General features: G+C 70.6%; 57 protein-coding genes (1 of these 57 running past the window's edge). 30 read left to right on the plus strand and 27 right to left on the minus strand.

Features of this window, described 5'->3' with window-relative positions; all coding sequences use genetic code 11:
- Positions 1-93 precede the first annotated feature (93 nt).
- Positions 94-1617 carry a SulP family inorganic anion transporter gene (locus EXU48_RS14605; RefSeq protein ID WP_133108375.1) on the plus strand — a complete coding sequence of 508 codons (1524 nt, stop codon included), beginning with the start codon at positions 94-96 and terminating at the stop codon, positions 1615-1617.
- Between the two features lie 9 nt (positions 1618-1626).
- Here EXU48_RS14605 and EXU48_RS14610 read toward each other — a convergent pair whose 3' ends face one another.
- The 7 genes from EXU48_RS14610 to EXU48_RS14640 form a co-directional block, all read right to left on the minus strand.
- The gene (locus EXU48_RS14610; protein ID WP_235857042.1) at positions 1627-2223 is read right to left on the minus strand and encodes a TetR/AcrR family transcriptional regulator; all 597 of its coding nucleotides are present in this window, start codon (positions 2221-2223) and stop codon (positions 1627-1629) included.
- Positions 2201-3130 (minus strand): alpha/beta fold hydrolase, encoded by a 930-nt coding sequence (locus EXU48_RS14615; RefSeq protein ID WP_133108376.1) that lies wholly within the window; start codon positions 3128-3130, stop codon positions 2201-2203. Before EXU48_RS14615 ends, EXU48_RS14610 begins: the two co-directional genes overlap by 23 nt.
- 61 nt (positions 3131-3191) lie before the next feature.
- On the minus strand, positions 3192-3551 hold the full coding sequence (locus EXU48_RS14620; RefSeq protein WP_133108377.1) for a VOC family protein: 360 nt from the start codon (positions 3549-3551) through the stop codon (positions 3192-3194).
- A 103-nt stretch (positions 3552-3654) separates the two neighbouring features.
- Complete coding sequence (locus tag EXU48_RS14625) at positions 3655-6423, minus strand: ScyD/ScyE family protein (RefSeq protein WP_235857043.1); 2769 nt, start codon at positions 6421-6423, stop codon at positions 3655-3657.
- Positions 6424-6631: 208 nt separating this feature from the next.
- Complete coding sequence (locus EXU48_RS14630; protein WP_133108378.1) at positions 6632-7483, minus strand: ABC transporter permease; 852 nt, start codon at positions 7481-7483, stop codon at positions 6632-6634.
- The gene (locus EXU48_RS14635) at positions 7473-8489 is read right to left on the minus strand and encodes an ABC transporter ATP-binding protein (RefSeq protein ID WP_133108379.1); all 1017 of its coding nucleotides are present in this window, start codon (positions 8487-8489) and stop codon (positions 7473-7475) included. Before EXU48_RS14635 ends, EXU48_RS14630 begins: the two co-directional genes overlap by 11 nt.
- Positions 8486-9544, minus strand: coding sequence for a LolA family protein (locus tag EXU48_RS14640; protein ID WP_133108380.1), 1059 nt, complete (start codon positions 9542-9544; stop codon positions 8486-8488). Before EXU48_RS14640 ends, EXU48_RS14635 begins: the two co-directional genes overlap by 4 nt.
- A 162-nt stretch (positions 9545-9706) precedes the next feature.
- On the opposite strand from EXU48_RS14640, the gene EXU48_RS14645 reads away from it, so the two are divergent.
- The gene (locus EXU48_RS14645; RefSeq protein WP_133108381.1) at positions 9707-10027 is read left to right on the plus strand and encodes an ArsR/SmtB family transcription factor; all 321 of its coding nucleotides are present in this window, start codon (positions 9707-9709) and stop codon (positions 10025-10027) included.
- Positions 10024-10920 carry an SRPBCC family protein gene (locus EXU48_RS14650; RefSeq protein ID WP_133108382.1) on the plus strand — a complete coding sequence of 299 codons (897 nt, stop codon included), beginning with the start codon at positions 10024-10026 and terminating at the stop codon, positions 10918-10920. Before EXU48_RS14645 ends, EXU48_RS14650 begins: the two co-directional genes overlap by 4 nt.
- A 3-nt stretch (positions 10921-10923) precedes the next feature.
- On the opposite strand, the gene EXU48_RS14655 is transcribed toward EXU48_RS14650, so the two are convergent.
- Entirely contained in the window at positions 10924-11535 is a 612-nt protein-coding gene (locus EXU48_RS14655) for a TetR/AcrR family transcriptional regulator (RefSeq protein ID WP_133108383.1), read from the minus strand.
- 87 nt (positions 11536-11622) lie between these two features.
- Between EXU48_RS14655 and EXU48_RS14660 the strand changes: the two genes are divergently transcribed.
- The 6 genes from EXU48_RS14660 (at position 11623) to EXU48_RS14685 (ending at position 16186) form a co-directional block, all read left to right on the plus strand.
- On the plus strand, positions 11623-12360 hold the full coding sequence (locus EXU48_RS14660) for an SDR family oxidoreductase (RefSeq protein WP_207947747.1): 738 nt from the start codon (positions 11623-11625) through the stop codon (positions 12358-12360).
- 35 nt (positions 12361-12395) lie between these two features.
- Positions 12396-12812 (plus strand): ArsR/SmtB family transcription factor, encoded by a 417-nt coding sequence (locus tag EXU48_RS14665; protein ID WP_133108384.1) that lies wholly within the window; start codon positions 12396-12398, stop codon positions 12810-12812.
- Entirely contained in the window at positions 12809-13729 is a 921-nt protein-coding gene (locus tag EXU48_RS14670; RefSeq protein WP_133108385.1) for a cation diffusion facilitator family transporter, read from the plus strand. The genes EXU48_RS14665 and EXU48_RS14670 overlap by 4 nt, the downstream gene beginning before the upstream one ends.
- Positions 13730-13795: 66 nt before the next feature.
- On the plus strand, positions 13796-14896 hold the full coding sequence (locus tag EXU48_RS14675) for a glutamate--cysteine ligase (protein ID WP_133108386.1): 1101 nt from the start codon (positions 13796-13798) through the stop codon (positions 14894-14896).
- The gene (locus EXU48_RS14680; RefSeq protein WP_133108387.1) at positions 14893-15930 is read left to right on the plus strand and encodes a DNA topoisomerase IB; all 1038 of its coding nucleotides are present in this window, start codon (positions 14893-14895) and stop codon (positions 15928-15930) included. The genes EXU48_RS14675 and EXU48_RS14680 overlap by 4 nt, the downstream gene beginning before the upstream one ends.
- An 85-nt stretch (positions 15931-16015) precedes the next feature.
- The gene (locus EXU48_RS14685; protein ID WP_133108388.1) at positions 16016-16186 is read left to right on the plus strand and encodes a CsbD family protein; all 171 of its coding nucleotides are present in this window, start codon (positions 16016-16018) and stop codon (positions 16184-16186) included.
- On the opposite strand, the gene EXU48_RS14690 is transcribed toward EXU48_RS14685, so the two are convergent.
- Positions 16179-16589, minus strand: a complete 411-nt coding sequence (locus EXU48_RS14690; protein ID WP_133108389.1) for an STAS domain-containing protein — start codon at positions 16587-16589, stop codon at positions 16179-16181. The genes EXU48_RS14685 and EXU48_RS14690 overlap by 8 nt on opposite strands.
- Before the next feature lie 154 nt (positions 16590-16743).
- Between EXU48_RS14690 and EXU48_RS14695 the strand changes: the two genes are divergently transcribed.
- From EXU48_RS14695 to EXU48_RS14705, 3 genes are all read left to right on the plus strand, one after another.
- Positions 16744-17442: a GAF and ANTAR domain-containing protein gene (locus EXU48_RS14695; RefSeq protein ID WP_133108390.1), complete on the plus strand. Its 699-nt coding sequence runs from the start codon at positions 16744-16746 to the stop codon at positions 17440-17442.
- Between the two features lie 51 nt (positions 17443-17493).
- Positions 17494-17910 carry a Fur family transcriptional regulator gene (locus tag EXU48_RS14700; protein WP_235857044.1) on the plus strand — a complete coding sequence of 139 codons (417 nt, stop codon included), beginning with the start codon at positions 17494-17496 and terminating at the stop codon, positions 17908-17910.
- Positions 17911-18049: 139 nt separating this feature from the next.
- Positions 18050-18511: a Dps family protein gene (locus tag EXU48_RS14705; protein WP_133108391.1), complete on the plus strand. Its 462-nt coding sequence runs from the start codon at positions 18050-18052 to the stop codon at positions 18509-18511.
- Positions 18512-18585: 74 nt separating this feature from the next.
- Here EXU48_RS14705 and EXU48_RS14710 read toward each other — a convergent pair whose 3' ends face one another.
- Positions 18586-20427: a glycerophosphodiester phosphodiesterase gene (locus tag EXU48_RS14710; RefSeq protein ID WP_133108392.1), complete on the minus strand. Its 1842-nt coding sequence runs from the start codon at positions 20425-20427 to the stop codon at positions 18586-18588.
- Between the two features lie 190 nt (positions 20428-20617).
- Between EXU48_RS14710 and EXU48_RS14715 the strand changes: the two genes are divergently transcribed.
- The 4 genes from EXU48_RS14715 (at position 20618) to EXU48_RS14725 (ending at position 22939) form a co-directional block, all read left to right on the plus strand.
- A complete protein-coding gene (locus tag EXU48_RS14715) occupies positions 20618-21124 on the plus strand; it encodes an FHA domain-containing protein (RefSeq protein ID WP_133108393.1) in 507 nt (168 codons plus the stop codon).
- Between the two features lie 41 nt (positions 21125-21165).
- Positions 21166-22485 carry an APC family permease gene (locus EXU48_RS14720; protein ID WP_133108394.1) on the plus strand — a complete coding sequence of 440 codons (1320 nt, stop codon included), beginning with the start codon at positions 21166-21168 and terminating at the stop codon, positions 22483-22485.
- 62 nt (positions 22486-22547) lie between these two features.
- Positions 22548-22700: a hypothetical protein gene (locus EXU48_RS24530; RefSeq protein ID WP_165962820.1), complete on the plus strand. Its 153-nt coding sequence runs from the start codon at positions 22548-22550 to the stop codon at positions 22698-22700.
- A 5-nt stretch (positions 22701-22705) separates the two neighbouring features.
- Positions 22706-22939 carry a hypothetical protein gene (locus EXU48_RS14725; RefSeq protein WP_133108395.1) on the plus strand — a complete coding sequence of 78 codons (234 nt, stop codon included), beginning with the start codon at positions 22706-22708 and terminating at the stop codon, positions 22937-22939.
- Between the two features lie 60 nt (positions 22940-22999).
- Here EXU48_RS14725 and EXU48_RS14730 read toward each other — a convergent pair whose 3' ends face one another.
- Positions 23000-23548 carry a type 1 glutamine amidotransferase domain-containing protein gene (locus EXU48_RS14730; protein WP_133108396.1) on the minus strand — a complete coding sequence of 183 codons (549 nt, stop codon included), beginning with the start codon at positions 23546-23548 and terminating at the stop codon, positions 23000-23002.
- Positions 23549-23761: 213 nt separating this feature from the next.
- On the opposite strand from EXU48_RS14730, the gene EXU48_RS14735 reads away from it, so the two are divergent.
- The 6 genes from EXU48_RS14735 (at position 23762) to EXU48_RS14760 (ending at position 28212) form a co-directional block, all read left to right on the plus strand.
- On the plus strand, positions 23762-24211 hold the full coding sequence (locus tag EXU48_RS14735; RefSeq protein WP_133108397.1) for a hypothetical protein: 450 nt from the start codon (positions 23762-23764) through the stop codon (positions 24209-24211).
- Positions 24208-24543 (plus strand): hypothetical protein, encoded by a 336-nt coding sequence (locus EXU48_RS14740; RefSeq protein ID WP_133108398.1) that lies wholly within the window; start codon positions 24208-24210, stop codon positions 24541-24543. Before EXU48_RS14735 ends, EXU48_RS14740 begins: the two co-directional genes overlap by 4 nt.
- A gap of 104 nt (positions 24544-24647) precedes the next feature.
- Positions 24648-25373: a hypothetical protein gene (locus EXU48_RS14745; protein ID WP_133108399.1), complete on the plus strand. Its 726-nt coding sequence runs from the start codon at positions 24648-24650 to the stop codon at positions 25371-25373.
- Positions 25374-25451: 78 nt separating this feature from the next.
- Positions 25452-26123, plus strand: coding sequence for a HEAT repeat domain-containing protein (locus EXU48_RS14750; RefSeq protein WP_133108400.1), 672 nt, complete (start codon positions 25452-25454; stop codon positions 26121-26123).
- A 4-nt stretch (positions 26124-26127) separates the two neighbouring features.
- Positions 26128-27123, plus strand: coding sequence for a MerR family transcriptional regulator (locus tag EXU48_RS14755; RefSeq protein WP_133108401.1), 996 nt, complete (start codon positions 26128-26130; stop codon positions 27121-27123).
- Between the two features lie 84 nt (positions 27124-27207).
- Positions 27208-28212, plus strand: coding sequence for a LacI family DNA-binding transcriptional regulator (locus EXU48_RS14760; protein ID WP_133108402.1), 1005 nt, complete (start codon positions 27208-27210; stop codon positions 28210-28212).
- A 6-nt stretch (positions 28213-28218) separates the two neighbouring features.
- Here the strand turns inward: EXU48_RS14760 and EXU48_RS14765 are convergent, their stop codons facing one another.
- The 5 genes from EXU48_RS14765 to EXU48_RS14785 are packed head-to-tail and all read right to left on the minus strand — an operon-like array spanning position 28219 to position 33800.
- Positions 28219-29175: a carbohydrate ABC transporter permease gene (locus EXU48_RS14765; RefSeq protein ID WP_133108403.1), complete on the minus strand. Its 957-nt coding sequence runs from the start codon at positions 29173-29175 to the stop codon at positions 28219-28221.
- On the minus strand, positions 29172-30116 hold the full coding sequence (locus EXU48_RS14770) for a carbohydrate ABC transporter permease (RefSeq protein ID WP_133108404.1): 945 nt from the start codon (positions 30114-30116) through the stop codon (positions 29172-29174). The genes EXU48_RS14765 and EXU48_RS14770 overlap by 4 nt, the downstream gene beginning before the upstream one ends.
- A 59-nt stretch (positions 30117-30175) precedes the next feature.
- Positions 30176-31564, minus strand: coding sequence for an ABC transporter substrate-binding protein (locus EXU48_RS14775; protein ID WP_165962821.1), 1389 nt, complete (start codon positions 31562-31564; stop codon positions 30176-30178).
- 38 nt (positions 31565-31602) lie between these two features.
- On the minus strand, positions 31603-32868 hold the full coding sequence (locus EXU48_RS14780) for an enolase C-terminal domain-like protein (RefSeq protein WP_133108406.1): 1266 nt from the start codon (positions 32866-32868) through the stop codon (positions 31603-31605).
- Positions 32865-33800, minus strand: coding sequence for an NAD-dependent epimerase/dehydratase family protein (locus tag EXU48_RS14785; protein WP_235857045.1), 936 nt, complete (start codon positions 33798-33800; stop codon positions 32865-32867). Before EXU48_RS14785 ends, EXU48_RS14780 begins: the two co-directional genes overlap by 4 nt.
- Before the next feature lie 326 nt (positions 33801-34126).
- Here EXU48_RS14785 and EXU48_RS14790 point away from each other — a divergent pair, with 326 nt between their 5' ends.
- Entirely contained in the window at positions 34127-35863 is a 1737-nt protein-coding gene (locus tag EXU48_RS14790; RefSeq protein WP_133108407.1) for an ABC transporter ATP-binding protein, read from the plus strand.
- A complete protein-coding gene (locus EXU48_RS14795) occupies positions 35860-38031 on the plus strand; it encodes an ABC transporter ATP-binding protein (RefSeq protein ID WP_133108408.1) in 2172 nt (723 codons plus the stop codon). Before EXU48_RS14790 ends, EXU48_RS14795 begins: the two co-directional genes overlap by 4 nt.
- A 22-nt stretch (positions 38032-38053) precedes the next feature.
- Here the strand turns inward: EXU48_RS14795 and EXU48_RS14800 are convergent, their stop codons facing one another.
- The 3 genes from EXU48_RS14800 to EXU48_RS14810 all read right to left on the minus strand — a co-directional run bounded on the left by EXU48_RS14800 (position 38054) and on the right by EXU48_RS14810 (position 40763).
- Positions 38054-38821 carry an SDR family NAD(P)-dependent oxidoreductase gene (locus tag EXU48_RS14800; RefSeq protein ID WP_133108409.1) on the minus strand — a complete coding sequence of 256 codons (768 nt, stop codon included), beginning with the start codon at positions 38819-38821 and terminating at the stop codon, positions 38054-38056.
- Positions 38822-39085: 264 nt separating this feature from the next.
- Positions 39086-40147 (minus strand): serine hydrolase domain-containing protein, encoded by a 1062-nt coding sequence (locus EXU48_RS14805; RefSeq protein WP_235857046.1) that lies wholly within the window; start codon positions 40145-40147, stop codon positions 39086-39088.
- Between the two features lie 22 nt (positions 40148-40169).
- On the minus strand, positions 40170-40763 hold the full coding sequence (locus EXU48_RS14810; protein ID WP_133108410.1) for a sugar O-acetyltransferase: 594 nt from the start codon (positions 40761-40763) through the stop codon (positions 40170-40172).
- Between the two features lie 67 nt (positions 40764-40830).
- Between EXU48_RS14810 and EXU48_RS24535 the strand changes: the two genes are divergently transcribed.
- Both EXU48_RS24535 and EXU48_RS14815 read left to right on the plus strand, forming a co-directional pair.
- Entirely contained in the window at positions 40831-40974 is a 144-nt protein-coding gene (locus tag EXU48_RS24535) for a hypothetical protein (protein WP_165962822.1), read from the plus strand.
- Positions 40975-41035: 61 nt separating this feature from the next.
- On the plus strand, positions 41036-41545 hold the full coding sequence (locus EXU48_RS14815) for a hypothetical protein (protein WP_133108411.1): 510 nt from the start codon (positions 41036-41038) through the stop codon (positions 41543-41545).
- A 150-nt stretch (positions 41546-41695) separates the two neighbouring features.
- On the opposite strand, the gene EXU48_RS14820 is transcribed toward EXU48_RS14815, so the two are convergent.
- A complete protein-coding gene (locus EXU48_RS14820) occupies positions 41696-42919 on the minus strand; it encodes a winged helix-turn-helix transcriptional regulator (RefSeq protein ID WP_133108412.1) in 1224 nt (407 codons plus the stop codon).
- A gap of 98 nt (positions 42920-43017) precedes the next feature.
- Between EXU48_RS14820 and EXU48_RS14825 the strand changes: the two genes are divergently transcribed.
- Complete coding sequence (locus EXU48_RS14825; RefSeq protein ID WP_133108413.1) at positions 43018-44028, plus strand: dihydrodipicolinate synthase family protein; 1011 nt, start codon at positions 43018-43020, stop codon at positions 44026-44028.
- Entirely contained in the window at positions 44025-44951 is a 927-nt protein-coding gene (locus EXU48_RS14830) for a Gfo/Idh/MocA family oxidoreductase (RefSeq protein ID WP_165962823.1), read from the plus strand. Before EXU48_RS14825 ends, EXU48_RS14830 begins: the two co-directional genes overlap by 4 nt.
- Positions 44952-44966: 15 nt before the next feature.
- Here the strand turns inward: EXU48_RS14830 and EXU48_RS14835 are convergent, their stop codons facing one another.
- The 7 genes from EXU48_RS14835 to EXU48_RS14865 form a co-directional block, all read right to left on the minus strand.
- Positions 44967-45950, minus strand: a complete 984-nt coding sequence (locus EXU48_RS14835; RefSeq protein ID WP_133108415.1) for a carbon-nitrogen hydrolase family protein — start codon at positions 45948-45950, stop codon at positions 44967-44969.
- 30 nt (positions 45951-45980) lie between these two features.
- The gene (locus tag EXU48_RS14840; protein WP_207947748.1) at positions 45981-46967 is read right to left on the minus strand and encodes a hydroxyacid dehydrogenase; all 987 of its coding nucleotides are present in this window, start codon (positions 46965-46967) and stop codon (positions 45981-45983) included.
- Positions 46964-47803, minus strand: coding sequence for a carbohydrate ABC transporter permease (locus tag EXU48_RS14845; RefSeq protein ID WP_165962824.1), 840 nt, complete (start codon positions 47801-47803; stop codon positions 46964-46966). Before EXU48_RS14845 ends, EXU48_RS14840 begins: the two co-directional genes overlap by 4 nt.
- A 14-nt stretch (positions 47804-47817) precedes the next feature.
- Complete coding sequence (locus EXU48_RS14850; RefSeq protein ID WP_133108417.1) at positions 47818-48759, minus strand: carbohydrate ABC transporter permease; 942 nt, start codon at positions 48757-48759, stop codon at positions 47818-47820.
- Between the two features lie 62 nt (positions 48760-48821).
- Entirely contained in the window at positions 48822-50105 is a 1284-nt protein-coding gene (locus tag EXU48_RS14855) for an ABC transporter substrate-binding protein (protein WP_133108418.1), read from the minus strand.
- Positions 50106-50159: 54 nt separating this feature from the next.
- Positions 50160-51776 carry an FAD-dependent oxidoreductase gene (locus tag EXU48_RS14860; RefSeq protein WP_207947749.1) on the minus strand — a complete coding sequence of 539 codons (1617 nt, stop codon included), beginning with the start codon at positions 51774-51776 and terminating at the stop codon, positions 50160-50162.
- The gene (locus EXU48_RS14865) at positions 51773-52798 is read right to left on the minus strand and encodes a LacI family DNA-binding transcriptional regulator (protein WP_165962825.1); all 1026 of its coding nucleotides are present in this window, start codon (positions 52796-52798) and stop codon (positions 51773-51775) included. The genes EXU48_RS14860 and EXU48_RS14865 overlap by 4 nt, the downstream gene beginning before the upstream one ends.
- A gap of 289 nt (positions 52799-53087) precedes the next feature.
- On the opposite strand from EXU48_RS14865, the gene EXU48_RS14870 reads away from it, so the two are divergent.
- Positions 53088-55427 (plus strand): FIMAH domain-containing protein, encoded by a 2340-nt coding sequence (locus tag EXU48_RS14870; protein ID WP_133108420.1) that lies wholly within the window; start codon positions 53088-53090, stop codon positions 55425-55427.
- Between the two features lie 58 nt (positions 55428-55485).
- On the plus strand, positions 55486-55737 hold the 5' end (the start) of the coding sequence (locus tag EXU48_RS14875; RefSeq protein ID WP_133108421.1) for an Ig-like domain repeat protein. 5766 nt of this gene lie beyond the right edge of the window; the window shows 252 of its 6018 coding nt (coding positions 1-252); it begins with the start codon at positions 55486-55488; its stop codon lies beyond the right edge, outside the window.

Raw genomic sequence — 55737 nt, forward strand, 5'->3', positions numbered from 1 at the left:
CGTCGTGGCAGGGCGCCGAGCCTGCTGCTCGCAGGCACGCGATAGCGTGACCCGGGCAACTCCGCCCTCCCCGCTCAGCCCGAAGGACTTCGCGTGCCGCACGTCGCCCCCACCCCGCAGTCCGCCACCGGCTCGCCCGAGGCCGACGAGTCCTTCTCCGTGCGGGCCGCGCTGCGCTCGCCACGCCGGCTGCGCACCGAGGTGCTCGGCGGTCTCGTGGTGGCCCTCGCCCTGATCCCGGAGGCGATCGCGTTCTCGATCATCGCCGGCGTGGACCCGCGGGTCGGGCTGTTCGCGGCCTTCACGATGGCGGTGACGATCGCGTTCGTCGGCGGCCGCCCGGCGATGATCTCCGCGGCCACCGGCGCCGTGGCCCTGGTGGTCGCGCCGGTGGTCCGCGACCACGGTCTCGACCATCTCATCGCCACGGTCATCCTCGGCGGGATCATCCAGGTGGTCCTCGGCGTGCTCGGCGTCGCCAAGCTGATGCGGTTCATCCCGCGGATGGTCATGGTCGGCTTCGTGAACGCCCTGGCGATCCTGATCTTCGTGGCCCAGGTGCCCCACCTGCTCGGGGTGACCTGGATCGTGTACCCGTTGCTCGCCGTCGGCATCGCGGTCATCGTGTTCTTCCCGAGGTTGACGAAGGTCGTGCCGGCCCCGCTGGTCGCGATCGTGGCGCTGACGGCGTTCACGGTGCTCGCGGGCATCGACGTGCCGACCGTCGGCGATGAGGGCGAACTGCCCGAGTCGCTCCCGTCCCTGCTGCTCCCGAACCTGCCGTTCTCCCTCGAGACCCTGCAGATCATCGCGCCGTACGCGCTCGCGATGGCGCTCGTCGGACTGCTCGAGTCCCTGCTGACCGCCAAGCTCGTCGACGACGTCACCGACACCCACTCCAACAAGACCCGTGAGGCGTGGGGCCAGGGCGTCGCGAACATCGTCACCGGGTTCTTCGGCGGCATGGGCGGCTGCGCGATGATCGGCCAGACGATGATCAACGTGAAGAGTTCCGGCGCGCGCACCCGGATCTCGACGTTCCTGGCCGGCCTGTTCCTGCTGATCCTCGTGGTGGGCCTCGGGGATGTCGTCGCGATCATGCCGATGGCCGCGCTCGTGGCCGTGATGGTCATGGTGTCCGTCGGCACGTTCGACTGGCACTCGATCCGGCCCTCGACGCTGCGCCGGCTGCCGAAGTCGGAGGTCACCGTCATGGTCGCGACGGTCGGGGTCACCGTCGCCACGAGCAACCTCGCCTACGGTGTGGGGGTCGGGGTGCTGATCGCGATGGTGCTGTTCGCACGCCGGGTCGCCCACGTCACGTCGGTCACCCGCCTGGACGCCTCGGACGACGACGGCGAGCGCGTCTATGCGGTCGAGGGCGAGTTGTTCTTCGCGTCCTCCAACGACCTCGTCTACCAGTTCGACTACGCCGGCGACCCCCGCAGCGTGGTCATCGACATGTCGAAGGCGCACATCTGGGACGCCTCCACGGTCGCCACCCTGGACGCGATCACCACCAAGTACGAGGCCAAGGGCAAGGAGGTCCGGATCGTCGGGCTGAACCCCGACAGCGCCGCCCGGCACGGGCGTCTCAGCGGCAACCTCGGCGACTGAGCCGGGCGCTCACTCGGCCGCGTCGGCCTCGAGGGCCGACACCAGCACCACGACCGCTTCGAGCGCGCCCTGCAGGTCCTCCCGGGTCAGCGGCCCGAGGTGCTTCGCCGCACCGAGCAGCCCGAGCGTGGTCGCGGACAGCGCGAGCGCGAGCGGCTCGGACGCCACCCGATCACTCAGCGCCCCCCGGCCCTGCAGGTCCTCGATCCAGGCCACCACCGCCCGGTGCCTAGCGCGATAGCGACCGTCGGTGACGCCGTCGGCGTAGGAACCGAGCACACCGTGCTCGTCGAGGAACGCGGCGGTCATCAGCGGATCGTCCAGGAGTACCTCGACGGCGACGGCGTAGGCGCGGCTCAGCGAGGGCGGAACCGTCTCGCCGAGCCGCGTGCTGGCGGCGGCGTTCATGCGGTCCATCGAGCGGGTCAGCAGCACGTCGAGGATCTCGCGCTTGCTCGCGAACTCCCGGTACACCGCACCCTTGGCGATGCCGACCTGCTCGGCAACGGCCTGGACACTCATCGCGTCGAAGCCGCGGGCGAGCACGAGGGCGCGGGCCGCGTCGAGGATCCGCTCGCGCCGGTCAGGGATGAGCGGACGCGGCACCGTCGCCTCCGGATCCTTGGCCGAGGGCGTCGAGAAAACCGGCGACGGCGGGGGTCACCAGGTCCGGACGGTCCCGTTGGACCCAGTGCCCGGCTCCTTCGACGACGACCAGGCGGGCGTCCGGGATCCGCGCGGCGGCCTCGCGGGCGCATGCGACGGGCACACCACCGTCCCGGGAGCCGTGCACGAGGAGCGCAGGCACGGAGAAGTTCTCGAGCCGGTCCAGGTAGTTCGTCCGGGTTCGGTTCCATTGGACCTGGTCGCGCTGCCACTGCTCGAACGCCACCCGGGCGTCCCGGCGACGCGCAGCAGCCGTGATCTCGGCGAGGAGGTCCTCGGTCAGTGCGTCCGGGTTACGCACGATCTGCCGCATACCGCTTGCCAGCAGGCGTGGGCTGCGCGCGTAGGCCTCCTGCGCCAGACTGAGGAGCCCGCTGCGCAGCGCCAGCCAGGTCAGGGTCTGGATGGGCAAGCTGAGCCATCCGTCGGCGAGCCGGTCCTGCAGCCCGTAGCTGCCGAACAGCATCGCACCGGTGATCCGCTCGGGTTCGGCGAGGACATGCCCGATGGCCAGCCCGCCGCCGAGCGAGAGGCCCCCGATCGCATACGGCCCCAGCCCGACGGCGTCGACGAACTCGGCGACGTAGGCGACCAGCCGGTCCTGGGTCACCGGCCAGGGCGCGCGGGGACTCTCGCCGAAGCCGGGGTGGTCGGGGGCGACCACCGTGTGCCCCGCCGCCGCCAGCGCTCCGCCGAGCTCGCCCCAGGACAGGGATGCGTTGTCCGCGTTCCCACCGTGCAGGAGCAGCACCGTGCCCGCCGCTGGCCTCGCCTCCCTCGCGGGCGACCAGTGCAGGTAGGACACCGGACCCCAGGGCAGGTCGACTGTCGATCGGCTCGGTCCCATCGGACTCCTCTCGTAGTGACCAGACTAGCACTCTGGTCACTACCGGAGCGAGCGACGCGGCCTACTGCGCGGATGGCGCCCCGCCGAGGCCGATCTCGTTGCCGTCCGGGTCGCGGTAGATCACCTTCCGCACCCCGTTCCCGTACGTCTCGCGTGACTCCGGGTGGATGCCCCGCCGCGCCGCGGCGTCGGCAGCCTCGTCGAGGTCGCCGACGAAGAGCGTGACGAAGGAGTGCCCGGCGTGCTCGGGCCGTTGCTCCACGTACACGTGCCGACGTTCGGCTACCGTCCACACCCGCTCGGTGTCGTTCGGGTCGAACGTCTCGACCTCACCGAAGAGCCGGTGGTACCACCCCGCGGCGCGGCCGAGGTCGGTCACGGCGACGCCGGCGAACAACTCGAGTTCCCTCTCGGTCTCCATGCCCCTACCGACCTCGGCCGGACACCGAACTCATCGGCCCACGGCGCGGTGGTGACCTCACGCTCCGGCGGCGCGGTCCGCGGCACCCTGCCGTCCGGGCCTGCTACTGCTCGATCCGCACGACCGTGCCGAGTCCGCCCCCCGACAGCGTGTCGGTCGTGACGTAGAGCGCACCGTCGGGCCCCACCGTGATGCCGCCGGGCGCTACCAGTGCCCCGTCCGCCACCTCGCTGCGCACGCCGTCCGGAGTCACCTTGATCAGGGCGCCCTCGAAGTCGCCGGTCGCGAACGCGTGCCCCAGGCCCTGTTCGGCGATCTCGAGGACGTACATGGTGCCGTCGGAGTCGAACGCGAGGTCGATGATCGAGGTGAAGCCCTCCGCGTGGACCTCGGCCGAGCCGTCCGCCGTCACCCGGTACACCCGCGACTCGCCCGGTGCGAACGGGAACCCGAGCAGTTCACCGACGTAGTAGGCGCCGTCCGGCCCGACGGTCACGGCGTCCGGCACGGACTGCGCCATCACCGTGCCCCCGGCGAACGGGACCTCGCGGTCTCCGAACGTGGTCAGGGTGCGCAACTCGCCCGAGTTCGCCTGGAACAGCAGGGCGTTCGCGCCGGCGTCGGCGATCACTACGCCGCCCGGAACGGCGGCGGCCGAATGCGGATTGGAGTCCGGCAGGCCGCCGTCGGGATTCACGGCAGCCTCGTAGGCGGCCAGGTCGGCAACCGTCCTCGTCCTGCCGTTGGGTGCAATCCGGAGGAGGACGCCGAGGTCGCTGCCGGCGGGCCGGGCGGCCGGGTCGTCGCCCAGGCCGACCGGCACGAACATGTTGCCCCGGCCCTGGAACGTCACGTCGTGCACCCCGACGACGTCACCGGCCGGTGCCAGGTAGGTCGGCAGTCCGCTGACCACGTCCGACGCCGCGCCCGTGCCGGGGTCGAGCCGCACGATCGCGCCGTCGTTCGACCCGCTACCCACGGTGGCGACGTACAGTCCGCCGTCGGGGCCGAACGCGAGCCCGCGCGGATTGTCCAGGCCGGTGGCGACCACCGTCGTATCGAAGGACAGCCCGAACCCGAGTGGGAGCAGGATGCCGTCGCCGTCGGCCTCGGGGATGTTCACCGGTAGCCGGCCCGCGGGGTCGATCTCCCCGGCGATCACGCCGACCACACCGTGGAAGTTGACCACGCCGGTGCCGTAGCTGTTGATCACGGCATCCGCACCGGGCAGCACGCTGATGTCGTACGGGTTCCGGGTGGCGATCACCACCACGGGCACCCCGGTGGCGGCGAGCTCGGCGACCATCTGCTGCTGGGCCGCGTTGCCGGTCGCGTTGTAGGACGTGAACACCACGGCGTCGACCTCGGCCGCGGCCGCGACGGCACGCGCCCGGTAGGCGGCCGACGGCGAGGAGCCGTTCTCGTAGTCCTCGGTCACCTCGAAGCCCTGCTCGGCGAGCATCGGACCGACCCGCTCCGGCCAGCCGGAGCCGGCTCCGACCATCAGGATGGTGTCGTCGAGGTCCAGCGGCAGGGTACGTGCGTCGTTGCGCAGCAGGGTGGCGGCCCGCTCGGAGATGGTCGCCGCGGTGGCCAGGTGCTCCGGCGCTCCGACCACGTCGTCGATCGCGCTCACGTCGGCGAACGGGTCGGCGAAGACGCCGCGCTCGGCCTTCCAGGTGAGGATCCGGCGCACCGACTCCCGGAGCCGCTCCACGGTGATCTCACCGTCGGCGACCGCCTGGCGCACGCCCTCGAACGAGGCATCCACGTCCGGAGAGTTCAGCAGGATGTCCGATCCGGCCAGGATGGTCAGTCGGGCGATGTCCTGCTGGCTCCAGTTCGACGCGAGCGCGGCCATGTCCAGGGCGTCGGTGGTGACGATGCCCTCGAAGCCCATCTCCTCGCGCAGCAGCCCGGTCAGCACCGCCGGTGAGAGGGTGCCGGGCATCGTGGGGTCGATCGCCTCGACGATGATGTGTGCGGTCATGATCATGTCCACGCCACCATCGATCGCCGCCTGGAAGGGCGCCAGGTGCTCCTCGAGTGTGGCCCGGTCGTAGGTGACCACCGGCAGCCCGTAATGGGAGTCCTCGGCCGTGTCACCGTGGCCGGGGAAGTGCTTCGCGGTGGCCGCGACGTACTCCTGCAACCCTTGGATCTGAGCCACTCCGAGTTCGCTGACGACGGCCGGGTCCTCGCCCATCGACCGGATCCCGATCACCGGGTTGTCGGGGTTGGAGTTCAGGTCGAGCACGGGCGCGAAGTCGACGTTCACGCCGAGTGCGTCCATCTCGGCGCCGAGCAGCTCGCCCTGCCGTCGGGCCAGGTCCGCGTCGAACGTGGCACCGAGCGCCATGTTCCCGGGCAGCACGGTGGCCGGTGGCCCGATCCGCGCGACCAGGCCACCCTCCTGGTCGATCGTGACGGCGAGCGGGAGGCCAGGACCGTCCTCGCCCAGGGCCGCCTCCTGCAGACCGTTGGACAGGGCCGCCGTCTGGTCGGGGCTGGCGGTGTTGCCGGACCACGCAAAATACAGAACGCCCCCGAGGTCGTACTTCTCCACCACCTCGGCCGGGGTGTCCACGCCGTATCGGGCCTGGTTGCTGGCGGCCATGGACGCGTCGTCGGCGGATGAGCCGTAGACGTGCGTCCAGGTCATCTGACCGATCAGTTCGTCCAGGCTCATGCTCGCGACGATGGCGTCGATCTCGGCAGCGGTGGGGGTGTCGCTCGCCTCCGTGGGCGTGACGTCGGTCGGTGCCGGTGCCCGGGCTGCGCCCGTTGCGGGTGCCAGGGCGCCGAGCACCAGGGCCCCGGTGGCGAGCGCGGTGAGACCTGCACGGGCGGTCCGCGAACTGGGCAGAGTCACGGTGCGTCTCCTCGGTCATGCCGTCGGCGACCTGGTCGTCGCTCCCTCACGGCTCCCTTCGGGTCGGACCTCGTTGCCCGACTACGTGCTCGGAACGATATTCAGGAGTCCGTCGATCGTCAAGAACTTTCACCCTGTCGACAGCAACGTGAAAACGATTTACACGCCCGGTCCGGGCGCGCTCGGCGGCCCGGATTCGGCCGGACGCTCAGGAGAGCACGTCCTTCGTGCTGAACCGCCCGTACGCCAGCGCCCCGAAGAACGCGACGTACGCCGCCTGGAGCAGCGCGTTCTGCGTGAACGACGTCCAGACGACCGGCTCACGGAGCAGGTCGGCGAACGCGAGCCAATGGTGCGTGAACAACCACGGGTGCAGCCAGGCCAGCTGGTCGAGCTGCCCGAGCACCTGGGCCACGATCGTGAGCACGGCCACCGCAGCCATCGCGCCCACGCCGGCGTCGGTGAGGGTGGAGATGAACAGCCCGACGGCGGCCAGACCCAGCATGCAGATGCTCACGTGGGCCCCCACGAGCAGGGAACGGAGCACGGCGTCGCCGACACCGATCGTGTCACCGGAGAGCAGCGTCGCCTCCCCGGCGCCGAACAGCGCCACGCCGATCGCCCACCCGACCAACAGCACCGTGCCACTCGCGGCCAGGCAGAACACGACCGCGGAGAGGTACTTCACCAGGAGCAGGCGCACGCGGCCCGCCGGTGCGACGAGCAGGTAGCGCAGGGTGCCGAGACTCGCCTCCCCCGCGATCGTGTCCCCGGAGACCACGGCCACCGTAAGCGGCAGGAACAGCGGCGTGGTCACCACGAGCGCGGTCACGGCCACGAACATGCCGTTGTTGGTCACCTGGTCCAGGAACGGTGGGCCCTCCCCCGGGCCCGGCGGCTCGGAGGAGAGCCGGACCACGACCGCCATCAGCACCGGGATCGACGCGAGCGCCGCCAACATCGCCCAGGTGCGCCAGCGCCGGAACAGCACGCGCAGCTCCGAGGCGAGCAGCGCACCACCATGCGTGCGGGCGCGCACGGCCACGGCATCAGCGGGCAACGTCGAACCCCTCCCCGGTCAGTGCCACGAACCGTTCCTCCAGGCTCGGCCGGGCCACGTCGAATCCACGCACCCGCACCCCGGCGGTCACGAGAGCGGCCACGAGGTCCTCGGCGGCCGGCCCGTCATCCGGCAGGGCCGCCTCGAGGGTGACCTCGCCCGGGCCCGCGCGCCGGGCCGCGGCAGCGGCGGCGTCCGCCTCGGCCGCCCCCAGGCCGAGGCGAGCGAGTTCGGCGACGGCTCGGTCGCCGTCGGGCGTGAGCATCCGGACCACCCGCTCCCCGGAACCACGCAGCTCGTCCAGGCTGCCCTGGGCCACGAGCGACCCGACGTGCATGACGGCCGCGTGCGTGCAGATCTGCTCGACCTCGGCGAGCAGGTGACTGGAGACGAACACCGTGGTCCCCTCCCCGGCCACGGCCCGGATCAGGGAGCGCACCTCACGGGTGCCCTGCGGGTCGAGACCGTTCGTCGGCTCGTCGAGCACGAGCAGGTCGCGCGGGGTGAGCAGGGCGGCGGCGATGCCGAGGCGCTGCTTCATGCCGAGCGAGTAGGCGCGTGCCTTCTTCCGCGCGGCGTGGGTGAGGCCGACCCGCTCCAGGGCGCGGGCGGTCCTGGCGTCGCGAGTGCCAGGGTCGGCGCGGGCGTCGGCGGAGTCGAGGCGGCGCAGGTTGTCCGCACCGGACAGGAACGGGTAGAAGGCCGGTCCCTCGATGAGCGCACCGACCCGAGGCAGGGCGTCGCGCAGACCCGAGGGCACGTCGTGGCCGAGGACGCGGGCCGTCCCGCTGGTGGCCGAGGCGAGGCCGAGCAGGACTCGGATCGTGGTGGTCTTTCCGGAGCCGTTCGGTCCGAGGAACCCGAACACCGAGCCGCGGGGCACGGCCAGGTCGATGCCGTTGACGGCGAGCTGGTGCCCGAACCTCTTGGTCAGGGCGGTCGTGGCGATCGCGAGGTCGGCGGTTTCGGTCTCCGCCTGATCCGCGAGGCTTGCTGTCTCGCTCACTCAGCCGCCGCGGCCTGGAGCCGCTCCAGCGGCACCGCCCCGACGAGGATCCGGCCGTCGTCGGCGACCAGCACGTTCACGAGGTCGGTGCCGAGCAGACGGCCACCGTCGACGGCGGTGGTCAGTTGCGCGAGCAGCGGCTCGTCGCCGAGGCCGGTCGCGCCGGCGTCGATGATCACGACCGACTCCCAGCCGGTACCGATCACCGAGGGTTCGGGATGCTGGGCAGATGCCGAGGCGTCGCCGCCCTGATCGGAGGGCGGGGCGACCTCCTCGACGTCGGCGCCGGCCGGCGGGGTGAACTCGAACAGGTCGGCGTCCGGCGCGGTCGGGTCGAGCGAGGTGTAAGCGATCTCGAAGGCCGGCGTAGCCTCGCCGCGCGCGGTGACGGTCACCCGAAGCGGTTGTCCGGTCTCACCGTCGACCGCGATCGCCACCTCTCCCACGAGGGTCGCGTCCGTGCGGGGGGTCAGCACGAGGTCATACGCGGCGCGTCCGGCGACCTCGACGTCCTCGCGGACGGTCAGTTCGGTGCTGGGGCCGACGGCGTCGATCAGGTGGTCGGCAACCTCGTCGGGGCGGTACTGCTGGCCCGGTGCGGCCGTGGTGGCGTCGGCATCGGCGGGCAGAGTCGTGTGGGTCGCGGAGTTGTCGCCGGAGTCGTAGGCCCAGACCTCGTTCCCGTTGACGATGACGTCACGCTCGCCGAAGGTCTCGAACACCTGGAGGCGGGCCTGGTCCTGCTCGCCGACGAACACCCGGCCGGAGTGGTCGCTGGTGAGGGCCTCGAGGACGGCGGTCACGGCGGCGGCGTCGCCCGCCGCGTCATCGGGGAGTTCGACCCCGCCGGGCAGCTGCGGAAGCCCGAGGTCGGAGGTCTGCTCGAACTCGCCGGAGAACGGCTGGTGGTCCCGGTCCGCCAGGAGCGTCAGAATCTCGGCCGGGGTGCGTTCGGGAAGCTCGTCGGCGCCGGCCTGGGCGGCGAAGGCCACCGAGCCGGCCACGACGAGTGGGACCGCCGCGGCGGGTAGCCAGCGGGACCAGGTGCGTGCCATGAACAACTCACTCCTCAGATCGTCTGGTTCGACGGTACGTCGCGCGGGCACCGATCACCAGTGGCGCGGTGCGGAGGATGTGTGTGCACGATCGGCACCGGCCGGGCGAGCCAGCGACATATACCTTGCGTGATATATACCACCCGCAGTATGTTCACGGTCATGTCGCCCGCGTTCGACGTACTCACGCTCCCGCTCCGCCAGGACATCCTCGCCGCACTCCGCCATGGCCCCGCCCTGGTCGGCGACCTCGCGGAGCGCCTCGGAGCACCGCAGGCCGCGGTCTCGAAGCAGCTACGGGTCCTGCGCGAGGCGGGCTTCGTGCGAGCCCGCGTGGACGCCCAGCGCCGCTGGTACGAACTGTGTCCGCAACCGTTCGTCGAGATGGCGCAGTGGCTCGAGCCGTACCGGTGGATGTGGGAGGACCGGCTCGACAAACTCGGCGGCACCCTCGAACGGATCAAGGAGAGCGAGCAGTCATGACCAGCACCGAGCTACGAGAGACCGCCGGACGTTCCGAGTTGGTGATCGAGCGCCGGTACCCGCACCCGATCGAGCGGGTCTGGCGGGCCGTCACCGAGCCCGAGCACCTGCGGCAGTGGTTCCCGAGCGCGGTCGAACTGGACCTGCGCCCGGGTGGGGCCATGCGCTTCGTGGACTTCGCCGGCAGCCCCGCCGAGCACGGACGGATCCTCGAGTGCGAGGCACCACACCTGCTCCGGTTCACCTGGGGCGACGAGGCGATGTCGTGGCACCTCACTGCGGACGCCGACGGCACCGTGCTCACCCTGACCCACACCTTCGACGACCGGCCCGGGGCCGCGAGTTACGCCACGGGGTGGGAGGCCTGCCTGGGCGCACTGCGCGCGGTGGTCAAGGGCGAGGAGCCCGAGGACGTCGGGCCACGGCCGGCACGCCACGAGGAACTCGTCCACGCCTTCGGGCTGGACCGGCCCACGATCAGCCGCGGCTCCGACGGCTGGACGATCCGCTTCGAGCGTCAGTTGGTGTGCAGCGCGCAGACGGCCTGGCTCCTCTTCCTCGGTGGCGACCCGGCCGGCGGCCCGCGGCCCACCCCGCCCGCGGTCGGAACGCACTTCCACGCCCCGCAGGCCCCCGAGGCCTCCCTCGGCCTGGTCACGGCGATGGAACCGGCCCGGCTGCTCGCCCTCGAGGTCGGCCCCGGCGAGCCGGGCGAGGCGCTCACGCTGGAACTGACCGACGGCACCGGCCACGGCGCCCGGCTACACCTCACGGTCAACGGAACCGATGACGCCGAGGTCGCGGCCGCCGTCGAGCAATGGGGCCTCGGTGCGGTCGAGTCGATCGCCCGGGAGGCTCTCGTGCTCGCCGGCGATGGGACGGCCGCGGCCTGAGAGTTAGTCGGTGGCCGCCCGGCTCGCGATCCCGTGCAGGGCCTGGTCGAGCAGGCGTGGCACGAGCGTCTCGTCGAACGGCACTCGGAGCACCAGCATCCGGTGATACACGGCGCCCCAGAGCTGGTCGACGATCACGTCCAGGTCGACGCCTTCGCGCAATTCGCCCCGGTCCCGGGCGATGCGCAGCCGGACCCGGGCGAGCTCGCGACGCGGCAGCGCGTAGGCCTCCGACCACGCACGCCCCAGTTCGGGGTCCACCTGGGCCGCACCGATGAGTTCGGAGACCGGCCTCCCGGCACCCTCGACCGTGAGCAGCCGCACGAACGCGGTCAGTTGCGCGGTGAGGTCAGCCTCCAGATCGCCGGTGTCATGGAAGTCGAGCGCCTCCTGGCTGCCGGCGAAGTACGCCTCGGCCGCGAGCGCGCCGGGCGAGGGCCACCACTTGTACAGGGTCATCTTGCTCGACCCCGCCTCCCGGGCGACCCGGTCGAAGGTGACCGCCGGCAGGCCCTCCTCGAGGAGCACGCGACCGGCCGCCGCGAGGACGCTGGCGCGCACCTCGGCGGCGGGACGGCGCCCGCGGCCGCGGCGCGGTGTCTCGGATCCCGTCATCGTCACCCTCCTATCTGGACACGATGTACATTTCCATGTCAGCATGAAATGGACATCTAGTACACATACTACCGAGAGGACGGAATCATGACGGACAACCAGGGTCGGGTCGCGATCGTGACCGGCGGGTCCGGGGGTATCGGCCGGGTCAGCGCGGCCCGCCTCGCCGCGGCCAACACCGCCGTGGTGGTGCATCACGCGAGCGGCCGGGACCGTGCCGACGACGTGGTCGACTCGATCCGGGCCGAGGGCGGCCGAGCCGTCGCAGCCGGCGGCGACGTCGCCGACGAGACCGAGATGTCGGCACTCTTCGACGTCGCCGAGCGCGAGTTCGGGGGTGTCGACGTGCTGGTGCACACGGCCGGCATCATGCCGCTCGCCCCGATCACCGAGATGGACCTGGACACGTTCGACCGGATCCAGCGCACGAACCTGCGCGGGACGTTCGTGGTCGACCAGCTCGCGGCCCGGCGACTTCGTCCGGGTGGCGCGATCATCAACCTGTCCACCTCGATCACCAGGCTCCAGACGCCGGGCTACGGCGCCTACGCCGCCTCGAAGGGTGCTGTCGAGGCGATGACCCTGATCCTGGCCCGCGAACTGCGTGGCCGGGACCTGACCGTCAACGCGGTCGCCCCCGGACCCACCACCACTGCCCTGTTCTTCGAGGGCAAGAGCCCCGAACTGATCACCGCGATCGCCTCCGCGAACCCGATGGAGCGCCTCGGCACCCCGGACGATGTCGCCGAGATGATCGCCTTCCTGGCCGGCCCGGCACGGTGGGTCAACGGCCAGGTGCTGCACGTCAACGGCGGCGCCGCCTGAAGCACGCCAACGGCGCATGGCGCTATCATCGTTATATGACGATGCTAGACCGGGAGGGGGACCAGAACCTCGCGCCGGACCTGGCGCCCGCGGCCGCCCTGTTCCACGGCCTGTCGGACCCCACCCGGCTGGCCATCCTGCAGCACCTGACCCTCGGCGAGCACCGGGTCCGCGACCTCACCGAACACCTGGGCCTCGCCCAGTCGACGGTGAGCGCGCACCTGGCCTGCCTGCGGGACTGTGGCCTGGTGGCCTCCCGTCCGCAGGGCCGGGCATCGATGTTCTCGCTGAGCACCTCCCCGGAGTTGCTCGGCGTGCTCGCGAGCGCCGAACGCCTGCTGGCGGCCACCGGGTACGAGGTCACTCTGCGCCCGAACTACGGCATCGGAACCAGCGCGAGCCCGAGCCCGGCACACCCGCGGGCGCACCCGAACCCGGTACCCGGACGATGACCTCGCACGGTCACTCCCACGCACACCCGCCGACCACCCACCGCGGTCGGCTGGCGATCGCGTTCACGATCACGGCGACGATCCTGCTCACCCAGGTGGTCGGTGCCCTGATCACGGGCAGTCTCGCCCTCCTGGTCGACGCCGGCCACATGGTCACGGACGCGGGCGGGCTGCTCATGGCCCTGCTGGCCGCGAGCCTGATGGCGCGGCCGGCCACCGCCCGGCTCACCTGGGGATGGCGGCGCATCGAGATCCTCGCGGCCGGGATGCAGGCCGCACTCCTGTTCGTGGTCGGCGTCTACGCCCTGATCGAGGGAGTGCGGCGGCTGCTCGAACCACCGGAGATCGCCGCCACCGGCACCCTCGTCTTCGGCATCATCGGGCTTGCCGGGAACATCGCGGCGATGCTCGTGCTGAGCGCCGGCCGGAACGCGAACCTGAACCTGCGCGCGGCCTTCCTCGAGGTCGTCAACGACGCCCTCGGCTCGGTCGCCGTGATCGTCAGTGCCCTGATCATCACCTTCACCGGGTGGGCCCGGGCCGACGCGGTCGCCGGCATCGTGATCGCCATCCTGATCGCACCGCGCGCCCTGGCCGTGCTGCGCATCGCCGGCCGGGTGCTGCTCGAGACCACTCCCGAGGGCCTCGACCTCGACGACGTGCGCGACCACCTCCTCGCCCAGCCGCACGTCAGAGGCGTACACGACCTGCACGCCTCGCAGATCGCCACCGGCCTGCCCGTCCTCACCGCGCACATCGTGCTGGACGACGAGTGCTTCCACGACGGGCACGCACCGCGCATCCTTGACGACCTGCAGGCCTGCGTCGCCGAACACTTCGACGTCGGCGTCCAACACTCCACGTTCCAGCTCGAACCCTCGACCCACGTCGGACATGAGCACGGGATGCACGACTGACGCGACGCCGTGACCGGCCCGGATCTCCCGCGAGCGGGGCGAACGTCCCGGCCGCAGACTATGCGCATGCGAACCGTTGGTGTGGAAGAGGAACTGCTGCTCGTCGATGGCGAGACGGGCGTGGCACGAGCGCTCGCGCCGCGGGTGCTGCGGCCGTTCGACGAGCCCGACGAGGATGCTGAGGGCGGCTCGCTGGTCGCCGAACTCCAGCGCGAGCAGGTCGAGACGGACACCCCGCCCCGGATCGAGATGGCGGACCTGCTGACGGACCTGACGTCGTGGCGGCACACCGCGGACCGCGCGGCCCGGGCCGCCGGTGCCCGGGTGGCCGCGCTCGCCATCTCACCGTTGCCCGTGCGGCCCACCACGGCCCCGAAGGCCCGGTACGCGCAGATGGTGGAACGGTTCGGGATGTCGGCCTCCGACCTGCTCATCTGCGGCCAGCACGTGCACGTCCGGATCGACTCGGAGGACGAGGCAGTCGCCGTCCTGGACCGGCTCAGGGTGTGGCTGCCGACCCTGCTCGCGCTGAGCGCGAACTCGCCGTTCGCGGACGGGCGGGACACCTCGTACGCGAGCTATCGCAGCCAGTCGCTGACGCGTTGGCCGTTGTCCGGGCCGACCGACGTGCACGGCTCGGCCGCGGCCCACGAGCAGATGATCACCGACGCGCTGGCCACCGAGGTGCTGCTCGACGCCGGGATGCTGTACTTCGACGCCCGGGCCTCCCGCCGCTTCCCCACCGTCGAGGTGCGCGTCACCGACATCTGCCAGGACGTGGCCGACGCCGTGCTGATCGCGGCCCTGATCCGCGGGCTCGTGGAGACCGCTGCCCGGGACTGGGCGGCCGGCACGCCGCCCCCGGATGTGCCGACCCGGATGATCCGGCTGGCGAACTGGCAGGCGGCCCGGCACGGGATGGCGCAGAACCTCCTCGAGCCGGTCACCTCGCGTCCGCGGCCGGCCGGGGAGGTTGTGACCGCCCTGGTGGAGCACGTGCGGCCGGCACTGACGGACAGTGGCGATCTCGACCTCGTACTCGAGGGCGTGGCGCGGATCGGTTCCCGTGGCACGGGAGCGGACCTGCAGCGGCGCACTCTGGAGCGCACCGGCGACCTCGCCGAGGTGGTGGCCGCGGCCGCCCGCCGCACGATCGGACACGAATGAGCGGCCGGTTACACCGCGTCGACGTCGATGCGCCGGGCTGGGGCCGCCGGCGGTGCGGACGCGGCTGGGTCTACCTGGACACCGATGGCGTCCGCATCGCGGCGGCCGGCGTGATCGCCCGGTGCCGCGACCTGATGATCCCGCCCGCCTGGCAGGAGGTCTGGATCTGCCCCGACGAGACCGGACATATCCAGGCCGTCGGCACCGACGCGGCCGGCCGGCGTCAGTACCTCTACCACCCGTTGTGGCGGGCCCGACAGGATGCCCGCAAGCACATCCGGGTCCGGGAGATCGCCGCGCGGCTGCCGCGGGCGCGCCGGGCCGCGCGGATCGACCTACGCCACACCGGCATGCCCCGGGACCGCGCACTGGCCGTCGCCTTCCTGCTCCTGGACCAGGGCCTGTTCCGGATCGGGAGCGAGGCGTACACGGCGCAGCACGGCAGCTTCGGACTCGCCACCCTGCGCAAGCGACACCTGCGCATCACGACGGCGGGAGTCGCCGTCTTCGACTACGTGGCCAAGTCCGGGGTACCGCGGCGGGTCGAGATCACCCACACCGAGGTGGTCGAGGCGCTGCGGTTGCTGCGGCGCCGACGCGGCGGCGGGCCCGAGTTGCTCGCCTATCGCGAGGGCTCTCCGACGCGCGGTCCGTGGCACGACCTGACCAGTGTCGACATCGGCGCCTACGTGAAGCGACGGCTCGGCGAGGACGCGAGCGCCAAGGACTTCCGCACCTGGCACGGTACGGTCCTGGCCGCCGTCACCCTCGCCCGCGGCGCGGACGACACGGGCGAGGCGGCGCCCGAGGACGCAGTGCGCGAGGCCGTGTCGGCCGTGGCCGAGCGGCTCGGCAACACACCGGCTGTGAGCCGCTCCGCCTACATCGATCCCCAGGTGCTCTCCGCGTTCGAGGAGGAGCCGGTCATCGCGACACTCCCGATACCGGGGGCCGGGGAGCCGGTCATCCCCCAGCCGCCCCGGGTCGAGACGGCCGTTCGCGAGATGCTGGAGGCCGACGACCCTACGTCCTGAGCCTTCCGAGTGCGTACTTCCGACACCTGACTTAGCGTGGAGTCAGCGCGGAACCACATCCGGTTCCGGCGAGAGGAGAGCCGACATGGGCATCGACGACAAGATCAAGAACGCCGCCGAAGAGGCGAAGGGCAAGGCCAAGGAGGCCGTCGGCGACGCGACGGACAACGAGCGGATGCAGGCCGAGGGGAACGCCGAGCAGGCCAAGGCGAACGCCAAGCAGGCCGGCGAGAACGTCAAGGACGCGTTCAAGTAGGCCGCACTGCCGACCGTGGAGCGGGACTCCCCGGCTCGCGGGACGTGGGACCGGGCTCGTCGTGGACCTCCACGGCGTGCTCGGTCTCCACTATTTCCACCACCTCGACGAGTTGCGAGACCTCGAGAAGGAAGAGCACGAAACCGGGCGGATCGACGATCCGCAACGGAGTCGGCAGTCGGTAGGCCAAGCGAGCCACGATCGCCAGCACGGCGGAGTCCATGAACGTGACCTCGCCCACGTGGAGCTCGACCGGCTTGCTCGTGGCGCCGATCTCCTCGGCGACGTCGGCGAGCCGACGGTTCATCGTGATGTCGACCTCACCGCGCAACCTGAGCCGAATGGTCGGGCCCGCTTCGTGCACCTCGACCGAGCCCAGGATCGCTCCGGTCCCACCGCCCACACCAGAACCCGCCAATGTCCTACCGCCGATCGCCTAGATCCATGGCGTCACCGGGGTCAGGAGCAACGTCGGCCTCGCGACGAGGCCTCGCGCAGACTTTACGCCGCGGACGGCACTCACAACAACAAGCCACCGACAGAGAGGTCGTGACGACATGTATGACCACACCGAGTTCGTCCGGACCACCTCCGACTTCGCTCGCAAACTCGTCAGGCCGTACGACGTCTATGACGTCGTCAGCGACCTCGTGGAGCGACTCACGGACCTCCTGGGGCTGGCGGGCAGCGGCGTCTCGGTGGAGGTGGACGGGCGGCTGCGTGCCATCACCACGATCCCGGAGCAACTCGTCGCGCTCGAGCGGGCCCAGGAGGAGACGCAAGTGGGCCCGTGCGTCGACGCCTTCGCCACGGGTGAGATCGTCGTCGTCAACGATTTGGAGGCCGAGGTGAGGTGGCCACTGTACCGGGAGCAAGCCGGACGGATCGGAGTCCGGTCCGTCGTCGGGATCCCGATGCACCTGGGCGAGCAGCCCGTGGGTGCCCTCAACCTCTATGAGGAGGGTCCACGCTACTGGGCGGACGACGACCTCCTGGCCGCCAGGGTCCTGGCCGATCTGGCCACCGGATTTCTGATCAACGCGTCCCTGTTCGCCAAGCAGGATCTGCTCACCGGCCAGCTCCAGTATGCGCTCGAGAGCAGGATCATCATCGAGCAGGCGAAGGGGGTGATCGCGGAGGCCCGCGACCTGCCGGTGGCGGAGGCCTTCGAGGTGATGCGCGCCCACGCGCGAGCCCGCAACCTGCGGATGAACGAGGTCGCACGGGCGGTCGTGGAGGACGGACTGCGGCCCTAGCCGAACCACGGTTACTTGAGTCCTTCACGATATCGACCTACCGTGGTCCGGGTGAGCACGGCCACGGGGATCTCGGACGTCGAGTTGCTGCGCGCCCACGGATTGCGCGCGACCTCCGGGCGTCTTGCCATCCTCACCGTCCTCGACAGCTCGCCGCACGTGGACGCGGAGTCGGTGCGCCGGTTGCTCGGCGCGCAGGCCCCCAGCCTGCAGGCGGTGCACAACATCCTCGCCGACCTGCAACGGGCCGGCCTGGTCCGCAGGTTCGAGCCGGCCCGATCCGCCGCCCGCTACGAACGCCACGCCGGCGACAACCACCACCACGCCGTCTGCTCGGTGTGCGGGAAGGTGACCGACGTGGCCTGCACCACGGGGAGGTCACCCTGCCTGCACGGTCCGACGCCGCCCGGCTTCGCCGTCGCCACCGCCGAGGTCATCTTCTGGGGAACGTGCGCGGACTGCGTCTGAACGCCTCGATCGCACCGTGGCGGGCAGGATGAAGGCACGCCTCTCCTTGCTGGCGTACGGCGCCCGACCGGCCTAATCTGGAGTCGTTCACGAAACGGCAAGCAGCAGGCCGCCCGACGGCCAGAAGGGCAGGATCTCCATGACCACCGTCACCACCGCCTCCGAGAAGCTCCGCGCCAACCTCCAGCGGGTCCTGGTCAATCTCGTCGACCTGCACGTGCTGGGCAAGCAGGCCCACTGGAACGTGACCGGCCGCGGTTTCCGGGACCTCCACCTGCAGCTCGACGAACTCGTCGATGTCGCCCGGGAGCACAGCGACGTGGTCGCCGAGCGCATGCGGGCGTTGCAGGTCGTGCCGGACGGGCGCAGCGAGACGGTCGCCGCAACCACCGAACTGAGCTCCTACCCGGCGGCCCTGGTCGCGGTCGGCGACACGGTGGACGCGATCGTCGAGCGGATCGCCCAGACCGTGGCCGTCGCCCGTGAGGTGCACGACGACGTCGACGCCGAGGACCCGACGACGGCGGACATCCTCCATGAGATCATCGCCGACCTTGAGAAGCAGGCCTGGATGATCCGCTCGGAGAACCACGAGGTCTGACCAACAGCTGTCACGCGAACGCCCGGTCCGCTCCACGCGGACCGGGCGTTTCGTCGGGTCCTGAGGCGCGGGCCCTACCGGTCGGTGAGGTGGGCGATCTCCTCGAGGATCGCGTCCCGGGCCGGTCCGTCCGGGATGCGCCGGGCCGCCACCGACGCCAGCTCCTCCCAGTCCTCGTTGTCGAGGGCCGTGAGGACCTGACGCTCGAACCCGGTGGGTAGGTTGACCCCGATGATCCGGGACCGCAGGCCTTCGGCCGTCACGCCCACGGTGAACGCGACCTCGTCGGAGGCGGTGCCGCCCTCGCCCTCCGCGGTGGCGGTCAGGACATGGCCACCGAGGGCGAGCCCACCCGCCTCGATCACGTCGCCGACGGACACGTCGGCGCCGTCGAGCTGGTAGGAGACGGAGGTGGCGTCGGTGCTCGCGGCGGCCACGATGATCTGGCCGCCCCGTTCGACCTCGGTGTCGTCCGCGACCGCGACCAGGTCGACCGTGGGCTCGGACGGTTCCGGATCGACGGCGGCGTACTGGGCCTCACGCCAGCCGATGTAGGCGCCGGGCCGGTCGGTGACGATGCCGTCGACGCCGAGGTCCGTCAGCTGCTGCCAGGCGTCGGCACCGTTCACGGTGTAGGGCAGCACCGCGATCCCGGCCTCGTGCAACCGGTCGATGATCTCCGCGGTCAGGCCCCCGTTCGCCGACGGGTTGTACATGGTGGCACCGACCGACTGGGCCACGGCCACCGGGTCGGCGTCGACGGCCCCCCGGAGCACTCCGCGTGGGATCTCCGGCGCGTAATCGCGTGCGTAGCCCACCGCGGCGAGGTCGAACGACTCGATGACCACCCGGTCGGTCAGCCCGGCCTCGCGGATCAGGTCGATCATGTGCTCGACCTCGGCGCGGGTCTCAGGTCCCTTGATCTCCAGCATCAGGGTTCCCGGGTTGCGCTGCATCAGGTCGAGGATCTGCGCGAAGGTGGGCAACGACGCGGCGAGGGCCGGGTCACGCCACGAGCCGGCGTCCAGGGTCTGCAGGTAGCTGCTCTGGAGTTGGGCCACGTCGCCGGTGCCGTCCGTGGTCCGGTCGACCGTCTGGTCGTGAAGCACGATCGGCACACCGTCGGCCGTGGTGTGGACGTCGATCTCGACGTACTCCGCTCCGGATTGCATGGCCGCGGCCTCGGACAACAGCGTGTTCTCCGGCAGGATCTGTGAGTACCCGCGGTGGGCGATGACGACCGGCAGTTCCCCGTCGTCGATGATGAAGTCGGCCGGTTCGATCTCGGTGACCAGAATGTCGTCGAAGCTGACGGTCGAGTTGTCAGCGACCAGGCCGAGCACGCCGGCCTCGGAGCGCTGGATCTGACCCCGCAGGATGAGTTCACCGTCGAAGTACCACTTGGCTGAACTGCCCTGGACCTCGACGGCGACCCGGACCTCCTGACCGACGCCGGCGTCGTAGGGGGCGGCCGCGGTGTACGGGACGTTCCAGCCGCCCGCGGCCGTCCGGTTCGCGAACTCGATACCGTTGCCCGCCGAGCTGGTGGTGCGCATCGCGGCCTGCCACCAGGGCGTCGAACCGTCCGGGGGGATGTCGAGTGCGATCGCCGTCCACCTGGTGGCGTTGGCGACCTCCTCGAAGCGGACGGTCGCCTCGACCCGGTAGTTGTCCAGGTGGGTGCCGAAGGTGAGCCGGTCGATGCCGCCGGCAGTGACCACGAGACGGCCGTCCTCGACGCGCCAGTCCCCCTCGACCGGGTTCCAACCCTCCGGGATCTCGCCCGCATCGAAGTTCTCCGACAGGACGACGTCGCCCGGCTCCGCGGACGCCGCCGGGACGATGACACAAGCTCCCGCAACGGCGGCGGACAAGGCCGCCAGGCCCGCGATCGCGGGCCGGAAGGTGCTGCTCATGAGTGCTCCAGTTCACCGGTGACAACTGACCTCCCGACCCTATGAAGCCCCGATGTCGAGCGCCCGTCGAGGAGGAGAACACCTGGTGGCCCTTCGCCGTCGCACGCACTCCGCGTCGGGATGCGCTCGCGCAACAGCCGGGCGATAGTGGTCGGGCGCGCACGACAACACGTTCCAGGAGGCGACGAGCATGACGAACGATTCGGCCCAGGACCCGGTCGAGGAGCCCGGCACGACCCACGCGGCGCCCGGTTCGGGGCACCCCGAACTGATGGTCTCGCGGGCCGGGGCCGCCATGCCGGGTGAAGTTCCACTCCGGTTCCCGCTGGACAAGGACGAGGTCACCGTCGGGTCCGGGCCGGACCAGGACATCCGGCTCGACGGGCTCGAGCCGCATCACCTGACCGTCTATCACGACGAGCGCGACGAGTATCGCGTGCGCCCCTACGGCCAGGTCGAGGGCGGTTCCGTGACCGAGCCGGCGCACCGAGTCCTGCGCACGGGTGCCCGGGTCGCGATCGGACCATGGGAGGTCACCTTCCAGCGAGCCGAGTACGCCGACCACGGGCGTCCGTTCGGCGGACGCGAGGGGGGCGAACTCTCGGACAACCTCACCCAGCCCCCGCGGCCCGCCGACCGCGACGATGCCGTGGAGCCTGTGGGCCGCGAAGGGGTTCAGGAACAGCAGAACGACTGACCCGGTCGCGTGAGGCAGGTGCTGCCGCAAGGAGGAGGCCCATGACGGAGCCAACGGACACGGCCGACCCCAAGACCCGGCTACGACGGGGCATCGGTGGTGGGCTCCTCTTCGCCTTCATCCTCGGGGACGTGCTCGGCGCGGGCGTCTACGCACTGACCGGCGAACTGGCTGCCGACGCCGGCGGGCTGATGTGGGTGCCGATCGTGATCGCGATGGGCATGGCGCTGCTGACGGCGGGCTCGTACGCGGAACTGGTGACCAAGTATCCGCGCGCCGGCGGATCGGCGATCTTCGCCCAGCGGGCCTTCGGTCGGCCGCTCGTCTCGTTCCTGGTCGGGTACTGCATGCTCTGTGCGGGCGTGGTCAGCGTCGCCGGTCTGGCGATCGCCTTCAGCGGCGACTACCTGGGCACGTTCCTCACGGTCCCGGTACCCGTCGCGGCGCCGATCTTCCTGTTCCTGCTGGCGTTGCTGAACCTGCGGGGCATCAAGGAGTCGGTGACCTCGAATCTGGTCATGACGATCGTCGAGGTCAGCGGCCTGGTGCTGGTCATCGCGCTGGTCGGCGCAGCCCTCGGTGCCGGCCGTGGCGACGTCGGCCGGATCCTCGAACCGCCGCCCGGACCGGGGGCTGCCTTCGCCGTCCTCGGGGCCGCGCTGCTCGCGTTCTACAGTTTCGTCGGGTTCGAGACCTCCGCCAACGTCGCCGAGGAGGTACGCGACGTCCGCCGTGTGTACCCGCGGGCGCTGTTCGGTGCTCTGATCGTGGCCGGGATCGTCTACGTCCTGATCGCGCTCGCCTCGGCGGCGATGCTGCCGCCGCAGGAACTGGCCGGTTCGAGCGGACCCCTGCTGCAGGTGGTGACTGCGACCGGCTACTCGGTCCCGGACTGGCTGTTCAGTCTGGTCGCCCTCATCGCCGTCGCGAACGGGGCGCTGCTCACCTCGATCATGAGTTCGCGCCTCGCGTACGGGATGGCGGAGGAGGGGCTGCTGCCGAGCCCGCTCGCGCGTCTCCTGCCGAAGCGGCGCACCCCGTGGGTGGCGATCCTGGTGACCGCAGCTCTGTCGGCGCTCCTGGCGGCCGTGGGCACGCTCGAACTGTTGGCCGAGACCGTCGTCCTGTTCCTGTTGTTCGTCTTCATATCGACGAACCTGGCCGTGTTGGTCCTGCGCGGCGACGACCCCGGGCCGCACTTCCGGGTTCCCACTGCCGTGCCCGTCCTCGCCCTGCTGAGCTGTGCGGTGCTGCTGATCCAGCAGACCTGGCAGGTATGGGCGCTCGGCGGCGTCCTTCTCCTGCTCGGCGTCGTCCTGTACGCACTCCACCGCCGGTTCGGCACCAGCGACTCACCCTGAACCGGTGCACGCCCCCGCGCACCCGGTGGCGGGCGCCAGGAAGCGGTGGGATCGTGGCCGGTATGGACAACAAGGAGCCGAGGACGCCCTCCGAGCAGCCGTACGACCCGGCTCGGGACCCGGACGCCGATCCCGAGGAGCTGGAGTCCCGTCGGCTCGCCCGTCAGCCCGACCAGGCCGAGGGCGCGGACGATCCCGCGGAGGATGGGGAGTAAGCATCATGGCGATCTGTGACACCTGCGGCAATGACTACGACAAGCCCCTGACCGTGGCCCGCGGCGACGTGCGCGGCACGTTCGACAGTTTCGAGTGCGCCATCCACGCGCTCGCGCCGGCGTGCGCCCATTGCGGCTGCCGGGTCCTGGGCCACGGCGTCGAGAACGACCAGGGCATCTACTGCTGCGCCAACTGCGCCCGGATGGCCGGCGAGGTCGCCCTCGCCGACCGCGCCTGACCCCTCCACGGTCGTTCGGGACGCGGCACTACGCTGCGCGCGGCCGCGGTCGACGCCCGCTCAGACGGTCTGGCCGCTGTGCTCTCCCTCGGCCAGTTCCTCGACGACCTTGGCGTTGAAGGCGGGCAGATCGTCCGGGGTGCGGCTGCTGACCAGGCCGGCGTCGACCACGACCTCCTCGTCGACCCAGTGCGCCCCGGCATTGACGAGATCCGTGCGCAGGCTGGGATAGGACGTCACCGTGCGGCCCTTGAGCACGTCGGCGTCGGTGAGGATCCAGCCGCCGTGGCAGATCACGCCCACCGGCTTGTGCTGGGCGAAGAAGTCACGGACGAACGACACCGACGCGGCGTCCATGCGCAGGTGGTCGCCGTTGACGACCCCTCCGGGCAGAACCAGCCCGTCGAAGTCAGCAGCCGACGCATCGGCCGAGCGGACATCCACGGCTGCCTCGTGGCCGTTCTTGCCCGTGATCGAGCCGGTCTCCGGCGAGACGAGACTCGCCGTGGCACCGGAGTCGGTGACCGCCTGCCACGGACTCGTCAGCTCGCTGTCCTCGAAGCCGTTCGTCGCCAGGAAGGCGACCTTCCGTCCGGCAATATCAGACATGACATCTCCTCAGTTCGTCGGTCCGTCCCACGCTAAGTGCGCGGTGACCATTGCGCGACAGGTGCTCGGTCGGGTGGGCGGCGGATGCACGATCGGTGGCGTGGTGTAATCTGGGTCACACCGTTCGGGCGTCGCGCAGTCGCGCCGCCGTGACGGGCCTGCCAGCCACCTGTTGCTCCTGCCCCCGGCAACTCCACGAGTCCGGGGAGTGCCATGAGTAGAGGCCAAGGGCCGCGCGTCCGGACGCGACCGAAGCCCGCCACGGAGCCGCCTCACGACGCCGACCAGGATGCGGAGTTCCTGAACGGTGTGATCTGCATCGACATCCGCATGCGCGATGAGACCGATGATGAGCGCGCCGCCGCCCTGACGACCGTCACCGAGGACGTCGCCGCCTTCTTCCGCGAGTACGTCCCGGACCTGCAGGTCGTGTGCCGTTCCGGCTCCGTGACCCTGACCTGCGCCGGGTCGCTCGCCGAGGTGATGGCCGTCGCTGACACCGTCCGCTGGCACCTGGGCTGCCTGGCACGGTGGGAGGGCGCCACCGCCTTCAACGCCCAGGTCGGCGTGGCCGTCGGCGCGATGGACGCGATCGCCTCGGAACTGTCCAGCAGGGCCGAGGCGGCGGCGGCTTGTCCGATGTGGCGCAGGAGGATCCGGTGAACGGCACGAGCCGAAGGGGGACGCCATGGACGCCCGCTGAGGAGGAGAACCACGCCTACCTGCAGATGCAGGACGTTCCGGACGGCGCCGGTGTCAGCATCTGCGGCCCGCTGTCGCTGCGCACCACCGAGTTGTTGTTCGAGATCGTCGACCACGAGGACCCGCGGACGAGCCTGACGATCGATCTGAGCCAGACGACGTTCCCGGACGGGCGGGCGGTGCGGCGCCTGGTGGACGAGGTGGAGCGACGCCGTCGCCATGGTCTGCACATCCGGGTGAAGGGGTCCAGCGTCAGGCTGCTCGGCCTCCATCGCCTCGACGGCGAACCGTAGTGGCACCCACTCCTGGCGCCCTGTCACCACCGAGGTGAGCTCACGGGCCACAACGCGCCGGGCGCGGTGCGGGTACGATCACGGCACACCTCGAGGAGGGGGCCATGGGGGCCGGAGCGGACGGGAACGGGCAGGCGCTGCTCGAGCACGGAACGGTCGCACCCGTCGGCGCGCCGACCTGGGTGCCGCAATCGGGGCCATGGGGTCTGGGGCTGCGGCTGGCGCTGGCGCTCATGCTGGTCGTGGGTGTGGTCCAGATGGTGTTGCAGCCGGTGGATGGGACGGTCGAGGAGTTGCTCGACGACCTCCACGCCGGGCGGGTGTCCGAACTGACGATCCAGCGGCTTCCGGACGGCATGGAGGTCTCCGGCGGCTATCGGGTGGAGTGGTCCGGTGACCGGGCACGCAGGGTGGCGACCTACGAGCTCAACACCTCGCCCGACGGACCCGAGGTCGACGAGGGCGCCACCATCCTCGCCGCCGCCGAGGACTCGCCCGAGCCCGTGACGGTCACCGTCACCCGGGACTGGGAGGCACCGGGGCTCCACGCCAACTTGACGGTGCTGGCGGCCATGTTCGCGCTGTTCGTGCTCGTCTTGGGCCCGCAGCCCAGGCTCGCCACGAAGTGGGCCTGGTTCTGGCTCACCTGCGCGGCCGCACCGATCTGGCTCCTCTACCTGATCCTCGAGCCGGTCCCCTTATGGTCCCGGGGCCCGGCGACGGCCAGGGCCAGCCGGCTCACCGGCGGGACCGCGTTCATCCTCGCCATCCTCCTGGTCCCCCTGGTCCTCTCGCTGATCCCCGGGGCCTCACGGTTCTACGGTTGGTGACTGCCACGGGTCGACCCGCTCGCACCCTTGACCCTCACACTGTGACAAGGTCTTTCATGGAGTGCGGAGGTGGTCCCCATGACCCACACGCGTCACCACGACGCTCGATCACAGTTGTCGAACGCGCTGCGGTCCCCCGACCCGTCGGCTCGCCTGCGGGCGGCACTGTCCGCCGGCACGCGCCCACGCGAGGAGTACGTCGAGGTGCTGGTGCAGCGGTGCGCGGTGGAGCCGGACTTCTTCGTGCGGGACATGCTCACCTGGGCGCTGACCCGGCACGACCCACCGTCCATCCTGGACCGGGTGCTCGCCGAGCTGACGTCCGAGGTCCCGCAGGCGCGAAGCCAGGCGCTGCACACGTTGTCGAAGTTCGGTGACCGGCGGGCCTGGCCTGCGATCACGGACGACCTGCTTCGCGACGACGACCCGGAGGTCGCCCGCGCGGCGTGGCGGACCGCGGTGGCGCTCGTCCCCGACGGCGCCGTCGCCGACCTCGCCCAGGTCCTGGCGACTCAGTTCGACCGTGGTGACCGCGAGGTGCGCAGAAGCCTCAGCCGGGCGTTCGTGGACCTCGGGGACCCGGGCCACGCCGTCGTCCGGGCGGCGACGACCCACCCGGACGCCGGGGTGCGCCGGCACGCGATGGCGACCGACCGGCTCATCCGCAACCCCGACGAGGGGTTCGAGGCGGCCGTCGACGAGGCGAACCGCGTCCTCGCGGTCCTCGGGGCGCCCGTGGTGGGAGGGTGAGCGGATGCTGATCGGTGAGGTCTCCCAGCGATCCGGGATCAGTGCCCGGATGCTGCGGCACTACGACGCCATAGGGCTCGTGCGCCCCACCGCCCGCACGGCAGGCGGGTACCGGCAGTACTCCCCCGACGACGTCCGGCGACTCCTCCACGTGGAGGGGCTCCGGGCACTCGGGCTCAGCCTCCAGGAGATCACCGACGCGCTCGAGGACCTCTCGTTCAGCCCGACCGACCTGGTCGACCAACTCCTCGAGCGCACCCGGGAGCGGCTCGCACACCAGCAGGAACTGCTCCGCCGGCTCGGGCAGGTGCGCGCGGCCGGCCCTGCGGACTGGTCGGACGTGCTGCGCACCGTCGGGCTTATCCGCGCGCTCGACGCGGGCAGTTCCACGCGTCAGCGCGTCGCGCTGTCGATGCCCGACGGCGGAGGGTCGGGAGATGCCGTCGTCCTCGCCGAGGCAGTACTCACCGAGGCGGAACCGAACGCTGCCGGCGCGCTCCAGTGGGCGCTCGCCCGCACCGGGGATGCCACGACCGGCGTGCTCGCCGCTGCCCTGGACTCCCCCGACCCCGACCGCCGCCGGCGCGCGGCCGTGGCGCTGGCGAAGCTCGACTCGCCGGACGCCGGCGCGGTCCTGGCCGGCGCCCTCGAGCACGCCGACCCACAGGTGCGGGCATGCGCGACGATTGCGCGCGGGCGCCACGGGGACCTCGATGCCGTCCCCGGGCTCGTGTCGATGGTCGTCGAGGGACGCGAGGACGTGGACGCCGCGAGCGTACTCGGCGCCCTCGCGACCGGCGATGACCGCGCCGAGGAGATCGCCGGGGCGCTCGCCGCAGCCCTGGCCGGCGCCGGCGCCGGGGCGAGGCAGCGGATCGCCACCGCACTCGCGGACATCCCCGGACCGGCGGCGCCGGCCGCCCTGACCACCCTGCTCGACGACCCCGACCGGGCGGTCGCCCTCACGGCGCGCTCCGTACTGCGCACACGATCCTCCTGAGGCGACCCTGCGCCGTCGGGCCTGGCAAAGCGCTTTCACAGCGTGAGCCACCACGGCGACCGCCGACGCACTACGATGCCGAACATGGCGGTCCCCAAGAAGAAGGTGACGCTCAGCGACGTCGCGGCGGTCGCCGGCGTCTCGCTCTCGACCGCCTCCAAGGCACTCAACGGAGGCGGCCGGATTTCGGTGGCCACACGGCAGCGGATCGAGGCGACGGCGCTGCGTCTCGACTTCCGGCCGAACGGGCTGGCCCAGTCCCTCGCCCTCGGCCGCAGTCGCACGGTGGCCGTGCTCACGGACCGGGCGGAGAGCACGTTCTCCCGGCCCGTGATCATCGGAGCGGCAACCTATCTCGGTCAGCATGAGCAAGCGGTATTGCTCTACGACGCCCGGCTGCGCCGCCGGGACGACATGGCCGAGAGCATCCGGGCGCTGAACGCCCGCCGGATCGACGGCGTGCTCGTGGTCGGTGAGGGTCTGCACCACCGGACCCGTTCGGTCACGGCAGAATTCTCGGTGCCGGTCACCTATGCGTTCACCCTCTCCGACGAGCCCGACGACGTCAGCTTCGTCCCCGACAACGTCGCGATCGGACGGATGGCCGGTGAGCACCTGCTCGCCCTCGGCCGGCGACGCATCGCGCACGTCACCGCCGAGGCTGACGACCTGGCGGCCCAGCTGCGGGTCCAGGGGTTGCGCGAGGCCCTGGCCGCTGCCGGGTTGACCCTCGCCCACGAGGTCCTGCACGGGTCGTGGACCGAGGCGTGGGGACGAACCGCGGCGCAGCGGATCCTCGCGGAGGACTGGCAGGTCGACGCCGTCGTCGGCGGCAACGACCACATCGCGCGAGGGGTGGAGAACGTCCTCGCGGCGGCCGGTGTGCGGATTCCCCAGGACGTCGCCCTCGTCGGCGTCGATAACTGGGAGGGGCTGATCATCAACCAGACCGAGCGCCACCTGACCACGATCGACGTCGGGCTGATCGGCATGGGTGAGGCGGCCGCGGCGCACCTGCTCGGCGGCGAGCAGACCCCGGGAGTGCACTACCAGGCGCCGACCCTGATCGTCGGCGAGACCACCGGCTGAGGCGCCTCAGCCCTTGATCGCCCCGGCGCTACCGGCAGCCCGGAGGAACTGGCGCTGGAACACCAGGAAGAGCGCGACCGGGATGACCACCGAGACGAACAGTGCCGCCATGAACACGCCGAGGTCGGTGCTGGACTCCACCCGCGGCAGCGCCACCGAGATCGGTTGCAGATCGTGGTCCGGCAGGGCCAGCAGGGGCCACAGGAAGTCCTTGTACGCGCCGATGATCGTCAGCAGGGACACCACTCCGAGGATCGGCTTGGCGAGCGGCAGGACCAGGCTCCAGAACACCCGGAAGGAACCTGCGCCGTCGATCCGGGCAGCCTCGAAGAGCTCGCGTGGGATGGCCTGGAAGTACCGCGAGACGAGCAGCACGTTGAACGCGCTCGCCGACGCCGGGAGCCAGACCGCCCAGAACGAGTTCAGCAGGTTCACGTTCAGCAGCGGCAGATTCACCACGGTGAGGTACAAGGCGACCAGCGAGATCACGCCCGGGATGAACAGGGTCGCCAGGACTGCGATCTCGACCACCTTCGCGTAGGCGGGTCGCAGGATCGCGATGCCATAGCCGCCCGTCGTGGCGACGAGGAGCCCGAAGAACCACGAACCGGCACAGATGATGAGCGTGTTGCGCAGGTAGGTGCCGAACCTGACCGTGCTCCACGCGGCGGTCACGTTCTCCCAGTGCAGCCCGCTCGGCCACAGGCCGAACGGCTGGGCGAGGGTCTCCGTCGAGGTGGACGTCGCCGCCTTGAAGAGCCAGAACAGCGGTCCGGCGCACGTGACCACGAGCGCGACCAGCAGCAGTCCCCCGGCGACGGCCACCACGCCGCGCACGAGCGGCGACTTGCGGTCCATCGTGGAGATGATGCTGCGCTCGTCGCGCACGTCCTCCGCCGGGGCGCGGCGCCGACGGGCCCGGGTCGGCTCCGCGGTCGCCGGCTCGGTCGTCACGTTCGTCATGAGGTGCTCCAACGTCGGGTGGCCCACAGGTAGATCGCCGAGAGCAGCGACAGCGCCAGCGCGAGGAGCAGGCTCAGCGCGGTGGCCCGGCCGTAGTCCCCGGAGACGAAGGCATAGCGGTAGATGAGCAGGAGCAGGGTCATGCTCCGGTTCTCGGGCCCCCCGCCGGTCATGATGTACGGCTCGGTGAACACCTGGAACGTCCCGATCAGCTGCAGCAGCAGCATGATGAGCAGGATGCCCCGCATCTGCGGCAGGGTGACGTGCCAGAACCTGCGCAGGATGCTCGCGCCGTCGATCTCGGCGGCCTCGTAGAGCTCGGTCCGGATCGTCATCAGCGTCGCGAGATAGATGATGACGGCCGTGCCGAAGCTGGCCCAGGTGGCCTGCACGACGATCGCGGGGATGACCAGGTCCGGGTCGTTGAGCCAGGGCAGCGGCCCGAGACCGAACCACCCGAGGATGGTGTTGAACAAGCCGGCCTCGTCGGGACGGTAGAAGGTCTTCCAGAGCAGCACCGAGACCACCGGCGGGATGATCACCGGCAGGTAGGCGAGCACCGAGGCGAACCCGCGGGTCCGGCGCATCTCCGCGATGAGCACGGCGAGCAGGATCGGCACCGGGAACCCGATCGCGACGGCGAGCAGCGTGAAGTAGGTGGTGTTCCAGACCGCGGTCAGCAGGAGCGGGTCGGCCAGGACCCGCTCGAAGTTCGCAAGTCCGACCCACTCCGTGACGATGAAGTTCGTCTGCTGGAGGCTGAGCACGAGGCTGCGCAGGATCGGCCACCAGGAGAAGTACGCGAACGTGAGCAGCAGCGGCAGGAAGAACACCAGGGTGGTCAGACCACCGCGGCGCACCCAGGCCACCGCTGAGGGTCGGCGCCGCACCGGGCGAGCCCGGGTCCGGGCAGCGGTGGGCGGGTCATCGAGGGCAACCATGCAGGCCTCCGGTCGTGAGGCGGTGGCGCGGCCCTCGCGGACCGCGCCACCGCGCGTGGTCATCCGACGTCGAGCGCTGCCTGGATCGTGTTCTGCGCGTCACCGAGCAGTTGCGGAATGTCCGCGTCCTCACGGGTCAGGACGGCCTGGACGACGGGGTCGAGCGTGGCGTACAGCTCCTGCGCCTTGACCGCCGGCTCAGGGATCAGCGGGATCTCCTCGACCGTGCTCAGGTACAGCTCGAAGTTCTCCCGCGGCACGTTGATCAGCGAGTCGATCCAGCCGAGGTACTGCTCGTTGACCTCCTCGTTCACGACCGGCAGGCCCGGCGCCGCGACCGCGAGGCCGTCCGCGATCCGGGCCTCGGCGTTGGCCACGGCGACCTCCTCGTCCGTGTACTGCAGGAAACTCTTGAACTCGATCCACTCGAGCCCCGCCGCGATCTCCTCGGGGGTCGCGGTGGGGTTGATGATCGAGATGGTCCCGCCGCCGAGGGTACCGAGACCGTCATCGGTCTGCGGGAGCGGTGCCACGCCGAAGTCCTGCGGGTCCATGCCCCGGTTCACCACCATGTTGCTGTAGTTGTCGGCGCCTTGGACGAACATGCCCATCTGTCCGGCAGCGAACGCGTTCACGGCGTCGTCGTAGTTGAGCAGGAAGTTCGACCCCATGCTGTTGTCCTCCCAGCGCAGCGACCGGTAGAACTCCAGGACCTCGGTGGTGGCCGGGTTGTCGAGGGTGGCCGTCGTGCCGTCGTCGCTCTGCATCGTGCTGCCGAACGCGTAGGACATCGTGGACAGGATCCAGCCACCGGTGTTGTCCAGGGTCATGGTGCCGAATCCCTGGGCGTCGGTGGCTTCGTCGATCGTCTGAGCTGCGCTCCGGACCTCATCCCAGGTCTGCGGCGGGGCGTCCGGGTCGAGGCCGGCCTGCTCGAACAGGGCCCGGTTGTACAGCAGGCCCATGGTGTAGGCCGCGATCGGCACGCCGTAGATGCGGCCGTCGGCATCGGTGACCACGTCCATCACGGTCGGGTTGAGCTGCTCGAGAACCGTGCTGCCGGTGATCTGGTCCGTGACATCGGCGACCTGCCCGCGCTCGATCAGCGCGCCGATCTCGGTGAACGGGACCTGCATGACCGTGGGCATGGTGCCGCCCGCGAGCAGTGCCTGGAAGGTGTCCGCCTCCCACTGGGTCTCCTCCGCCTCCACGGTGATGTTGTCGTGCTCGGCGCTGAAGTCCTCGACCTGGCGCTCGAAGTCGGCGCGCTGCTCGGGGTTCTCGGTCGTTGGCATGCCGCCGACGGAGATGGTGACCGGCGCGTCGGTGTCGACCGGAGCCCCGTCGGTCGGGTCGTCCCCGCTGCCCCCTCCGCTGCATGCGGAGAGGAACACGGCGGCAACGCCAAGGAGAGCGAGCGGTGCCGCTCGTCGGGTCGTGCGTCTCATCGTTGAAACTCCTTCAGGGTTGGATAACTTCGAACCGGTCAGGGGGCGATGAGCCCCCCATCGAGGCCACGCACCTGCGCGGCCCATTCGTCGTGCCTGGACAGTTCCGCGGGGAAGCGGGCGGCGGCGGCCTCGTCGAGGTCGATCCCCCACCCGGGCGCCTGGTTCGGCCGGAGCCAGCCCTGCTCGATGCGGAGCGTCCCCGGGAACACCTCGTGAACCGCATCGGAGTACACGTGACCCTCCTGGATCCCGAACGCGGGGGAGGTCACGTCGAGGGCGACGTTCGCCGCGGCCCCGATCGGAGAGGTGTCCCCGGGCGCGTGCCACGCGGTGCGCACTCCGACGAGCTCGGCGGCCGCGGCCAGCTTCCGTGCCGGGGTGAGGCCACCGAGCATGGACACGTGCGAGCGGATCAGGTCCACACCCCCGCCGAGGACCAGCCGGCTCGCGTCCGTCATCGACGTGGTCAGTTCGCCGACCGCGATCGGCACCGGGGAGGCCGCCCGGACCTGGGGCAGTGCGTCCCAGTGCTCCGGCGGCAGCACGTCCTCGAGGAAGAACAGCCGGTAGGGCTCGAGGGCGCGAGCGAGCGTGACCGCCTGCTTCGGGTCCAGCCTGGAGTGGACGTCGTGCAGCAGTTCGACGTCCTGCCCCAGTCGCTCGCGCGCGGCCTCGAACAGTCGCGGCGTACGGCGCAGGTACTCGGTGACCCGCCAGCCGCGCGGGTAGGGCGCCGTGGCGTCGGTGACGGCGTCGAGCCTCGGCGCCCCGTAGCTGCCGGCACCCGGCTGGGCGACCTGCAGCCGCACGTGCCGCCACCCGGCCGCGACGAAGCGCTCGGCCTGCTCGAGGGTCTGGTCGATGTCCGCTCCACCGGCGTGGATGTAGGTGTCCGCGGCGCCCCGCACCCGCCCGCCGAGCAGTTCGTGGACCGGGCGTCCGGCCCGTTTGCCGGCGATGTCCCAGAGCGCCTGGTCGAGCCCGGAGATGGCGTTGTTGCCCACCGGTCCCTCGCGCCAGTACCCGGAGAATCGGGCGAGCCGGGTCAGGTCCTCGATGTCACCCGGGTACCGGCCGATGACGAGGCGGGCGAGGTGCTCCTCGACGACCGTGACGACGGCACGCCACCGCTGGGTGAACGTGGCACAGCCAAGCCCGTACAGACCCTCGTCCGAGGTGTCCACCCGGACCACCACGAGCGGGATGCCCTCCGGTGCGGTCACGATCGCGCGCACCCCTGTGATCCGCAGGTCCGCTGGGGCGTCCCACGGCTGCGCGAACGCGCTCGTCCGGTCGGTCATGGCAGGACCCCGGCCGGCGCCGGTGCTGAGCCGTAGCCCGTGGGCGCATGGATCGAGTGCCGGGGCCGGAAGCCGAGCAGATCGGTCGCCCGGGTGGTGTCGATCAGACTGCTGCGGCCGGGCAACGCCCGACGGCGGGGCACCCCCGGTGCGTATCGGTCCAGCAGGGTGGTCGTGTCGGTCGTGAGCAACGTGTCCGCGGCGGACACCCCCACCACGTGGGCGCCCTCGAACGGTGCGACCAGGCCCACGAGCACCACGCCCACGGCGTCCCGCAGGTCCAGGTAGGACCAGCCCTCCCTGGCCATGCGAGCGGGGTCACGCGAGGCCTGCGCCGCGTACCGGCGCTGGTCGTCCGCGGCGGCCACGTGCGGGAAGCGGAGGGCGACCACGTCGATGCCCCAGTGGCTGGCCACCATCGCCGCGGTCAGTTCGTCGCTGCGCTTGGACAGCGAGTACCAGTCGTCGATCTGGGTCGGGATGTCCTCGTCGATCGGGTAGTACGCGGGCTCCACATCGTGGTGGTTCATCGGGACGCCGAACGCGTTGATGCTGCTCGCGATCACGGCGCGGCGGATGCCGCGCTGTCCGGCCTGGGAGAGGACGTTGAACGTGGCGTCCGTGTTCGTCCGGTACACCTCGTAGGGCGGCGCGAGGTCACGGTGGGCGATCGCGCCGAGGTGCACCACGGCATCGGCATCGGCGAGACCATCCGCCACATCGCCGGCGTCGGTGGCGTCGCCGGTCACGATCCGATCGGCCGGGCTCGGCCGGCCCCACGTCGGGGACAGCGCCGTGACCGGCACTCCGTCCGCCACCAGCGCAGCGACCACGGCTCGTCCGATCAGGCCGTCCGCACCGGTGACGAACACCCGACCGGGCCGGGCGACCGACGGGTCGGACCAGGCGTCCGCGGGCTCAGACGGGTTCACGGGGGTCCCTTCGGCGACGTTGCTCGGGTCTCGGCCGTTTCGCGCGAACCTGAGATCGAGCGAAAGTGCTTTCGCAACCGAGCATGGTGCCTACAGTCATCACTTGTCAATACCCGATTCCAAGGCTGGGAAAGCGCCATACCCGATTCACGCGGAGACCCTCGCCCGCTGCCACGCTCGGTCGCCGCGCCGACCACGCCGAACCGGGGCCGCGCCCCACCGCCCCCGATCCGTGACGCGGATCATCCGATATGACGATGCGCAATGTCAGACCCCTGATCTAACCTCGACGACGGCTCGAACCTCACCCCTGGGAGCACCTCCTCATGACCTTGCTTCGCCTCTCGCTTCGCTATGCCTCCCCGTACAGACGGTGGGTGGCCGCAGTCGTCGTTCTGCAGCTCATCTCCACCATCGCCGCGCTGTACCTGCCCAGCCTCAACGGCCGCATCATCGACGAGGGGGTCAGCACCGGCAACGTCGACCTGATCTGGGAACTCGGCCGACAGATGCTGATCTGGTGCGGCGTCCAGGCCGTCACCGCCGTCGCCGCCGTCTACTTCGGCGCGAAGACCGCGATGGCGGTCGGTCGCGACATCCGTCGCGACATCTACCGCAAGGTGGACAGCCTCGGCGCCCTGGACATCTCCTCCATCGGCACCGGCTCGTTGATCACCCGCAACACGAACGACGTGCAGCAGGTGCAGATGCTCGTGCTGATGACGCTGAACTTCATGGTGTCCACACCGATCATGTGTATCGGCGGCATCATCATGGCCCTGCGTGAGGACCCGGGCCTGTCCTGGCTCGTGTGGGTCTCCGTTCCCTTCCTGTTCCTCATCGTCGGTCTCCTGGTCCGGATCCTGCTCCCCCTGTTCCGGACGATGCAGGAACGTATCGACCGGATCAACGACGTGACGCGCGAGCAGATCGTGGGGCTGCGGGTGATCCGCGCCTTCGTGCGCGAGCCGTTCGAACAGGATCGCTACCGCGACGCGAACGCGGCGATCACCGAGACCTCCATCAAGGTCGGCAACGTCTTCGTGCTGATGTTCCCGGTCATCATGATGGTGCTGCACATCGTCACGGCGGCCGTGCTGTGGTTCGGTGGCTACCGCGTGGATGCCGGCCAGATGGACGTGGGCCAGCTGAGCGCGTTCCTGCAGTACGTGCTGCAGATCCTCGTGGCCGTGATGATGGGCACGTTCATGGTCATGATGATCCCCCGGGCCGTGGTCTGTGCCGAGCGCATCGACGAACTGCTCGCGACCGAGACCTCGATGCCGGTCCGCGAGCGTGGCTCGGAGGACTTCCCGGCCAACGGGCGGGTGGTCTTCGACCACGTCAGCTTCGGGTATCCCGGCGCCGAGCTTCCGGTGCTCGACGACGTCAGTTTCGTCGCCGAGCCGGGCACCACGACGGCGATCGTCGGGTCGACCGGAGCGGGCAAGACCACGCTGGTCAAGCTCATCCCCCGGCTGTTCGACCCGCAGCAGGGTGAGGTGACGATCGACGGCGTCTCCGTGGGTTCGCTCACCCGTCACCAGATCGCGGGGCTCGTCGGGCTCGTTCCGCAGCAGCCGTATCTGTTCTCGGGGACGATCGGCTCGAACCTCCGGTTCGGCAACACCGAGGCCGACGAGGACGACCTGTGGGAGGCGCTGGAGGTCGCGCAGGGCGCCGACTTCGTCCGCGACAAGCCCGGCGGGCTCGACGCGAAGGTCGCCCAGGGCGGCACGAACGTCTCCGGCGGTCAGCGGCAGCGGCTGTGCATCGCCCGGGCGCTCGTCGCGCGGCCCCGGGTGTACGTCTTCGACGACTCCTTCTCCGCCCTCGACGTCGCGACCGACGCCCGCCTGCGGGCCGCACTCGACAAGGCCACCGGCGGCGCGACCGTGATCATCGTGGCCCAGCGGATCTCCACGATCTCCGAGGCGGACAACATCGTGGTCCTCGACGGTGGCGCCGTGGTCGGACAGGGCCGTCACGAGGAACTCCTCGAGTCCAACGAGACCTACCGCGAGATCGTCGAGTCACAGATGAGCATCGAGGCCGCACGATGACCGCCCGCAGATCCTCCGAGGAGAACCCGAACGTGAACGACAAGCCGCTCGACCCGGTCGACCGCCGGGGCGGGCCGGCCGCGAAGCCGGCCTCCGCCGTCGCCGTGGCGGACGCACCCGAGGACGACCTGGAGCAGGAGTTCGTCCCCGGCGAGGACGACATGGGGATGTTCGGCGAGGGCGCCCCGGCGCGCAAGCCGAAGGCCTTCTGGCCGTCGGCGAAGCGGCTGTTCGGGCTGTTCGGTCCGCACCGGGTGCGGTTCGCCCTGGTCGTGGTGCTGGTGGCCGCCTCCGTGGTGCTGACGGTGATCGCGCCCAAGGTGCTCGGTCAGGCCATGGACGTGATCTTCGACGGCGCCATCGGGCTCCAGCTGGACGACCAGTTCCCCGGCCTCACCCTCCCGGAGATCATCGAGGTCCTGCGCGCGACGGGTGACCCGACGTCGGTCCAGTTCGCGGACGTGCTGGCCGGCGCCTCGAACATCGTGCCGGGCATGGGGATCGACTTCGCGCTGCTCGCCCGGCTCATCCTCACCGTGCTGGCCATGTACGTGGTCGCCTCGGTGCTGATGTGGGCGCAGGGGTTCATCCTGAACGCGCTCACCATGCGGGTCATCTACGACCTGCGTCGGGAGATCGAGGAGAAGATCCACCGGCTGCCTCTGTCCTACTTCGACACCCGGCAGCGCGGCGACCTGATGTCGCGGGTCACGAACGACGTCGACAACATGCAGCAGGCGCTGCAGCAGGCGTTCAGCCAGCTCGTGCAGTCGGCGCTGCAGGTGATCGGCATCGCGATCATGATGTTCATCGTGAGCTGGCAGCTGGCCCTGCTGGCGCTCATCGCGCTGCCGCTCTCGGCGATCATCGCCGGGGTGGTCGGGTCCCAGTCGCAGAAGCTGTTCACCAAGCAGTGGAAGAGCACCGGCGAACTGAACGGACACATCGAGGAGTCCTACTCCGGCCTGGAACTCGTGCGCGTGTTCGGCCGCGACAAGGAGATGCTCGAAGAGTTCGACAAGCGCAACGACGGCCTGTTCGCCAGCTCGTTCGGCGCCCAGTTCGTCAGCGGCATCATCATGCCGGCGATGCAGTTCGTGAACTACCTGCAGTACGTGCTGATCGCCGTCGCCGGCGGGCTCCGGGTCGCCTCGGGCACGCTGACGATCGGGGACGCCACCGCGTTCATCCAGTACTCCCGGGAGTTCTCCCAGCCGCTCGGCCAGATCGCCGGGATGGCGAACATGCTGATCTCGGGCGTCGCCTCCGCGGAGCGCACGTTCGAGCTGCTCGACGCCGACGAGCAGGAGGCGGACTCCGACGACGCGGAGCTGCCCGAGCGCACCGACGGGCACGTGGAGTTCCAGGGCGTGACCTTCTCGTACAGCAAGGAGACCTCGCTCATCGAGGACCTGTCGTTCTCGGTGCAGCCGGGTCAGACGGTCGCGATCGTCGGCCCGACCGGGGCCGGGAAGACCACCCTGGTCAACCTGGTGATGCGCTTCTACGAGCTCGACGGCGGCCGGATCCTGCTCGACGGGGTGGACACCCGCAAACTCAGCCGGGCCGCCCTGCGTACCCAGGTGGGCATGGTGCTCCAGGACACCTGGCTGTTCGACGGCTCGATCATGGAGAACATCCGGTACGGGCGTCTCGATGCCACCGATGAGGAGGTGATCGCGGCGGCCGAGGCCACGATGGTCGACCGGTTCGTCCGGCAACTCCCGGAGGGCTACGACACCCGGGTGAGCACCGACGGTGGGTCGATCTCCGCCGGTGAGCGACAGTTGATCACGATCGCGCGTGCGTTCATCGCGAACCCGTCGCTGCTGATCCTGGACGAGGCGACCTCGAGCGTGGACACCCGCACGGAGCTGCTCGTGCAGCATGCGATGAACGCGCTCCGCACCGACCGGACCAGCTTCGTGATCGCGCACCGGCTCTCCACTATCCGCGACGCCGACACCATCCTGATGATGGAGGACGGGCGGATCGTGGAGCGCGGCTCACACGACGAGCTGATCGAGGCCAAGAGCGCGTACTACGACCTGTACATGACGCAGTTCCTCGGCGGCCACGAGCAGCCGGAGGACGTCATGGCCACCTCGGGTGCGCCCACTCTCGACACGGACGCGGACGCGTCGGTGAGCGAGGTGGTCCGGGACTGAGGCCCGCGACCGGCGGTCGTGCTCACCACGGCACCGTCCCCTCCTCCGCGAAGAACCCGCCGCTGGGCCCGTCCGGGCCCAGCGTCGCGAACCGGACCACGGGTGCGGCACCCTGCGCCGGGGTGAGGTGCCCCGTGTGATCGTTGCTGTCGGTGTCGACGAAGCCGGGGGCGACGGCGTTGACGAGGATGCCGTCGGGGCGCAGTTCGTTGGCGTACTGCACGGTCAGCGCCGAGAGCGCCGTCTTCGAGGGACTGTAGGCGGCTGACGCCGGCAAAGCCGAGGAGAGTCCGCCGGGGTCGCTGTTCATCGCCAACGAGCCGGCGTGGCTGGTGACGTTGACGATGCGCGGTGCCACTGCGCGGCGCAGCAGCGGGAGCATGGCATTGGTCACCGCGATGACGCCGAAGACGTTCGTCTCGAAGACCGCCCGGACCATATCCAGGTCGACCGAGCTGGGGATCTGGTCGGTGGCGTCCGCGGGTGAGACCTGGCCGGAGCCGGTGATCGCGGCGTTGTTGATCAGTGCGTCGAGGTGGCCGAAGCGCTCCTCGATCTCGAGAGCCGCAGCCGTCACGACGGCCGGGTCGGTGACGTCCAGCCTGACGGCATGGGCGTCGCCACCCGTGGCGCGGATCTGCGCCGCCGCCTCCGCGCCGCGCCGGGGGTCGCGGGCGCCGACGACGACGGTCATCCCCAGTCCGGCGAGTTGCTCGGCCGCGGCCCGTCCGATGCCCTTGTTGGCACCGGTGATCAGAGCGACGTGCTGGTCAGTGGTGTGCTCGTTCATGGCGGGTCCTTTCTCCCGGTCGTGGCGCTCCAGCGGGAACGCCAACACTTCTGACGGGACAGCCCAGCCGGATATGACATCGCGGCGACCGGCACCCGCGGCCGCACGAGGGTTCACGAGCAGATCACGTGCTCTTGGTCCGCCTCAGGAACCTCCCGTCGGCGGACCCGCGCCGGAGTCCCGGCGATGCCCGGCCACGGCATCGTCGGCGGCTGGGCACGCTCGCCGTCGCGGTCGGGCGGCCCAGGGGTCGGCGCCGGGTTGCTACGCGCCCGGTGTCGGCCCCGGGGCGAGCTCCGCGTCGATCGCGCCGGCGAGGACCCCGATGACCGGCCATGCCCCCTCTGAGCTGTTGCCGAGCACGCTCACCGTGGTCCGGGTCCCGATGATGTGGGTGGACCGGAACGAGGCGCCGGCGTCGTAGCCCTCGAGTACCAGCGCCGGTCCGGTCCGGTGCAGGAAGAAGCCCATGCCGGCGCGCAGGTCCTCCTCGGGAACGTCGTGCCGCGGGCGGGTCATCTCCTCGACACTGCCGGGGGAGACGATCCGCCCGCCGAGGAATGCCAGCCAGAACCGGTGGAGGTCTGCCGCCGTGGTGAACGCTCCACCGTCACCGTTGCCGAGCACCGGCAGGTGCAGGGTGTTCACCAGGTCGCCCTCGTCGTGGACGTACCCCTGCGCGGCGTCGACCGGCAACTCGTTGAGCGGGAGGAAGTCGGTGGCACCGAGTCCGGCGGGCGTGAACACCAGGCGCCGCACGACGTCGTGATAGGTCTCGCCGGTGACCCTCTCGATCAGGACCGCGAGCACCATGTAGCCGCCGTTGCAGTAGGAGAACCGCTCGCCGGGCGCGTACTTCTGCTCGTGTCCCTCGAGCATCGGGAGGAAGGCGACGGCGGTCGTGAGGGTGTGGGAGGGAAGGGTGAGCACGTAGTCGGACACCTCCCAGTCGGCGTCCTCGTCGAGGTAGTCCCCGATGCCGGAGGTGTGGGTGAGCAGGTGTTCGATCGTGACGGCGTCGTCGATGAGCGGCAGGTCGCCGCCGAGGAGGTCGCGCACCGGCTGATCGAGCCGTAGGGCACCGTCCTCGACCAGGCGCATCACGGCCAGCGCCGTGAACGCCTTGCTGCCGCTGGCGATCGCGATCCGCGCGTCCACGACCATCGGTGCACCGAGGGCACGCTGGCGGTATCCCTCGCAGCGTTCGAGGGTGCGTCGGTCCCCGACGTCCACCGTCACCACGCCGGTGAACGACGACGTGGCGACGGCTTCGTCGAAAGTACTCGGATCGATGTGCATGGCGTCCTCCCGACCGAAGGGTCTCATCGAACCCCCGGGGCGGGCCAGTTCATTGATGCGGCGGTGACACCCGGTCCGCCTCCGTGATCGGCCGGATCACTCGTGCGGGCACTCCGGCGGCGACCACTCCCGCCGGAACGGACCGGGTGACGACACTTCCCGCCCCGATGACGCTCCCGGCGCCGATCGTGACCCCGGGGTTGATGGTGACGTCGCCGCCCACCCAGACGTCGTCCGCGACGGCGACCGTCCTGGCGAGGCACCACCCCGCGGCCCGGTCGGCGGGGTCCACGGCGTGGTTCGTGGTGTAGATGCTGACCCGGGGCCCGAGGAGGACCCGGTTCGCGATGGTGATGCCGCCGCCGTCGAGCATCACACAGTCGAAGTTGGCGTAGAAGTCGTCACCGATCGCGATGTTGAACCCGAACTCGCACCGGAAGGTCGGCTCGAAGTGGACCCGGCGACCGATCCGCTGCAGGAGCCCGGCAAGCAGCGCCTCGCGCTCGGGCGCTGGGCGACCGAAGCTGGCGTTGTAGGAGTCGGTGCGCCGGACCGAGTCCTCGCGAGCCTTGACGAGTTCCTCGGTGAGGTCGTTGTACCACTCGCCCGCCCGCATCCGGGCCCGCTGTCGTCCGAGTTCCATCGGGACACGCTCCTCCCGGGTCACCGGTGGCCCGCCGGGCCGGACTCCGCGGCGTCCCCGAACGCCGATGCTAGCGTCGCTCGCGCCGGTCGATGCCGTGCCGGCGCTGGGCTACCGGCCCCTGCTGGTGCTCGTGCTGGTGGGACCGACGCACGCCCTGGTCCGCCGCGCGATCTGGGGTCGCCCGCGGTCGGCCGACGAGGCGACATGAGGTCGGTCCGGTCGGCCGTACTTCTCCTAGAATGGCGGCATTCCCAGGGAGGGCGGTCACGGTGGACCACACCGACGAACACCGGACCGACGCCGCGCGCGTCCCGATCTTCACCGAGGAGGGCGTGTACGGCGTCATCCTGGTCGCCGGCATGATCGTGGTCGGCAACTCCTACTACACGACCGCGTGGGAGGTGTTCGTCGCGGTCGTCGCCACCGTCGTGGTGTTCTGGGCGGCACACGTCTACGCCGGGACGGTCGCCCACCACGGATTCGAGGGCGGGCGGGAGGTCACCCTCGGGCAGGCGTTCCGGATCTCGTTGCGGCGCGCGTTGGGGCTGCTGGTCGCCGCGCTGATCCCGGCCAGCATCCTGTTGCTCGGCGCGACCAGGGTGGTCCCGGACGGTGTTGCGATCTGGCTTGCCATGTGGGTCGGCGTGGCGGTGCTGGCGCTCATCGGCTACCTCGCGTTTCGTCGCCGCGGGTCGAGCGTATGGATCTGCTTGCTCGGGTCGCTGACCACCGCGGCGTTCGGTCTGGTCATGATCGTGCTGAAGGCCGCGATCCACTGAGGCGCGGCAGCGGGCGTCACGGCCCAGGCGCCGGCTTGACGTGGATCGCCGCCGACTCCTTCCGGATGCTCGCCGAGGCGCTCCCCCACGCCGAGCACACCACGGGCCTTGCCGAGCGGGACGGCCCTCACGCGTACCGCGCCTGAGCGATCACAGGTAGACGCGGTAGACCACGAGCGGACGGCCGCTGCCCTCGGGGTTGCGGGAGCCGACGTCGCGGGCGATCCCGGCCCGCTCCAGCCGGTTCAGGATGCGGCGTGCAGTACGCGGCTGCACGCCCAGGTGCTCGGACAGTTCACGGGTGGTGACCTCGGGGCTCGTGGCGTGCCTGAGGTAGTCCTGCAACCGCTGCAGCGTGCCCACCGAAAGCCCGGCCCGGTGCGCGAGCTGGCCGGTGTTGGCGCGCTGGTTCGACCGCGGGGTCGAGGTTCTCGACAGGGTCATGTCGATGTCGTTGCGCAGCGAGATCACTGCGGCGACCCGACCGAGTTGGCGGGCCCGGCCGAGCGCGCGGCGGGCGAGCGTGTGCGCCTCGGCACCGGAACCACCGAGCCCGAAACCGACCCGCAGCGTCGGGTACTGGGCCCGGAGCCGTTCGAGCATCGGCAGCTCGGTGAACTCCGCGGTCGCGTCCTCCAGCGGGCCGCGGGTGGTGACCACGAGGAACTCCCTGGACCCGGTGTGGATCAGGGACGCCCCGAGCGGGGCGAGCTCACCGGCGAGGGCGTGCTCGGCGTCGGCGGCTGCCTCCACGATGCCGAGCACGAGCTGCGCGTCGCCGCTGTCCATCGACTCCCGCTGCAGCCGGAGCCGGTTCACGGCGAGCCGGATCGCGGAGCGGGCCGGCGCCAGCCGCACCGCTGGCTGGGTCTCGCCGATCTCGTCGTAGACCGAGCCCAGACAGGTCAGCGCGATCGACCCGGGGTCGTCCGCGTGCGCACGGCGGTGGAAGGCGACCAGGGTGGCGGCGTCGGTGCCCGGCGCGTACGGAAGCACCCGCACCGCGTCGGCCTGCACGCCCGCCTCGGCGAGGGTGCCGCGGGCCTCGTCCTCGTCGAGGGTGTCGATGCTCAGCGACGTGAGCTGCGTCCCCGCACGCAGCACCGTGACCAGCGCACTGAGCAGCACGGATCCGCTGTACTCCACGTACCCGGCGATCCGCCCGAGGAGCCCATGCGCCGACGCGATCTGGTACGGGACCACCCCGGTGAACAGTTGGATGTCGACGTCGGAGCCGAGCTCGCGCAGGACCTGCGGGGTCTCCCGCTCGTGTTCGTACGGGTGTGGGCGCGGTCGCATCCCGTCCATCCCGCCCACCACCTCGACCGTGCGCTCGACGAGGTCGTGCGGGCCGATCACCGCGACTGTGATCATGGACGCTCCTCGTGGTCCGGGTGCCCCATGGCCAACCGAGAGGCAACGTCGTAGTCCGTGCGGTCAGGGTAGTCGCGGACCGTGCCAGACTGTCGACCATGCAGTCGCGCGCCGTGAACACCCCGGATCCCGACCGCGGCCCACTCGCCTGGCTGAGCGGCGTGGTCGCCGCCCCCCTCACCCCGTTCGACGCCAAGGGCAGGCTCCGGTCCGAGGAGTTCGCGGACTACGCCGTGCACCTCGTCCGCGCCGGTGTCAGCGGTCTCGCCGTAGGCGCGCACACCGGGCGCGGCGGGCTGCTCGCGCCGCAGGCGCACGCCGACCTGATCCGGGTCGCGCGAGCCACCGGTGTGCCCGTGGTCGCGACCGTCTGCCTGCCCGACGGCGCCAGGCCCGGTTCGCGCACAGAGGTCGAGCGGGTGCTGCTCGAGCGGGCGGACGCGGCCCCGGCCGCCGGTGCGTCCGCCGTGCTCTGCGTACCGCCGCCGGCGGCGCTCGACCCCGATCCGGCCTGGGTGGCGCGGCTGCACGAGTTGATCGCGGAGGCCACCGGACTTCCGGTGCTCGCCTTCCTGCTCTACGAGGCAGCCGCGGGCAACGTCCGGTACGGCACCGACCACCTCGCGGCACTCTCCGGCGTCCCGGGCGTGACCGGGGTCAAGATCGCCACCCTCGACGACGCTGTGGCCGCGCAGGACGCCATCATCTGGCTCCGGCGCAACGCACCACGCCTGGCCGTGCTCACCGGTGAGGACCGGATGTTCGGTCCCTCGCTGATGTGGGGCGCAACCGGTGCACTGGTGGGTATCGCGGCGGCGCGCGCGCATCTGTCGGTCGACCTGCTGCGGGCCTGGCAGGAGCACCGGCTCGCGGACTTCGTGGCCGCGTCCGACCGGCTCGACGCGTTCGCCCGGCTCACCTTCACAGCTCCGCTCCACGGCTACGTCCAAAGACTCGCCTGGGCGGCCGCGCACGAGGGCATCATGCCCCCGGGCCTCGCCCACGATCCCGGGGCCACCCCGGACGTGCTGGCCGAGCGCGAGGTGTTCCTCGCCGGCCTCGCCGGCCCGGGCGACGTCGCCCCGGTTGCCGCGGCCCCGTCGTGGTGACCGCGCGGATCGGCCTGGTCGGGCTCGAGACCAGCCACCCGGGCTCCTTCGTGCCGCTCCTGCGCGACCTCGGACACGAGGTGTCCGTGGTGCTGGACCCGGGCGAGTTGCGGGGCGCGGCGCACGCGGCACGGTTCGCCCGCGAGCACGGCGTCGCCCGGGTCGGGCGCGACCTCGAGGACGTGGCCGGGAACTGCGACGTCGCGATCCTGCTCGGAACCGACTGGGACCGCCACCTCGCCCAGGTCACCTCGCTGCGCGCCGCCGGGGTGGCCGTGCTCGTCGACAAGCCCGTGGCCGGTAGCGCGGGCGACCTGCGCGCGCTCGCCGCCGCGGCGGCGGCCGGGGAGCGTGGCGAGGGGCCACCGGTGACCGGCGGCTCGTCGTTGCGGACCGCGCCGGAGGCGCGCGCGTGGCGCGGTCGAGGGCAACGCGCACTCTCGGTCCGCACCGGCTGTACCGGGCACCCGCTGTACTACGGCGTGCACGCGACGAGCCTCGCCGTCGGGCTCCTCGGTGACGGCCTGGTGGCGGCTCGCGCCACCGGCACCGACCCGGGCGTGCTGGCCGGGGAACTGCGCCACGCAGACGGCGCCACGATCGTCGTCGAGGTCCCACGCCGGCCCGTGGGGGCGCCGTTCCGCGCCGAGGTGCGCACCGCCGTCGGCGGCGTCGACGTCATCGAGCCGGCCGGAGCCGGCCTGTACCGGCCGTTCCTGGCCGTCTGTCTGGAGCATCTGACCGGTCGCGGTCCGGCCCCGGCCGGGCCGCGAGGGCTCGTCGAGCCCGAGCTCGCCGTGCTCGCGATCGCGTGGTCCGCCGCCGCGGACACGCCCGGGGCGTGGGTCGACCTCGACGAGGTCCCGGACGAATGGCAGCCCTGGGCGGGGGCCGCGTTCACCGGTGAGTACCGGCCGCGGTAGCACAAGTCCCTAGGATCAGCTCGACCGCGCACCGGCCGGCCGGTCGAGCGCCCCATCGCGGGCCGCCAGGCTCCGGCCGAAGTAGTCGTCGACGTCCACGAGCCCGAACTCGGCCATCACGTCGGCGACGCACAGGTCCTCGCGCTCCGCGGTCAGCAGCACCACCCCGACCTGACCGGGGTCGTGGAGGCGGACGCCGTCACCGTACTTGCGCTTGATATCGCCGAACTTCCGGCCGTTCTCGTCGATGTGGACGACGGCGTGGTCCAGGTTGATCCGGGTGGTGACCTCCGGGTAGTAGTTCGTGCTCGAGGCGACCACCTCCCCCACCGGGGAGACCACCGAGGACGGGTTCTGCGGCCAGACCGAGCCGACGAACCAGGACCGGCACGTGTAGGCCCAGTACTGCTGCATGAAGCCGCCGTGGTAGGCCGAGGAGAACAGGATGATCTCCGGGCGCAGTCGCGCGAGCTCGGTGAGCCCCGGGATGAAGTTCAGGTCGAAGCAGATCACCGGGGCGATGCGGCCGATGTCGGTCTCGATCACCGTCATCCGCTCGCCGTAGGACACCCCCCGAGTCCCGTGCTCGGGGATCGTCAGGTAGTTCTTGTCGTAGACGCCCAGGACCGTGCCGTCGATGCCGATCAGTTGCGTCGAGTTGCGCAACCGGCCCGCCTCGTCGATCCGGTAGCCGGAGTAGGCGATCCGGGTCCGATTGGCGGCCGCGAGCTCGGCGAGCGCGTCCCGCAGGTAGTCGCCCTTGTGCACGGTGAACTCGGCGATCTGCTCGATCGGGAAGTGCTGCAGCGGGTACCAGTGGGCCAGCGGCCGGTCGCCGTGCTCGGGCAGGACCACCAGGTCCGGACGATCGGGCAGCACCGTAGCGATCCGGGTGGTCCAGTGGTCGATCAGATCGTCGAGCAGCTTGCCGTGACCGATCGCGGGATCGGCGACGAACGGGAAGGACGTGACGCTGCTGACGGTCAGGTGCCGGGCCATGGACGGGCTCCCTCTCTGGGGTGGTGGGGGTCAGGACAGGCGGGCATAGACGGCCGGGTCGATCGCGTGCTGGAGCCGATCGCCCGCGACGAATCGGGCGATCTCATCGACCGTGATCTGGCCCTGTCGCTCCCGGGCCTCGACCGTCGCGGCGCCCCGGTGCGGACTCAGGTAGACGTTGGGTAGGCCCCGCAGCGGGGAGTCCTCGGGCAGGGGTTCGCGGTGCAGGACATCCAGGCCGAAGCGCAACCGACCCGAGAGCGCCTCGGCCACCAGCGCGGCCTCCTCGACCAGCGCCGCGCGCGCGGTGTTGACCACCACGGCGCCGTCCGGCAGCAGGGCCAGTTCGGCTGCCCCCAGCATGCCGATGGTCTCCGCGGTGACCGGGGCGTGCAGCACCAGGACCTCGCTCCAGGCGAGCAGGTCCCGCAGATCAGCGCTGCCGACGCCGAGCGCGGCGGCGTCCTCGGCGCCCAGGTACGGGTCGGCGACCCGGACCCGGGCGGCGCCGAGTCCGCGGACCATCGAGATGAACGAACGCCCGGTCCTGGACGCGCCGATCACGCCGATCCGCCGGTGCGCGAGCTCCCGCCCGTGCAGGCCGCCGATGGCGGGCCCGCCGTCGGGATCGCGCAGGGCGCGATCGAAGGTGTGCAACTCACGCAACAGCACCAGGCACATCGCCAGCGCCAGCTCCGCCACCCCGTCGGCCATCGCGGCCGACGCCTGGCTGACGGCGCAGCCCTCGGGGACCCCGCCGTCGCCCAGGATCGGGCGCAGGGTGCCACCCGTGTGCGCGATCAGCCGGGGTCGGCGCCCCGGCGCCCACGTCGCCAGCGGCGGTGTGGCCCAGGAGGTGATCATGACGTCGAGGTCCACTCCGGCGAGCTCTGCGGCCAGCCGTTCGGGATCCAGGTGCAGGTGCAGGTCGCCGAGGGAGCGCAGAGCCTCGAGCTGGCTGGGCGTGAACAGCAGCGCCAGCAGTTCCGGGGTCGCGCTGACGTCGATCCGGGTCACTTGATGCCGCTCATCGTCACGCCGCGCACGAAGTAGCGCTGCATGATCAGGAAGATGATGAAGATCGGGACGAACGTGATCAGGGCGCCGGCCATCGTCACGGCCAACGACGTCTGCTCCTCGTTCAGTGAAGAGAGCCCGACGGTCAACGTGTACTTCGCGGACGCCGTGTTCGCGACCAGCGGCCAGAGGAAGTCGTTCCAGTGCCACAGGAACACGAACACCCCGAGCGTGGCCAGGATCGGCTTCGTCTGCGGCAGGATGATCTGCCAGAAGATCCGCAACTCCCCCGCCCCGTCGATGCGGGCGGCCTCGATCAACTCGTTCGGGATCCCGGCGATGAACTGCCGCATCAGGAACAACGCCTGGACGTTCGCGATGGTGGGCAGGATCAGTCCCCAGTGGGTGTTCAACCCGCCGAGCTCCGAGATCAGGATGAACTTCGGGATCAGGGTGAGGTGGTAGGGCACCATCAGCATCGCGACCATGACCAGGAACACCACGTTCCGGCCCGGGAAGCTCAGCTTCGCGAACGCGTAGGCGGCCATCGATGCCAGCGCGAGCACGAGCACCACCGAGACCACGGCGTAGATCGCGGTGTTGATGATCCACGTCGTCATCTCCCCGCGGGAGAGCAGCCGGCCGAACTCGCTGAAGTCCCAGGACTGTGGCCACAACGAGCGCGGCAGGTCGATCGCCTGCCCGGGCTGCACCGAGATGACCAGCATCACGAAGAACGGGAACAGGGTGATCATCGCCACGATGATCAGGGGCAGGTGGGCCGAGGCCGTGCGCCACCAGGGTCGCCGGCGCCGCGGCGGGTGTGTGGGTCTCATCGCCGTGTCCGTCATCAGTCGTCGTCCTTGAGGTAGAGGCGCTGGATGGCCGAGACGATCAGGGTGATCACCAGCAGGACCACACCGGCTGCGCTGGCGTACCCGAAGTTGAAGTAGCCGAAGCCCTGGTCGTAGATCATGAAGACCAACGAGTAGCTCGCCGTCACCGGTCCACCACCGGTCATGACGTAGATGAGGTCGAAGACCTGGAACGAGGACACGATCTCCAGGATCACGACGAAGAACAGCGGGCGCCGCAGTCCCGGCAGCGTGATGTGTCGGAATCGCTGCCACGCGTTCGCGCCGTCCAGGCTCGCGGCCTCGTAATAGTCCTGCGGGATGTCCAGCATGCCCGCCATCAGGATCAGCATGTCGTAGCCGAACCGGGACCACATGGCGACCACGGCCAGGGAGGGCAGGACCGCGATGCTGCTCGCCAACCACGGCACCGGTCCGACCCCGAAGACTCCGAGGAACCAGTTCAGCGGGCCCTCGGAGGAGTAGATCCACTGCCAGATGACCGCCGTCGTGACCAGGCTCGTGATCACCGGGAGGAAGAAGGCCGCCCGATACACCTTGATGCCACGGATCGACCTCGAGGCGAGGTGCGCCATGAACAGCGACACGACGACCACCAGCGGGACCGCGATGACCGAGTAGACGATCGTGACCCGCAGCGCGTTCCAGAACAGGTCGTCACCGAACAGCCGCTCGAAGTTGTCACCCCCGACCCAGGAGATGTCCCCGGTCAGGGAGTAGTCGGACAGGCTCAGTCCGAGCCCGCCGAACGCCGGCAGGATTCGGAACGCCAGGAAGATCAGCAGGTAGGGCAGGACGAAGATCATCGCGATCGTCGTCGCCCTGCGTCGAGCGGCCCGCCGGGATCCGCGGGGGGACGACGGCGCCGCGATCGTCTGTTTGGGTGGTCCCGCGACGCGGGTCTGCTGGACTGTCATGTCTTCCTTTCGACGGTCGGAGGTGCGACCGCCCCGGCCACCGGGGCGGTCGCACCAGGGGGTCAGCCGCCGGTACGGGCGAGGACGCCCTCGATCTCCTCGGCGGCGCCGTCCATCGCGGCCTGCGGCTCGGCCTGGCCGAGCAGCACCGACTGGACCGCGGGCTTGAGGACGTTCATGATCTCGGTGCCACCGGGGGCCTGCGGGTCGACGATCCCCCGGTCCAGGTACTGCGCCAGTTGGGCGTTCGGCGAGTCCTCCGGGTACAGGTCCGTCACCGACAGCCGCGGGGAGAGCTGGTCCCGCTCCGGGAGGAACTCCGCGAGGAACGCAGGGCTGGTGACGAACCGGATCCACTCGTGAGCAGCCTCGTTGTCCGCGGAGCCCTCGAAGAGGGCGTACCCACCGACGTTGCCGTAGCTGGTCGACTCCGTGTTCTCGATCGGCGGGCCCACGACGAGCTGCTCCTCGGTGAGGCCGTACTGGGTCAGCGAGGCCACCGAGCGGGCGAACAGCATCGCCACCTCACCGCGGGCGATCGGGCTGGTCTCGACCGGCAGGTCGGTGGTGAGCGCGTCCCGCGGCGTGTAGTCGTTGTCGACGAGGAAACTGATGAAGTCGAGGGCCTCGATCGCCTCCGGACCGTTCACGGTGACCTCACCGTCGGCGTTCAGGACCCGCCCGCCGGAGGCCCAGAGCAGCGGGTAGAAGCTGCCGTTCAGGGTCATGGAGGGGGCCGCGTCGTACTGGGTGATGTAGTAGCCCTCGTCGGCGAGCATCGGGGCGAGTTCGCGGACCTCCTCGAACGTCGTCGGGTAGTCCTCCTCGGAGATTCCGACGGCGTCCCACACGTCGCGCACGTAGATCGTGGTCGACATGCCGACCAGGGTGGGCACCGCGTACAGGGTCCCGTCGACGCTCAGGGTCTCGAGGGCGTTGGGCAGGAAGTCGTCGGAGTCCTCGGCGATGATCGAGGAGACGTCGGTGAAGATGCCCTGGCTTCCGTAGGAGTAAACGTCCGAGGGTAGGACGTAGGTGACGTCCGGTGTCGTGTTGCCGGCGATGCCGGTCTGGAGCCGCTCGGCCCGACCGTCCCACGGCACGATCTCCACCGTGACCTCGACGTCCGGGTGCATCTCGGTGAACTCGGCGATCTTGGCGTCCCAGAACTCGCGTTCGGCGTCACCGGCGATCGGCGGGTACCACATGGTGACCTCACCGGAGAGCGTCCCGTCGCCGCCGGTCTCGCCACCTCCTCCGCCGGTCTCGTCGTCATCGCCGGAGCTGCAGGCCGCCAGACCGAACACCGCCGCCAGGCCGGCGGCGATCAGTGTCTTGCTTCTCATGGGTCATTCCTCATCTCATCGTTGAAATCGGTACTGCTCGTGTTCCCCGGGGTCTCAGTAGCCGACGACCCCCTCCGGCCAGCTGAGTTCGATCCCCTGCTGCACCAACGACTCCTGGAACCGCGCGAGGCGGGCGGGGTCCTTGTGGACCTCGCGGGGTTCGACGCCGTCCTCGATGCAGGTGGCCGCCAACGCTCCCGCGGCCTCGCCGATGTTCCACTCGACGGGGTGGAGTCGATAGCACCCGTTGGTGATGTGGGTGGTTCCGATGTTCTTGTTCGCCGGGAGCAGGTTGCGCATCCGTTGCGGGATCAGGGCGCCCAGCGGGATCTGGAACGGACACGAGGGCACGTCGATGTAGTTGTCGCCGCCGGTCGAGGGGTGCAGGTCGATCCGGTACATCCCGATGCCGACCGAGTCGTGGAACCGTCGCGCGCCGGCACCGCCGCGCACGGCCATTGAGACGTCGTTCTCGGTCACCGTGGTCAGTGCTCTGATCCGGCGGGACTCCCGGTGGTAGGGAGCCTGGGCCAACCCGTCCACCGTGCCCATCACCTCGGGCCGCAACCGCAGGCCGGGCCACCCGGTGCCGCCGTCCGGCCGCGGGGCCTCGGTCTGGAGCCAGTACAGCATCGAGAGGCTCAACTGCCGGGCGTCCCGCAGCCGGGCGGCCGCCACGTCGGCTGGTTGGTTGACCACCGGGGCCTCGAAGTAGTCGATCGAGGGCCAGTTGACGAGCGTGATGTCGCTGTCGTAGAAGCCTGGTTCGAACAGCTTCCGGGCCGCGATCCGGCGATAGATCCACAGGTTCAGGTCACCGGGATCCTTGCTCTGGTCCGCGTCGATCGACAGCGGATCCTCGTCGGTGTTCGGCACGAACGTCCGCGGTGCCGCCTCGAGCGTGCGGGGATGCGGCGAGACCAGCCCGAGCAGTGGCCCCCACCAGAACTCGGGCGCGACCGCGCGCCACTTCCGGTACTGCTCGGGCTCGTCGATCGTGTGGTCGCCGTCGACGTGATCGACAGCGAAGCACACGCTCAGCGCCTGCCAGTTGTCCGGCTGTGCCTCCTCGGGCGCACTGGGCTCGCCGGTCTCGTGCCGTGACTCGAAACCGGTGACGTACTCGGTGCCGGTGAGCGGGAGCAGGTCCCCGGTCTCGGTGGCGTCGAGCACGTACGCGGCGCCGATGCTCAACTCGTCCCCGCCGTCGAGGCGACGGACCCGGACCGAGGTGACGACGTCACCGTCGACCTCGGCGCCGATCGCGACGGCGGGCTTGACCAGCTGCAACCTCCCGGCCGAGAGCCATGGCGCGAGCATGCCCGTGATCACCGCGGTGCCGACGCGCGGCTCCGAGCACAGTTTGGACACGGTGCCGGCGCCGGGGTTCAGCAGCGGCTCCCGGCGCGCGGCTTCGGTCAGCGGGAAATGCGCGCGGTAGTACGCCCGGATGCCGTCGCGCAACCGCCGGTACCGCCTGGTCGCGCCCATCTCCTCGATCCATGGGTGCTCGTCCACCGGGACACCCTGGGAGGTGAGCTGTCCGCCCAGCCAGTCGTACTCCTCGACCAGGACCACCCGACGCCCCGCCTCGAGCGCGGCCAGCGTGGCGGCTACGCCACCCAGTCCGCCACCGACCACCAGGACGTCTGTCGCCAGATCCGCGTTCACCGTGCCATCACCGTCTCCCCTTCGACGAACGTGCAGGGCAACAGCCGCTGCAGTTCGAGCTCGTCTCGTCCTTCGATCTGGGCCGCGAGCAACCGGAGCGCCTCCAGGCCCATCTGTTCGCGCGGGATCCGGAACCCGGTCCAGCGCTGCTCGTCGGCCAACGCCGTGGTGGGCTGACCCAGGAGTGCTAGCGACAGGTCCCGTGGGACGTCCAACCCGCGGGCGACGGCGCCGGCGCGGATCTCCGCGGCTCGATAGTCGGAGCCGAGGACCGCCGCGGTGGCCGCATGGCCGACGATGAGGTCGATGGCCTCGTCCGCGGAGAACGCATCGCTGCTGAAGATCATCGGACGCAGCCCTGCCGCCGTCATCGCGTCCCGGTAACCCTCGTGGCGGTCGGTCGCCGACTCGCTCAGGCCGAGATCGCCGAGGAAGGCGATGCGTCGATGCCCGAGCGCCAGGAGATGCTCGACGACGTGGCGGGTCGAGTGTCGATAGTTCGCGCCCACATACGGGATGACGCGGTCGGCGGAGTCGCGCCGGCCGACGAACACGAACGGGAACCGCTGGGCCAGCATCGCCTCGGTGTCGTACCGGTCGTCATGGCGTCCGAGCAGGATGCACCCGTCGGTGATGGCGACCCGGTTCCAGCCGGTCTCCGAGAGCGTGCGATGCCCGGTGTTGCGGGAGGGCACGCTGGTGAACAGCATCAGGTCGAGGCCGAGTTCCTCGGCACCGGCCTCGATGCCCTCCAGGAACGGGGAGAAGAAGTCGGCACTGCCCTTGGGGAACACGGACTCGTAGGTGAAGACCCCGACGATGTGGTTGCGGCCTCGGGCCAGACCCTGGGCGAACGGGTTGGCGGTGTAGCCGGTGCGCTGGATGGCGGCCAGGACCCGGCGCTTGGTCCCCTCACCCACGCGCACCTTCGTGTCGGGAGCACTGTTAAGAACGAGCGAGACCGTCGCCTGGCTCACGCCGGCGAGTCGCGCCACGTCGGCCTGCGTCACTCGCTGCGCCACGCCGACCACCTCCGTTGGTAATGCGTATCAGGACCCCGGGCCCAAGCTGATGCCGCAACCATGCCCGTGACGGTGGGTTACGGTCAAGCCCGTTTCTGCGTCGAACTGTAGACCGTGCAAGGCGTTATGCGCAACATCATGCGCTTCCCGGGCGTCCCGGGCGGTTCGTCACAGTTTCGTAACAGTGCCCACAAGGGTCCAGGCCGCTAATACGTATCACGCCCTTCCCTAATACCCGATAACTCCATACGGTCCCCGTATCGAGACCTCGACATGGGAGTTGAGACTGATGCGACGACACGCTCTGCGTGGACCGATCGGGGCCCTTGCCCTGGCCATGGCGATCGGTGGGATCGGCCTCACGGGCGGGTCATCACCCGCTGCCGCCAATGTCACCGGGACGGACCTGGACGTGATCGAACTGGGACCGGCCATCGAAGCCGTCAACGTGCGCGCCGCCGCGTTCGGCGAACTGGCCGACGGCACCCCGGTGGCTTATGCGACGTCCAACGGCGAGCCGGTCACGTTCAACGTGATCGACCTCCGCACGGGCGAGTCGATCGAGAGCCATCAGGTCCCCGGCGAGTTCGTCGCCGGGTCTGTCGCACCGGCACCCGACGGCTCGGTGTACTTCAACACGAACGATCCGACGCCGGGCTCCCTGCACCGATACGTGCCCGGCGCCGGCGTCGAACTGATCGGCGAGCGCATCGCGGGTCAGGGCTGGCTCCGGGACATCGCCGTCGCCGAGGACGGGACCGCGTACATCTCCACCTATCCGGACGCCAAACTGCTCGCCTACGACCCGGCGACCGGTGCGATCCGCGACTACGGGTCGGTCGCCGACGATGCGACCTACGGGTACGCCGTCGAGATCGTCGGCGACGAGATCTGGGTCGGGACCGGCCCGGTGCCGCACCTGGTTGCCGTGGACCCGGTCACCGGCGACATGCGCGAGATCGAGCTGCCCGACCTGGACAACGTGAACTACGTGCTGCGGCTGGAGGAGCGCGGCGACCACGTGTTCGCCGGCCTGTCCCCCCGCGGCCGGTTCGACACGCTCGTGTACGACCTCGCGACACAGGAGTGGATCGACACGATCCCCGCGGTCGGCGCCGCCGGTACGACGGAGCCGGCGTCCACCGGACTCTCGTACTTCCTCAGCGGGGGCACGGCCCTGGCCTACGACGTCTCGACGGGTGCGGTCAGCGAGTTCGGGTTCAGCGATACCGACCTGGTCGAACGCCTGGCCGCGGCGAGCAACACCTACGGGATCGGTGTCGTCCGACTCGACGGCGTGGAGACCTTCGTCGCCCTCACCACCTCGGGCGAACTGCTCCGGTACCCACTGGCGAGCGCAGACGCGAGCTCGGTCCAGGCGGACATCCTGCCGTCGTCGGTGGACATCGTCGGCTTCGGTGTGGGGCCGGACGGCAACGTCTACTCGGGCGCGAAGATCGGGCCGGGGCTGATCGGCCGGATCCAGCAGGGCACCCACGAGCTCGAGGTGCTCTCGGGCCCGTCCCAGGCCGAGGGCTTCGGCTCCCACAACGGTCGGATCGTCATCGGCGACTACTCGGGGGCCGGCGTCAACGTCGGGGACCTCGACGAGCCCTGGGAGTGGGGCACCAACCCCAGCCAGATCATCAAGTTGAACCGCGGGGAGCCCTACCACCAGGACCGGGTCTGGACGATCGCCTCCACCGGTGACCGGGTCGCCCTCGGGACGATCCCGGAACCCGGGTACAACGGCGGCAGCATCACCATGCTGGACACCGAGACCGGGAAGTTCGAGGTCCACCGGGACGTGATCCCGGGCCAGAGCATCATCTCCCTCGTCCATCGCGACGGTCTGCTCTACGGCGGCACCTCGGTCCACGGTGGCTCCGGAACCACCCCGGTGGCGGACGAGGCGGAGTTGTTCATCTGGGACGTCGCCACCGAGGCGGTCGTCTGGCAGGGCAGCCCGGTGCCCGGCGCCGCCGTCGTCAACGGGCTGACCTGGACCCCGGACGGACACCTCTGGGGCCTCACCGAGGGCGGTGTCGTCTTCGAGTTCGATCCGCAGGCACGGGAGCTGGTCCGGTCCTCGCGCGTGATCGAGGAGCCCGGCAGCATCCATCCGTGGGGCAACCACTCCTCGCTGGTGTACGACCCGGCGCGCGGTGGCTTTCTCGGGACCGCCGGCTGGGACCTGTTCTTCCTCGACCACGAGACCCTGGCGCCGCAGTTCCTGCGCACCGACCGGGACACCCACCGAGTCGTCATGGCCGGCAACGGCCACGTGTACTGCGTGGACACCACGGACGTGTGTGTGATCGAGGCACCCTCGGACGGCCCCACCGACCCCGCCGGGGCGGCGTCGGCACTTGCTACCGCCCTGGCGGGTCACATCGAGGACGGCTCCGTCGCCGGCCCGCTGGCGCTCTGGCTCACTCACGCGGCCGAACGGGCGCAGTGGCATCTCGCAGCGGACCGGGCTGCGGCCGCCATCCGCGCGCTGGACCGCTTCCTGCGGCACCTGGACCGGCCGGGGCGACCCGACACGCTCGACGAGGCGGCGTGCGCGGACCTGCGGGCGCGGACGAACGCCGTCATCCACCTGATCGAAACCGACGCCGGCACGTAGACCCGCGCACCGGCACCCCTCGACCCTCAGCCAATCGGACATGGAAGCGATACCAGAGATGAAACGAAGGACACCGACCCACATCGCCCTGGTCGCGGTCGCGGCGCTCGTGGTGAGCGCCCTGCCCGCGGTGGGCAACACCGTCGAGAACGGCCACACGATCGAGGAGGTCGGGGCACCGATCACCGCGGTCAACATCCGGACCGCGGCCATGGGCGCAATGCCCGACGGCTCCCCGGTGGTCTACGCCCCGACCTACGGGGAGCCGGCCCGACTGAGCGTCGTCAACGGTGAGACCGGCGAGTTGCTC

The sequence above is a fragment of the Occultella glacieicola genome (assembly GCF_004353825.1).
GTDB lineage: Bacteria > Actinomycetota > Actinomycetes > Actinomycetales > Beutenbergiaceae > Occultella > Occultella glacieicola.

Excerpts from the sequence above, each read along its gene's own strand:
- EXU48_RS14615 (WP_133108376.1), bottom strand. The coding sequence starts at position 3,130 with ATGGGACCGAGCCGATCGACAGTCGACCTGCCCTGGGGTCCGGTGTCC.
- EXU48_RS14620 (WP_133108377.1), bottom strand. The coding sequence starts at position 3,551 with ATGGAGACCGAGAGGGAACTCGAGTTGTTCGCCGGCGTCGCCGTGACC.
- EXU48_RS14640 (WP_133108380.1), bottom strand. The coding sequence starts at position 9,544 with ATGGCACGCACCTGGTCCCGCTGGCTACCCGCCGCGGCGGTCCCACTC.
- EXU48_RS14645 (WP_133108381.1), top strand. The coding sequence starts at position 9,707 with ATGTCGCCCGCGTTCGACGTACTCACGCTCCCGCTCCGCCAGGACATC.
- EXU48_RS14650 (WP_133108382.1), top strand. The coding sequence starts at position 10,024 with ATGACCAGCACCGAGCTACGAGAGACCGCCGGACGTTCCGAGTTGGTG.
- EXU48_RS14655 (WP_133108383.1), bottom strand. The coding sequence starts at position 11,535 with ATGACGGGATCCGAGACACCGCGCCGCGGCCGCGGGCGCCGTCCCGCC.
- EXU48_RS14660 (WP_207947747.1), top strand. The coding sequence starts at position 11,623 with ATGACGGACAACCAGGGTCGGGTCGCGATCGTGACCGGCGGGTCCGGG.
- EXU48_RS14665 (WP_133108384.1), top strand. The coding sequence starts at position 12,396 with ATGACGATGCTAGACCGGGAGGGGGACCAGAACCTCGCGCCGGACCTG.
- EXU48_RS14670 (WP_133108385.1), top strand. The coding sequence starts at position 12,809 with ATGACCTCGCACGGTCACTCCCACGCACACCCGCCGACCACCCACCGC.
- EXU48_RS14675 (WP_133108386.1), top strand. The coding sequence starts at position 13,796 with ATGCGAACCGTTGGTGTGGAAGAGGAACTGCTGCTCGTCGATGGCGAG.
- EXU48_RS14680 (WP_133108387.1), top strand. The coding sequence starts at position 14,893 with ATGAGCGGCCGGTTACACCGCGTCGACGTCGATGCGCCGGGCTGGGGC.
- EXU48_RS14685 (WP_133108388.1), top strand. The coding sequence starts at position 16,016 with ATGGGCATCGACGACAAGATCAAGAACGCCGCCGAAGAGGCGAAGGGC.
- EXU48_RS14695 (WP_133108390.1), top strand. The coding sequence starts at position 16,744 with ATGTATGACCACACCGAGTTCGTCCGGACCACCTCCGACTTCGCTCGC.
- EXU48_RS14705 (WP_133108391.1), top strand. The coding sequence starts at position 18,050 with ATGACCACCGTCACCACCGCCTCCGAGAAGCTCCGCGCCAACCTCCAG.
- EXU48_RS14710 (WP_133108392.1), bottom strand. The coding sequence starts at position 20,427 with ATGAGCAGCACCTTCCGGCCCGCGATCGCGGGCCTGGCGGCCTTGTCC.
- EXU48_RS14715 (WP_133108393.1), top strand. The coding sequence starts at position 20,618 with ATGACGAACGATTCGGCCCAGGACCCGGTCGAGGAGCCCGGCACGACC.
- EXU48_RS14720 (WP_133108394.1), top strand. The coding sequence starts at position 21,166 with ATGACGGAGCCAACGGACACGGCCGACCCCAAGACCCGGCTACGACGG.
- EXU48_RS24530 (WP_165962820.1), top strand. The coding sequence starts at position 22,548 with ATGGACAACAAGGAGCCGAGGACGCCCTCCGAGCAGCCGTACGACCCG.
- EXU48_RS14725 (WP_133108395.1), top strand. The coding sequence starts at position 22,706 with ATGGCGATCTGTGACACCTGCGGCAATGACTACGACAAGCCCCTGACC.
- EXU48_RS14730 (WP_133108396.1), bottom strand. The coding sequence starts at position 23,548 with ATGTCTGATATTGCCGGACGGAAGGTCGCCTTCCTGGCGACGAACGGC.
- EXU48_RS14735 (WP_133108397.1), top strand. The coding sequence starts at position 23,762 with ATGAGTAGAGGCCAAGGGCCGCGCGTCCGGACGCGACCGAAGCCCGCC.
- EXU48_RS14745 (WP_133108399.1), top strand. The coding sequence starts at position 24,648 with ATGGGGGCCGGAGCGGACGGGAACGGGCAGGCGCTGCTCGAGCACGGA.
- EXU48_RS14750 (WP_133108400.1), top strand. The coding sequence starts at position 25,452 with ATGACCCACACGCGTCACCACGACGCTCGATCACAGTTGTCGAACGCG.
- EXU48_RS14755 (WP_133108401.1), top strand. The coding sequence starts at position 26,128 with ATGCTGATCGGTGAGGTCTCCCAGCGATCCGGGATCAGTGCCCGGATG.
- EXU48_RS14760 (WP_133108402.1), top strand. The coding sequence starts at position 27,208 with ATGGCGGTCCCCAAGAAGAAGGTGACGCTCAGCGACGTCGCGGCGGTC.
- EXU48_RS14765 (WP_133108403.1), bottom strand. The coding sequence starts at position 29,175 with ATGACGAACGTGACGACCGAGCCGGCGACCGCGGAGCCGACCCGGGCC.
- EXU48_RS14770 (WP_133108404.1), bottom strand. The coding sequence starts at position 30,116 with ATGGTTGCCCTCGATGACCCGCCCACCGCTGCCCGGACCCGGGCTCGC.
- EXU48_RS14775 (WP_165962821.1), bottom strand. The coding sequence starts at position 31,564 with ATGAGACGCACGACCCGACGAGCGGCACCGCTCGCTCTCCTTGGCGTT.
- EXU48_RS14780 (WP_133108406.1), bottom strand. The coding sequence starts at position 32,868 with ATGACCGACCGGACGAGCGCGTTCGCGCAGCCGTGGGACGCCCCAGCG.
- EXU48_RS14790 (WP_133108407.1), top strand. The coding sequence starts at position 34,127 with ATGACCTTGCTTCGCCTCTCGCTTCGCTATGCCTCCCCGTACAGACGG.
- EXU48_RS14795 (WP_133108408.1), top strand. The coding sequence starts at position 35,860 with ATGACCGCCCGCAGATCCTCCGAGGAGAACCCGAACGTGAACGACAAG.
- EXU48_RS14800 (WP_133108409.1), bottom strand. The coding sequence starts at position 38,821 with ATGAACGAGCACACCACTGACCAGCACGTCGCTCTGATCACCGGTGCC.
- EXU48_RS14805 (WP_235857046.1), bottom strand. The coding sequence starts at position 40,147 with ATGAGACCCTTCGGTCGGGAGGACGCCATGCACATCGATCCGAGTACT.
- EXU48_RS14810 (WP_133108410.1), bottom strand. The coding sequence starts at position 40,763 with ATGGAACTCGGACGACAGCGGGCCCGGATGCGGGCGGGCGAGTGGTAC.
- EXU48_RS24535 (WP_165962822.1), top strand. The coding sequence starts at position 40,831 with ATGCTAGCGTCGCTCGCGCCGGTCGATGCCGTGCCGGCGCTGGGCTAC.
- EXU48_RS14820 (WP_133108412.1), bottom strand. The coding sequence starts at position 42,919 with ATGATCACAGTCGCGGTGATCGGCCCGCACGACCTCGTCGAGCGCACG.
- EXU48_RS14825 (WP_133108413.1), top strand. The coding sequence starts at position 43,018 with ATGCAGTCGCGCGCCGTGAACACCCCGGATCCCGACCGCGGCCCACTC.
- EXU48_RS14835 (WP_133108415.1), bottom strand. The coding sequence starts at position 45,950 with ATGGCCCGGCACCTGACCGTCAGCAGCGTCACGTCCTTCCCGTTCGTC.
- EXU48_RS14845 (WP_165962824.1), bottom strand. The coding sequence starts at position 47,803 with ATGAGACCCACACACCCGCCGCGGCGCCGGCGACCCTGGTGGCGCACG.
- EXU48_RS14850 (WP_133108417.1), bottom strand. The coding sequence starts at position 48,759 with ATGACAGTCCAGCAGACCCGCGTCGCGGGACCACCCAAACAGACGATC.
- EXU48_RS14855 (WP_133108418.1), bottom strand. The coding sequence starts at position 50,105 with ATGAGAAGCAAGACACTGATCGCCGCCGGCCTGGCGGCGGTGTTCGGT.
- EXU48_RS14870 (WP_133108420.1), top strand. The coding sequence starts at position 53,088 with ATGCGACGACACGCTCTGCGTGGACCGATCGGGGCCCTTGCCCTGGCC.